Below are 56291 nucleotides of genomic sequence, written 5' to 3'. Positions count from 1 at the left end.
CGTAATCACTTTGTTGTCTTTAATTAAGCTGAGATTATACGCTTAAACACTCGAGTTGTATGATTATAAATTGCATACAGAGCACTATTTTTAGCAACGGCAGTAAATCAGCCCCATTGGTAATATTGAGTTGGCGTCAATATCTCAGGAAGAGGAACGTCCCAAGCTTCAATTGGTAATTGACTGACCTTTTGGCAATCATGAGCAAGTCCAATTAAACGAGGTTTTGTCCAACCTTGGTTATAATATGTTGCCAAGGTTCTATCGTAATAACCGCCACCCATACCTAACCTGTTTCCTTGTTCGTCAAATGCAACTAATGGCATAAGTAAGAAATCAAGTTGATCAATTGGGCAAATTTCACTGCAATTCAATTTAGGTTCTAAGATAGCATAGCGGTTTTGAGTCATGGTTGAGTTTTTTTCATACCTTTGGAACAGCAAAGTTTTGCCGTTAAAAGGGTGTATAACGGGTAAAAATACTGCGATATTTTTATCCCAAAGTGATTGAATTAAAAGGTTTGTTTCAAGCTCTCCGTCATTTGAAAGGTAGACCCCAATAGCGGTGTTTTTTGCAGGGTTTATGTGTTGAAAAAAATTAATATTTAGAGAGGATTCAGCTTGAGTTTGAAAATTTTCATCTAAAGATTTTCTTCGTTTACGTACTTCAATTCGAATATTTTTTCTCAACTCCGAACTTTTTATATTTGAACTTGAATTTTTTTGCATTAGAACTTCACCATCTCTGGAAAAGCAAGGCTGAACCCAAGTACGATAAGCAATATAAATAAAATAACTAACAGTGTAAAAAGTAGCTTTTTAGATTTGGGCTTAGGTTCTGAGTCTAAGTCCAGCTCATCAAACAGCTCATCGTTTTGCCATTGCTCGTCATCTTTCTCGTCAATGCTTTTCGTTTGTACGTCTATCCGTTGCTCTAGTTCTTCTAATTTTTCTTCAATGCGGATCAGGCTACTGGTGATGTAATCAAGTGCTTCAAAGACGCGTTCGTTGGCAGCAGTATCTACTTGTGCAGTACTAGGCGCACTATTTTGTAGCGGTTGTACCTTACTTTGAAACCCGTAAATAGCCAACAGTTTCGCTTGTTTCAAGCATTTATTCTTATCAGCGGCGCCAAAGAGTGGTCTGCCCTGTGTAAACGCGACAATTTTTTCCTTCGACACGCCTAATTTTACAGCGAGACTCTCCATAGCGTTTTGGCTATCGGTATCGGCATTAAACCCTACAAAGACAACTCTAAATTGGTCACTCATATATGATCCTATTTTCGTTCTAATATGAAGAGTATACCCAAAAAGTTATCGTAAGCATTTAATTAATCCGTTGAAGTGGGAGGCGGTTATCAATGTCAGCAACGGAATTTGTCTAAGAGCAAGCTATTCAGTAGAAAATGCGGTTTGGGTTTCGGCCAAAGAGCCATCTAAGTAAATCAACAATGTAGAGCAAAAGCGTGCTTTGAGGGCTGAGATGGTGTGAAAGCAATACTTTCACACCATTGATGATATTAGTACTTCGCAGACTGTCCGGCTTTAGGTGTTGCCTTTAAAATGAAATTTCTTAAGTCTTGATTTGATAATTTGAGGTCGTCATAACGCAAATACATCATATGACCTGAGCGGTAACCTTTAAAGCTTAAACGTTCTTTCATTTTTCCGCTTGGATCTAAATGCCATAAATTGTATTTACCATCAAAATAGTTAGTTGCGCCGTCGTAATACCCGGATTGCACCATGACATGTAGATAAGGGTTTTGTGCCATCGCTAAGCGTAATCGCTCACCCACGTTATTTTTTGTTTGGTCCCAAGGACGCACCGGACCAAACATATTGTATTTAATGTCAGTTTTATAATTTAGTTCTTGGCGGAAATAATGATTGATTGCTGGCGTGAATGAATGCAACCAAGATGTTAGTTCTGGCCAGTAATCAGGTATGTCACCAGCGGTGCGTTTGTCTATGCCAAGGTAACGAGAATCTAGCCGACCAACGGTGAACTCTCTCTCGCGTAGAAGTTCTTTCCAAAACGCTGAATTTGGAATATCCAAGTTATTCTGTGCGACAAATAGCTCAGATAAACCAGCGTACTTTGCAACTTGAGTGATCACAGATTGTTTCTCTTGTGCGCTGATCATGGCGCCTTTAGCCAAAGCTGGTAAATAGTGGTTTAGTGTGTAAGCTTCGACTTCCTCTAGAAGTTCAAGCAGGTCTTTATTTTGTAGCTCCTCGCTGAGCGCTTGGTGGTACCATGCGGTGGCGGCAAAATACGGCAATCGATTTGCTGCTTTTACAGGTCCCTCTCGCTTAATACCAATATCGGTAGGAGAGACTAAAATAACTCCATTTAAGTACATCCATTGCTTGTTTTGCAGCTCATGTGCCAGCCCTGCGACTCGTGTCGTGCCGTAACTTTCTCCTATTAAAAACTTAGGCGATAGCGCTCTGTCATGGCGGTTGATAAAGGTATTTAGCCAAGTTGCGAGATATTTGACATCGGCATTGACTCCAAAAAACTGCTTTTTTTGCAATTCTTTACTTGGCATTTTTCCGTTACTGTCAGGTAGCACTCTTGAATATCCAGTGTTGACAGGGTTTACAAATACGATATCGGTTGTGTCTAACACCGAGTATGGGTTATCTCTAAGCCCGTAGGGTTGAACAGGGAAACCCTCATCATCAATTTTTAATACTCTAGGCCCGGTATATGCGATATGCATCCATACAGATGCGGAGCCTGGTCCACCATTAAAGGAGATAAGGAGCGGGCGTTTCGACAGATCTTTAACCTTATCTTTTGTGTAATAGGTATAGTGTAGTGATGCAATGGGGTTGCCTTCATTGTCCCACAGTGGTTGCGTACCAGTGGAGACCGTATAATTTAGGCGAGTGCCATTTATTGTTGCTTTATGTTTTGTTGTGATTTGATGATCGATATCAAAACTTAGTTTTTCAGTTTGTTTAACATTGGCGGCACTGATGGCGCTAATGCAAAGCAACAATAGACCTGATATTATTTTAGGTACAGCGGTCATGGTAATCCTCAGAATTCACTAATAGTGTCCATTTAATGCTTTTTTTGCGCTGAATTCAAAGTGAATGAGACTAAATAGCAATATTCGCAGCCTATTACAATTTGTTTACCAATTAGGGGTGATGTAGGTTTTTTTTGTCACAAAAATCGCGTATATTTCACCCTTATGTCTGTAGTATTAAAGTATTTAGCCCTGTTAAATTCTTGTTTAACTACATCTCTCATTGCAGTCACTAGAGAAAGCTTCCATGCAAAAAGTATTAATTGTTGAAGATAGTAAGGTTGTTCAACAAATCTTACGCCATTTGGCATCACAACATTTAAATGTCGATATAGACTTTGCTTGGTCACTCAAGGAAAGTAAAGCATTACTAAAAAGCAACCGCTACACCTTGGCCTTGGTCGATTTAACTTTACCTGATGCGATGGACGCAGAGGTGGTGCAGTTAACTTTGAGCCAGAATGTCCCCACAGTCGTACTGACCTCTAAAATTGATGAATATAGTCGCCAACAAATGCTCGAAATGGGTGTGGTTGATTATGTGATTAAGGATAATCGTGATTCCTACTTGTATGCGATTAAACTCGTCAGTCGATTGTTAAGAAACCAGGGCTGCAAAGCACTCATTGCCGATGATTCCATGATCAGTCGAGCGGTAATGAGACAAATGTTAGAAAAGCAGCTGTTTACTGTTTTTGAAGCTCAAGATGGTGAGCAAGCGCTTACTATGTTGAAGGCTGAGCAAGAGATTAAACTACTGCTTACCGATTATGCTATGCCAACGATGGATGGTTTTGAGTTGGTTAAAGCTGTGCGTAACTTCCGAGGGCGTGATGACCTTGCTATTGTTGGCTTGTCCGGTGCTGGAACACACGGTCTTTCTGCCAAGTTTATTAAATATGGTGCCAATGATTTTTTAATGAAACCTTTTATGAACGAAGAGTTTCATTGTCGAGTAATGCAAACGATGGAGCAGCTAAATTTAATTGCTGATATTAAAGATTATGCTCATCGTGATTATCTAACTGGTTTGTATAACCGCCGTTATTTCTGCCAGCAAATGGACAAGTTACTTAAAACAGGCATACAACATAGCTGCTTGGCTCTGCTGGACTTGGACCTATTTAAAGAGATTAACGATAAATATGGTCATTTAGGTGGGGATAGTATCCTTACCCAAGTTGCCCAGCTGCTGACAGATTCATTCTCAGATAGCCTCGTTTCTCGCGTCGGTGGAGAGGAATTTGCTGTTTTGTTAGCGGAGCAAGATATAAAGAAAGCAAAAGCTACGTTTGATGATTTCCGAAGAAAGTTTGCCGAGAACATGTTCTCCATAGATGAGCACAAGTTACATTGCACTGTAAGTATAGGTATCGCACGATGTGAATTTCCCACATTGAGTGAGGTAATGCGTCACGCAGATAAAGCTTTGTATCAAGCAAAAGCACAAGGCCGTAATAGTGCAGTTGGTGCCTGCACCAAATCAAATCAAATATTGGAAGAGTGCACCACCTAAGTGCACTTTTTGCAATTTCCCATCTCAAAAAATATCTTATCTTATTGATTAGTAACATCTAATTTTGTTGGCATAAAGGTTGGATTGTGTATTCCATCAACAATAGGAATCACACTCCTCCGGAGGTCAACGATGAAAATGATAAGTGCGATTATTAAGCCATTTAAATTGGATGAAGTTCGCGAGGCGCTCGCCGAATTAGGCATTGAAGGTATGACGGTTGTCGATGTCAAAGGGTTTGGCAGACAGCGAGGTCACACTGAGCTATATCGAGGTGCTGAGTATCAAGTCGACTTTATTCCCAAAATAAAACTCGAAATTGCAACACACAGTGAAAATTGTCAGCGGGTCGTAGATACACTAACACAAGCAGCCAATACTGGAAAAATCGGTGATGGAAAAATTTTTGTGTATGACCTAGAGCAAATAGTGCGGATCCGCACTGGTGAATTAGACGAAGAAGCAATTTGAGAGGCAACTGATGGACAACACAATTATAGAATTACAATTCTCGCTCAACACGTTTTACTTCTTGATATCGGGCGTTTTAGTGATGTGGATGGCTGCGGGGTTTGCCATGTTAGAGGCGGGATTGGTCAGATCAAAAAACACCACCGAAATTTTAACCAAGAATATCGCGTTGTATGCAATCGCATGCACTATGTACTTGTTGATTGGTTACAACATCATGTATGTAGGAAATTCAGAAGGTGGATTTGTACCAAGCTTTGGCGCACTGATTGGAGAAGCCTCAGCGGATGCGGATCATGCACTAGAGTCTGATTTTTTCTTCCAAGTAGTTTTCGTAGCCACGGCTATGTCTATTGTCTCAGGAGCGGTCGCCGAGCGCATGAAGTTGTGGGCGTTTTTATTGTTCACCGTGGTATTGACCGGCGTTATTTATCCAATTCAAGGGTATTGGAGCTGGGGGGCTGGATTTTTATCTGAACTGGGTTTTGTTGACTTTGCTGGCTCCGCAATTGTTCATGGCGCGGGGGCTGCGGCTGCACTTGCGGGAGTATTGCTGTTAGGGGCGAGAAAAGGAAAGTATGGTAAGCACGGCGAAATATACCCAATCCCGGGTTCTAATTTGCCACTAGCAACACTCGGCACCTTTATTTTGTGGATGGGATGGTTTGGCTTTAATGGGGGATCTCAATTGTTTTTAGCCGACAAAGAAAATGCCATTGCAGTGAGTCAAATTATGCTTAATACCAATGCTGCCGCAGCCGCTGGTGCGATATCTGCACTGTTGGTCTGTAAAGTCATGTGGAAAAAAGCGGATTTAACGATGATCTTAAATGGGGCGCTGGCTGGATTAGTGAGCATTACAGCGGAACCCGCCTCTCCAACACCGCTTTTAGCCTGTATCATAGGTGCATTAGGTGGCAGTTTGGTGGTGTTCAGTATCGTTACATTGGATAAATTCAAAATTGATGATCCGGTCGGTGCTATTTCTGTTCATGGTGTATGTGGTTGCTTAGGGATAATGATGGTGCCATTTTCAAATAGCGAAGCTAATTTTGTATCTCAGTTAATTGGGCTTATATCCATTCTCGGTTTTGTGTTTGTTACCTCTTATTTGGTCTGGGCTCTTTTGAAAAAGACCATGGGGATCCGAGTAAGCGAAGAGGAAGAACTCAGTGGTATGGACCAACATGACTGTGGGGTTGACGCGTATCCAGAGTTTGTCACGATACGTAACCACTAACAGTTAAAAGATTAAAAAAGCAGGCTTTAGCCTGCTTTTTTGGTTTCAGTGACCGTTAATCTAAGTTACTCTAGCATCATTCTAGATATCGTAAAAATTACTCCGGTAAATGTCAGAGAAAAAACGTACCCCTGCAAGTAAATCAAAGCCGAAGCGCGCAACTAAGAAGTCATCGAATTCTAAAAAAATGCCTATTAAGGAGCGTTTAGGGGTATTTAAATCCCGGGTTTTACAAACGCTGTGGTCGCTATTTTGGAAAGGTGGCCTGGCAGTTTGCTGTGCGGTTGCTATGTACGTTGTATACCTAGATGCGAAAGTGAGCAAGCAATTTGAAGGCAATAAATGGCAACTTCCAGTGCAAGTATACGCACGAGCGATGACCTTTTATCCCGACCAGTATTTGTCAGAAGATGAAGTGATTTGGGAGTTGGATCGACTAAATTATTCTCGTGTAAATCGCATTAAAAGAACCGGACAATATCTGGTCCAAGGTCGCACAATCACCATATACCGTCGCGCTTTTGAATTTTATGAAGGCGAAGAGTCGGCAAAAGTCTTTACGCTTAACTTTGCCGGAAAAAAACTGGCAAGTGTCGTTGATAAGAGTGGGAGACGAACTTCATCTGAGCGTCTAGAGCCTGTGCAAATTGCACGGATCGGGAATGAGACCAATCAAGACCGCGAGTTTGTTCCTTTAGAAAAATTTCCTAATGTACTCAAACAAGCGCTATTGGCCGTCGAAGATCGCAATTTTTACGAACACCACGGAGTATCCGTATGGTCAATAATGCGCGCCCTTTACAGCAATATTCGAGCGGGAAGGACAGTGCAGGGGGGCAGTACGCTCACTCAGCAGTTGGCTAAAAACTTCTACCTGACCCGTGAACGTTCAATTGTACGCAAAATCAATGAAGCTTTTATCGCGTTGATCTTGGACTACCGATATAGCAAAGATGAAATATTGGAAGCTTACCTCAATGAAGTTTATTTGGGTCAAGCATACAACCAAGGTGTACATGGTATGGGGCTGGCTTCGGAGTTTTACTTCGCTAAGCCTGTAGATGAGTTAGAGTTCGACCAAATTGCGTTGTTGGTTGCGATGGTCAAAGGGCCTTCTTATTACAACCCGCGAAGGTACCAAGAGCGGTCTATGGAGCGTCGAGATCTGGTACTTAGGCTGATGGCAGAAAATGGCATCATTACAACCACTGAATACCGTCAGTCACTAGAGCGTAAAATTGAGATTCAGCCGCTAAAAGAAAGTTTATTGCAGTCTTATCCGGGTTATCTGGAGTTGGTAAATCGAGAGCTGAAAGGCTTAGTGCCAAATGATGATATTATTCACGCAGGTGTGAGGATATTTACGTATTTTGAATTGCAAAAACAAAGTGCGATGGAAGAGGCTATCACCTCTGGCTTGCCTTATTTAGAGCGCCGTTTTGGCACTTCCGGACTGGAAGTTGCGATGTTATCTGTAAATGCGGAAAAATCCGGAGTGTCTGCATTGGTGGCAGGCAGACAAATGCGTTTTTCTGGTTTTAATCGTGTGTTGGATACGAGACGCAGTGTCGGCTCTTTGGTCAAGCCAGCAATTTACTTAACGGCACTGCAAAGAGACTACAATCTGGGCACTTTGGTCGATGACTCGCCATTGCAAGTTACTGATGCATCAGGCAAGACTTGGTCTCCAGAGAATTTTGATCATGAGTTTCGTGGTCAGGTGCCTCTTTACGAAGCGTTCAGCAAAAGTTTGAACATACCAGCAGTAAACCTTGGGTTGGACGTTGGGGTACATAAAGTCGCAGATACTATGACTGAGCTGGGGATAAAAAGTGATATTCCGACTTACCCTTCAATGCTGCTAGGGGCTGTGGAGCTTTCTAGTTTTGATGTTGCTCAAATGTACACAACACTGGCTGCCGATGGACGTTATAGTGAATTGACCAGTATTTCTGCGATCACAAACGCCAGTGGAAAAACGCTCTACAAACACCAACCAGAGCAAGAGCAAAGGTTTGATCCAGTGTCTGTGTACATGACGAAATATGGCTTAAAAAGAGTAACCAAAAGTGGTACTGGCAAGCGTCTTAATAAGCACTTTCCGTCGATTCAGTTGGCGGGTAAAACAGGGACAAGTAATGATTTGAGAGACAGCTGGTTTACCGGATTCGACCACAATACCGTTACGGTAACTTGGATCGGCCGAGATGATAATAAACCAGCAAAGCTGACTGGTGGAAGAGGCGCACTAGAGCTTTATATTCGCTATTTGAAACCTCTTAATCCGCAGGCTATTGTGGACGAGCGGCCTGCAGGAGTTAAGTGGGCGTTTGTTAGTAAAGCAACCGGTAAGCAAGCTGCACCACACTGCGGGCCAACTATCCAGTTGCCTCTACGGGCGGAGCTATTTAACCCGCGCCCAAGTTGCAAATAGATCTTATGTTCTAAACTGACTCATGGCAGACTTTAAATTAGCTGCCATGCTGCTGAGCTGATGGGCGTCATCTTGTGTCGCTTCCGCCGAGCCCAAGGTATGTTCAGCAAGATCGCTAATTTCGCTGGATTCAGAAAGCGCTTGCTGTGTTGCTTGTGTTTGCTGCTGAACTAGCTCTCGAATGACATGTCCTTGTTGATCGATATCTGTCATGCTTTGCTCCGCAGCACTCAATATTTGATTAGTCTCATTAGCTGCACTGACCCCTCGCTCCATTTTTTCAACGCTACTCAGCATTTTTTGCTGAGTATTGTTCGAGGCGCTTTGCAATGACTTGATAATCGAATGGATTTCCTCAGTTTGTTGTTGGGTGCGTTTGGCAAGTGTGCGCACTTCATCTGCAACAACTGCAAACCCTCTACCTTGCTCTCCCGCTCGTGCAGCTTCTATGGCCGCATTGAGAGCCAGTAAATTTGTCTGTTCAGCAATTTCACTGATCCCCAAGCTTACCTTGCTGATGTTTTGGCTGTCTTGAGCAAGTTTGTCTAACGCTTGTCTACTTTCTTCAAACTCGCGCTGTAACACTGTCATATGTTGGGCGAGTTCAGTCGTATTCACACTGCCCTGTTTAACTTGTTGAGCGGCGGCACTAGCCAGCTCAGTCGCGTGTTGTGCTGAGGTTTCTACTGAATCTGCGGCATTGGCCATATCGGAAAGGGCATTATGAATACCGGAAATTTTAATTTGTTGTTGGGCGACATCATGGCGGGTGTCTTGGCTTATGTGACTTAGCTTGTCGGTAGCATGATGCAGGTCGCTGGTGGTGTTGTGCACATCAGCTAATAATTCAGTAAAGGCATCTAACACCCGGTTATATTGTGCAACGATATCATTTAATTCATCATCTCCACGGGATACAGCCCTAGCACGTAAGTCGCCCTGTGCTGCTTTTTGTGCAGACACCGAAAACTCAGAAATGGTATCAACAACGGCAAAATAAAAACCTAGCATTAGATAGAGAGCGACAAACAGACTCAGTAGGGATGCTGAAGCAACAAGGTTTCGTATCGTTTGTTCCGTACTGAGCTTCTCCTGAAGTAAGGTTTTTAATGTGGGTAGCGCGGCTTCGATTAAATCTTGAGTTTTTCGTTGTACATTTCTGTGATTGCTGGCAAAAGCGCTGGCCGTCAGCTCAATATCATCTGGCTCGAGCAATTTTGTTCTAATTGCATGCTGGTATTGGTCTAAAGCATTATTGAGTGCGTCAATTTGGCCAGAAAGCTGCTGCTTAACAAAAGGGCTTTCTTGCGTGGCAACTTCTAGTTTATCTAACAGCTGAGCTTTTACTATGGGCAGAGCTTTGTTGAGGTTGGATAGCGCGATAAATGAGTCTGGCGTAAAACGGCCTCTGCTAATTATGGCATTGGCCTGCTCTGCGATATTGTTTATCTGATATACAACTTTGGGGAGAGACTCCACCAAAGAGCGATTTAAGTATGAGCGACTTAAATCGTTATCAATAGCTAACTTAGAGGCAATGGATACTTGCTCTAACGGTGTGTTAGATGCCTTTGCATTGACTGAAAAGCCATTTTGGGAGAGCAGCCTTTGATTATCTTTCTGGCGGTTATTAATAATGTTTTCTAGCAGTTTAGGGTAGAGGTTCAGACCTTGCTGCTGTTGTTGGCTGACTTCAATTGAGTGAGTCAAAGTTGAATTTAAAAAAAACAGACTTAGTGCCAAAGGCAATAGTAAAATACCGAATACCAGACTGATTTTTGTTTTATATTTTAACTGAGCCATAAATGAGATGGCGGGGCTACATAGCGATCTGAGTCCTGTCATAATTTAAATCTTTGTTATTGAGTCACGAAATAGAGACCTTATTAAGACAAAGAATAGTTCAAAGAAACAGAAATTTTTTTTCAATATGAAAAAAAAGCCCTTAATGGGCTTTTTCTTATGCACTTAACAACCAAACTAAGTTGGCATTTTGTGCTACTTATTTTGCTATTAGCTTTGCAAATGCGCGATCTGCGGCAGATATTGTGTTTTCGATATCTTTATCGCCATGCATTGTGCTGACAAAACCTGCTTCAAACGCAGATGGCGCAAGGTATACGCCTTCGTCTAACATTAAGTGAAAGAAGCGTTTGAATTTCTCCAAGTCACATTCTGTTGCTTGCTGGTAGCTATCGACACGCTGTGCTGAAGTAAAGAAAAAGCCAAACATGCCACCGGCATAGTTGGTCGTAAGCTCAATACCATGTTTATCAGCCGCAGCTTGGAAACCGGCGCATAAGGCTTTGCTTTTTGCTTCCAATGCATCGTGTAGACCAGGCTCAGAGAGAAGCTCTAGAGCTTTTAAGCCTGCCGCCATCGCAATTGGGTTACCAGATAAGGTGCCAGCTTGATATACAGGGCCAACAGGTGCAATGTAATCCATGATCTCACGTTTACCACCAAAAGCACCTACTGGCATCCCACCGCCGATGACCTTGCCTAGGCACGTCAGATCAGGCTCGATGTTGTAGTATGCTTGAGCACCACCAAGGGCAACGCGGAAACCAGTCATTACTTCATCGAAAATAAGTACTGACTTGTGTTCATCACAAATTGCACGAAGACCTTCTAAAAAGCCCTCAACAGGAGGGATGCAGTTCATGTTACCAGCAACTGGCTCTACGATGATGCATGCGATTTCGTCTTTATACTCGGCAAAGATCGCTTTGACTTCATCCATATTGTTAAACGATACCGTCAGTGTATGTTTGGCAAAGTCTTCAGGAATGCCTGGTGAATTGGGAACGCCCATGGTGAGCGCTCCAGAACCCGCTTTTACTAGCAAAGAGTCAGCATGACCATGATAGCAACCCTCAAACTTAAGGATTTTATCTCTGCCTGTATAGCCACGAGCAAGACGTATAGCACTCATGGTTGCTTCGGTACCTGAACTGACCATACGCACAGTTTCAATTGATGGAACCAACTCTTTGACTTTTTCAGCCATCAAGATTTCGGTCTCGGTTGGCGCACCATAGCTTAAGCCATTTTCAACAGCGTCTAACACCGCTTGTTTGATAGCTGGGTGATTGTGGCCAAGTATCATTGGCCCCCACGAGCCAACATAGTCGATGTAACGGTTATCATCAGCATCAAAGGTGAAAGGGCCTTCTGCTTTTGTAATAAACAAAGGTGTGCCGCCAACGCCGTTAAACGCTCTTACTGGTGAGTTTACACCGCCTGGGATGGAAGCTTGTGCACGCTCAAATAAATCTTGGCTAATTGTCATAATGTGTCCTTCTTGATTAACTTTGACGTTTTCTGCTGAACCAAGGTACGTTTGTTTCATACTGTTGTACTTTATTTTCTACACCCAGTGTTAGTGCGAAAAGTGCCATTCGGATCAGTACACCGTTTTGCACTTGTCTGAAGATGGCTAAGTTATCGTTACTGTTTAAATCGTTGTCTAGCTCATTGGCGTCACTGCGGCTATCTCTTGGAAGTGGGTGCATCAATACAGACTCAGGTTTACAATGCGCATCGTAAATTGCTTGGCTAATTCTAAATCCGCCACGATATTTATTGGCTTCTTCTTGCGATGGAAAACGCTCTTCTTGAATACGTGTTTGGTAGACGATATCCGCTGCGAGGTTACCTTCCATTTGAGAAACAAGTTCAATTTGATGACCTGCATTAGAGACCGCGTCGAGCACGTAGTCAGGCATTTGCAAACCATCAGGTGCAACCATAGAGAATTTAATATTTTTATAATGGCACAGTAGTTTGGACAATGAGTGTACGGTGCGACCATACTTCAAATCACCGACTAAAGCGATATGCATACCGTCGACTGTGCGATCGAAACGGCTGAGTTCACGGTCGATTGTCAATAGATCTAATAGTGCTTGGGTTGGGTGTTCGTTCGGGCCATCACCGCCATTGAGTACCGGCACATCAGAGCCTGTCGCAAACTCTGCGACACTGCCTGCATCTGGATGGCGCATGGCAACCGCGTCAGCATAGGCAGAGATAACACGGGCAGTATCATATAGTGACTCACCTTTTGCTAAGGCGGAGCTTTGCATGCCGGTGGTTTCTCTTACTAGGCCACCTAATAAGTTAAATGCAGTACCAAAACTGACTCGTGTACGGGTACTAGGTTCAAAGAATAAATTTGCGAGTACGGCACCTTCAAGCACTTGAGTACGTTTATGCTTTTTGGCATACGGCTCCATGCGCTTGGCGACGTCAAAAATTAATTCAATGGCTTCTCTATCGAGTTGATTGACAGAAAGGATGTTTTCACCTTGGAAACTTAGCATGCGGCGATTCCTAATCACAGATTGACAACAGGAGGCAAGGGTGCGCTCCTAACCGAGATAACCTTGGCAACAGCAGGTTACTGGAACGATATGATAGCATAATTGAACGTCAACAGGAGAGTATGACGGCAGGATACCGTCATATTTGTATTAAAAAAATGGTTTTAAGACTGCGAGCAATATGATGGGTAACAGCAAGAACACTGGAAACTCGTTAAAAAAGCGATAAAAACGTGTACTGCGAATATTTCGGTCGTGCTTAAAGTCTGCCAACAGTTTGAAACAATAGGCATGATAAATATAAAGAATGATCACAAAGACCAGCTTATAGTGAAGCCATAAATTGTATTTAAACCACTCCCTGCCGTATTCAACAATAGTCAGCACACCAAAAATGGTGGTGAGTACTGCAAAAGGCGTCACGAAGTATAGCAGTCGTCGCTCCATAATTTTGAGCATGGCAGAGCATGCTTTTTCTTCAGTCATGGTGTGATAGATAAATAGCCGAGGCAAGTAGAAAATGCCTGCAAACCACGCGACCATAAAAAAGATGTGCAAAGCTTTGTAAATCAGCAAAGCGCTCATAGTGCCCCTTATTTTTAATTAAAGTAAACTGTTTCTCATTGTTAGAATATGCCGTAATTTATCCCAACGCACCACGCCCATGATCTGGAGACTGTCTTTTTGGTTGTAAACATACACCGCACCAGAACGTTTATCTTTCAAGATTTCAAATGCTTCTGCAAGTGTAGCCTGAGTACTCAGGCCTTGAAGTGGGATATATTTAACGGTTGCGCTGTCGTCTGATACCAGCGTCAAGTCGTATTCTGCGAGGCGGTAGCCCTTTTGTTCATCATAGATAATGAGAGGTGTTTGGCTGTCAACGGCCGAAAGAGTGTCTTTAATTTGGTTTTTATCGCTTGAGTAAAGCAGCTTAAAGTCTTCTTCCATTTCCTCTACGATCCCCACTTTTTGTAACGCTTCTTTCGCTGGAGAAACTTGGTAGGGTAGGCCTTGGAAATCAAGCTGCTGAATAAAAATAGAACGGTTGCCAAACACTTGCAGTGCTGTCACATAAGCTGTTGAAATAACGAGCATAGCTGGAACAACAATCTGTGGATTGGAAGTTAGCTCCATCACAGCAGTCAATGCAGCCAATGGAGCGTGTAATGTTGCTGCTAATAACCCTGCCATACCAAGTACGCCATATGTGCCAGCGACGTTTACATCGGGAGAGATAAATTGGGCAAAAAATGCCATCAAGGTACCCATCACAACGCCAAGTCCGATTACCGGGCCAATCAACCCGCCAGGAATACCAAGGCCAATGGCAAATAACGTGGCGAGTAACTTGGCGATAAAAATTGTGGTAAGTAGCTGTAAGTCGTCTGGCGTTTCGATAGCTAGCTTAATAGCGCTCATGCCAGAGCCCATGGCTTCAGGTACTAAGTATCCAATTAGGCCAGCAATGAGTCCTGCGAGTAGCAAGCGAGGAAACATACTGATTGGTTTGAAGGTTTTAATAATGAGCATGAGGTTTTGATTAAACGCAAAAGCAACTGCGCCAAGCGCAAAACCACAAAGGATAAGGTATGGGTAGTGCCAGAAGCTTAACATTTCAATTTGAATTAGAGAGAGCTCAGAAACATTGCCAAATACAAATTGTGTAGCCAGTGCGCCTGTGACAGCTGCAAGCATAATAGGAACGAAAATATGAATTTTGTATTCTCTCAGTACAACTTCCATAACAAATATAACAGCGGCTAATGGGGTATTGAATGACGCTGCAATGCCTGCTGCTACACCACAGCCTGCTAGTGTTCTCGCAGCGTTGTGAGGTAAGTGAAGACGTTCTGTAAGGACACTTGCGCCAGTTGCGCCCATATGTACGGAAGGCCCTTCACGACCAACTGAAAAACCGCAAATGAGCGCAATACCGCCGCCAAAGAATTGGTTTACGGAGTTCCAGATTGGCATATGGCCATAATGAAGTTTGATACGGTTAATGACAAAGGGAATACCAAGTCGATAGTGCTTAAACCCAGTTAAATTAGCAAAAAGGGCGATGACTAGAGCCGCGCCGACGGGTAATAAAAGTCTTTGATGTTCGGCAAGAGAAGTAAAGTCATCATGACTATCTAGGAATGCAGACTGAACTAACTCGATCATTAATCTGAATAAGATTATTAATACGGCAGCAATTAAACCTGCACAAACGCCAAGCAGACATAGTTGTGCTGATGTTCGAGGTTGTGCAAGGCGCCGTCTAACTTGGTCAAGTGTCATAGTTCATCGCTTGAGATTGAAATTATCTCTTTATTTTATCAAAAGATTAATGCTAAGTCCCTGCTATAAATTTGCTTTATGATATTCCACCGAGGGGGATGTTAATTTAGCAACTACGCGCCGTGCAGCGCTCAGAGATACTTGATTAAAATAGTCGGGTATTAGATAATTCCGCTAATTATTGTACAAGGGTCGAACGCACATGTCAGAAGAGTTACCGATAAAGTTTAGCGATGCAGCGGCTGCGCGCGTAAAAGAGTTGATTGCTGAAGAGGAAAATCCTGAATTAAAGCTTCGCGTATACGTAACTGGCGGAGGATGCTCTGGGTTTCAATATGGCTTCACGTTTGATGAAAAAGTTAATCCAGGCGATTTGGAAATTGAAAAAAACGGTGTGGTCATGGTGGTTGACCCTATGAGTATTCAATATTTGGTTGATGGGATAGTTGATTACACTGAGGGATTAGAAGGCGCACGCTTTTTTGTAAATAACCCGAATGCGACGACTACTTGCGGTTGTGGTGCAAGCTTTAGCGTCTAGTTGAGCCAAGTTAAACATGAATAAAGCCATGCAATTGCATGGCTTTTTTATGTCGGATTGGTGACATGGATCATCAGAACAAAAAAGCCCAAGATAAATGCTGAAAAGAGAAGAATATAGATAAAACCACGTTTTCCTTGCTTGATAGGTATATTATTAACCCGCAAGAAGTAATACCATCCAAAGCATAAAGCCAGTGGCAATAAAAATAAAATTCGGATCATTCTGAAGCCCTTTTTTTACGTTATTTTTAAGATTAGCTGTAAATACTTATTTTTTAAAGAAAAATAAATTATTTCAAATACTGGTACAAGATATAAAATTTTTGTTAAAGTGTACCTTGTACCCTACATGAAAAAAACGAATATAGTTTTTTGAAATTTTATTAGGATTTAGCGTTAAGATAGTCTATACCTAATTGGGTACATAGGAACAACCCTGTTGTCGATACAGGAAATGTGCAAGGCCTGTAAGGCCTCTAGCGAAATAATTTAAGCTACATTATACAGCCGAGTGAGACGGGCAAATTTCACAAGGCCAGTTGAGATTAATCATCGAGTAGGAGATGTTTATTTATGATGGGTAAAACGGTTTCTTCGGAAGAAAACGGAAAGTTAACAAAATGGTTGAAATCAAAGCGTCATGAGAAAGGTCATACAATGCGTAGCCTAGCTCAAGTTTTAGGAACGCCACATTCTTTCATTGGAAAGATTGAAAACCAAGAGCGCCGTTTGGATGTAATTGAATTCTTACGTTACTGTGAAGCGTTGGAAGTTGACCCGTATGAAGGCTTGTCTTTAATTAATAAAGAAGAGCTTTAACCTGCAACGGGATTAAGAAAACAAGGTGCAGGGAAGTGCACCTTAGTCTTGCTGTTTATATGCAGCTTCAATGGCATACAGTTTGTGCCTTATAAAATAGAGAAACAGCAACGAAGGGATAACCATGAGTGCTGTGATGACAAAAAATACAGCCCAGTTCCCGCCTAGCCAATCATCAATGACTACTCCGCTATAACTAGATAATACAGTTCGGCCTAAACTACCCAAAGAGGCAAGTAAAGCGTAATGTGTTGCGCTGAATGTTCTGTCACAGAGCATTGAAATAAATGCGACCATGGCAACGAGTGACCATGCTTGTGTAAAGCCATCGACAACAATTGCCAGTGCATATAGTGACTCCTTTGGTCCAGCTATGGCTATCCAAGAGAAAATCAAATTGGACGCAGCCATTGCAATGCCACTGATGAAAAGTCCTTTTACAATGCCATATTTATGGTTAAAGATGCTCCCTAAAAAGGCAAAAATGATGGTAATAAGGCCTGTCCCAAGTTTTGAATACTGCGCAATTTGGGTATTGCTAAACCCCACTTCTTTGTAGAAAACAATCGACATGCGGGCTAGAAAAGCTTCACCAATCTTAAACAAAAAGATAAAAGTTAATAGTGCAAGTGCCGTTTTAACACCATTTTTGTTGAAAAAACTAACAAAGGGGGCAACGAGCGTGACTCCTAGCCATGCAAGGAGCTTATTCGCGCGAGAATGACCGAGCTGAGATAATTTCTGTTCGTATGCTTTTTGTATCTGGGCCTGCGCTGTATCGCGATGAGAATCGGGCTCTTTTGCCAATATTGTGACAACTGACAGTAGTGCCATTATTACAGCCAATAGTAGGTATATGTCAGGCCAACTCACATTGGGTAGATCCGCTGCGAAAAATGGGATGGCCCCAAGTAGTGCATAGCCAGTCCACCACCCTGACGTTGCCATAGCTGCTGCGGCTGTCGACTTTTCACTTTCAGATTGTGGTAGAACGTCAATTCGATAGCCATCAATTGCAATATCATGTGTTGCGGCAAACAGCGCGATTACAAAGCACAGCAACGCGGCGTAAAATAAGCTGTTTTTTAGGTCGACAAAGGCCAAGCAAGCTGCGCTCAGCGTGATGACAAGCTGCCCTAAAAAAATCCAACTCCTTCTTTGACCGAGCTTTTTACCTATGAGAGGGAGAGTTAAGCGGTCAACTAAAGGCGACCACAAAAAATTAATCGTGTAGGCGCTAAATACAATGCCAAATAGCCCAATTAAGCTGCGACTAAGGCCTTCATCTTTGAGCCAAGCAGACATTACCGAGCCGATAAGAACCCAAGGAAACCCCTGGCTCATGCCAAAAGCAAAAACAGTTAGTAGTCGCTTATCTCTATAGTAACTCAGATATTGTGCAATGCTTGCTGTTGTCATCATAATTTAAGTTAGAGCTCTTCAACTGGCAGAATTTCAATGCTGTAAATAATCACCGCAGTTTTAGGAATAAATGAGTAACCAAGCTTTTTGTTATAACCGGTTTCTACTTGCATGATTTTATCCAAAGTTTCATAACCTTCTGTCACATTACCGAATACAGCAAAGCCCCATCCTCGGCCCGGGTTTAAATGATTATTGTCATCCATATTAAAGAAAAACTGGCGTGTACCCGAATGAGGTTTGTTGTCTTGATATGCCATCGCGACTGAATACATCTCATTTTTTAAACCATTGCCACTTTCATTGAAAATGGGTTTGCGTTCGAACATGCCATCATAGTCTTTATCGTAACCCCCACCTTGGATCACAAAATCCTTTTCGTTTACTTCATCGCGTTCAACACGATGAAACACGGAGCCTTTGTAGTCGCCATTGACGACATACGTCAAAAAGTTATTTACAGTTAAAGGCGCGCGAGATCGGTCAAGATCAATTACGATCTTACCGAGAGAGGTGTTGACTTGAACTCTAGGAAATAAGTTATCTTTTTGTACAAATCGTCCTTCTTTGTTTGCTGCGTGGGCAAAACCGGTTGAAACGATTATTAATGCAAATACTAATGTACGGATCATGTCAGTGCTTCCTTGTTCTTATTGTGAGATGAAGTCAGTTAGTTCTTTATCTTCCATTATATGCATGACTAGTTGTTCTGCGAGAGTATTTAACTGCCCTTCGACTTTAGCTTGGTCGTGTTTTAAAGACCCAGATAGAGTGCGGGTTCCAGTGTAAGACTTGGTAAATGTATTGCCCCCTTTAGAGACAGAAACTTTGAACTCCGCCTCTGCATTGCTTTCATGTTTGCTGTAGGACTCTGAGACCACGGCTAAAAAGCGGTGGATTTCCAGGGTTAGGTTTGTCTTTGCTTCTGGTACTACGTTGGCATTGTTAGCCGTTAACGCTTGTTCTAGCACAGCTGACACGGTTACTGGTAAGTTGGCATCTGGCAGGTAAACTGCGGGCTCAGTATCGAGGACTTTTACAGTGAACTTGGAAGTTCTTAAATCAACGACATTAACTGTAAGTGGGGTGTTGAGCTGAACAAGTTGGCCAGCAGAGTATTCAGGACTCATGATCACCGCTTTTGGCGCAGCTGCGCAGCCTGATAAAATAGTCAGTAACCCAGCAGTTGCGACGGAGTAGAGAGTTTTGGCCATGATTAGCTCCTTTTTATTACACTTAATACAGTAAACTTTTTATTATTGCCCAGTACCTTACAATTACCAAAAAGGCGCTGCAACTTATCTTGGTAATCTAGGTGGCGATTTCCGATTATTCTGAGTTCACCGCCATTTCTCAGAGTGTATTTGGCTTGTAAGAACATTTGCCATGCGATGTGATCAGTGATGGCTTGAGCTTGATGAAAAGGTGGATTGCACAAAACCAAATCAGTACTATTAGGTGCAAAGTCAGTTAAGCAGTCGTTGTGGGTAAATTGGCAATGGCTCAGCCTTTCAGGCAAGTTGTGCTGTACATTTTGTTGTGCGCTGGCAACAGCCATCGCAGACTCGTCAACAAAAGTGACTTTTGCATTTGGCATTCGCTTTAAAGTCTGTAACCCAATGACCCCGTTTCCGCAGCCTAAATCAATAATATTGAGTGGTTTTTTTCCAGCTGGTAAGTAGTTAATAAAAAAGCGAGCACCGATGTCTAGAGAATCGCGTGAAAAGACATTTGCGTGATTAATCAATGTCATTTCTGTACTTTCTAGAGGCCATGACACAGGAAACTTGCTATTTACAGGCTTGTTCGTTGTGCTCGAAAAAATTAATCGAGATTTTTTAACCGCGAGGCTTGTTTTTGGCTCAGATAGAAAGTGATTAAAGGATTTCAACGTAGAGGTGTGTATTTCTTTCGCTTTACCTGCTGCAATAACAGGGATGTCGGCTGGCAAATGACTTAGTTGCGCCAACTGGTGTTGTAAATAACCTGCATTTTTAGGTATTTTCAACACAATTAAGTCTACAGCATGTGGCAGCGTCTCTAAACTATCTAAAAAAGAGATATGTGTGAGTGGCAGTTGGTTCTCTTTAAGGTTGTGTCGACATGCTGCTGTACTGACAAATGAGTCGTTGACAAAATGAATGCAGGGTAACTGCTCATCTTGCTGATAAAGCGTTGAAATGGCACAGCTAAGAGCTCCGAAACTGTCATTTAATACCAAAATATTGCGAACGCTTTGGTATTCCTCACTGATATAGTCAAGTAGATATTCGTCAGCGGAATCCCATGCCTGTAGGCTGCGATTTTTTTGTTCTAAGGGAAATCGATGTAGAGTAAATGGGTGATTAGCCAAGACCGCGTCGGTTGTCATAGTTCTATATTTTTCACTAAAAATGTGAGTGCATAATATCATGTCACAGCTGAACAAAGAATGTTTGCCTGAGGGCTTTGCTTATTTTCCTAATGTTATCTCTTTTAATAAGAGCCTTACGTTATATGATCACTTGGTTGACAGCATTCCATGGCAGCAGCCTCAAATTCAGGTATACGGCAAATATCATCGTATCCCACGACTGCAGTGTTTCATTGCCGACCGAGAGGTTCGTTATGGTTATTCCGGAAAGTCATTGGATAATGTGGCATGGCTACCTGCATTGTCGGCTATGCGGCAAAGGTTACAGCGCCAATACGCAAAGGAATTCAATGCGCTTTTACTTAATTGGTATCGTGATGGGTTGGATACAATGGGTTGGCACAGTGATGATGAAAAAGAGTTAGGTGCAGCGCCTCTGATAGTGTCAGTGTCTTTGGGAGCGCCCAGAATGTTTAAAATTCGTCACAGGCAAACCAGAGAAGTGACGTCAATTATGCTCGAAACAGGAAGTTGCTTGCTGATGTCCGGAGAAAGCCAGCGAGATTATGAGCACAGCTTGCCCAAGCAAACAAAAGTTACACAAGGGCGGATAAATCTGACATTCAGAACGGTTGGTTAATCGGTATTATCGGCGTATAGTATGCGATGTTTAACAATATGAAAGTAAAGAGTATACCCATGTCTATGCAGGAACATATACACACAAAACTCAAAGATGCCATTGATTGCACACATCTTGAGGTGATTAATGAAAGCCATATGCACAGCCGCGGGACAGAATCACATTTTAAAGTGATTGTTGTGAGCGATGAATTTGCGGGGCAGCGCCTATTGCCACGTCACAGACGTATAAATGAAGTGCTCAAGTCTGAGTTAGCGAATGAAATTCACGCGCTAGCGATTCATGCTTATACGCCTGAGGAATTTAGAGAGCAATCCGAACATGTCCCGGCATCGCCAACTTGTTTAGGTGGCTCAAAACTTGATAATTAGCTGATCAGACCTGTATTTAGGTCATCAGAGATTACACTATAACGCAATTTTTCTGGCTCCACCTTTTTATATTCTTGATTTTATACCGTAAGAGGTGGGCCTAAATACTTGAAACAAATTCAAAATTTAGTAGGAAATATAATGGTAATTAAGCCGAAGATCCGTGGTTTTATCTGTACAAATGCTCATCCAGCAGGTTGTGCTGCTCATGTAGAAGAACAAATCGCTTTTGTTAAGCAACAAGGCGAGTTAAAAGATGGCCCTAAAAATGTACTAGTCATTGGTGCTTCTACTGGTTACGGTCTTGCGTCTCGAATTACTGCTGCATTTGGATCTGGTGCAAAAACGCTAGGTATTTTCTTCGAAAAAGAAGGTACAGAGAAAAGAACAGCCTCAGCGGGTTGGTATAATACGGCTGCGTTTCAAAATGCTGCTGACAAAGCAGGGCTGTGGTCAAAAAACATCAATGGGGATGCATTTTCTACTGAGCTCAAAGAGCAAGCTATCGAGACGATTAAAGCTGAAATGGGTAAAGTAGACCTAATCATCTATAGCCTTGCATCTCCTCGCCGTACAGATCCAAAAACAGGCGAAACTCACAGCTCTGTACTTAAGCCAATTGGCGAAGCGATCACAACAAAGAACTTAAACACATCTAAGCGTGTTATTGATGAAGTGAGTGTAGAAGCTGCCAACGAAGATGAAATTGCTAACACAGTAAAAGTAATGGGTGGTGAAGACTGGGAACTTTGGTTAGATGCGCTGAAGCAAGCCGATGTACTTGCAGATAACTTTAAAACGACTGCATATACTTACATTGGTAAAGAGCTAACTTGGCCAATTTATGGCCACGCTACTATTGGCAAGGCAAAAGAAGACTTAGATAGAGCTGCTGCGGCAATCAAAGCATCGACGGCGGATCTACATGGTGAAGCTTATGTCTCTTCTCTTAACGCGGTAGTAACTCAGGCAAGTTCGGCAATTCCGATCATGCCACTATATATCTCAGCTTTATTTAAGGTTACTAAAGAAGACGGTACTTACGAAGGTACAATCGAGCAAATCCATGGTCTTTTCAATGAAAACCTTTACAGTGGCACGCCAAGATTCGATGAAGGTGGTCACCTGTTCCAAAACTATAAAGAGCTGGAAGAAGGTGTGCAGGCGCGTATTCAACACATTTGGGACACTGTGGATACCGACACCATTGATTCAATGACTGATTACGAAGGCTACCATAACGAATTCCTAAAATTATTTGGTTTTGGCGTTGATGGCGTTGACTATGACGCGGATGTAAATACTGTTGTTGAAATCAACAATTTAGTATAAAACTTAACCGCAAGGTGAGGCGCCCGAGCCTCACCTCTATCGAGATTACCCGACAAACCCCTTTCATCTTTTTCTCATTCAATACCACTTTGGTCTATATTGAATTAATCGCAATTAGCTGAACTGAGCTAAAACCATTGTTAAGTCGTATTAATTTGATAATTCTACTCGCATAGTCAGGGCGATTAATGTTAAAATTGCGGAAATATGTGAGGACTATATATCACGACGCTTGTTTTTGGTTGATTTGGCTTTTGTCAAGTCTCTTTTGACTAGGCGGGTTCTTTTTGATACTGAAAACATGATGAGATAGCGGCCGTGATAACTAAAGATTTTTCAATTTCTTTCCGTTAATGTAATGCAAGTGCGTATGATCAACATAAAAAAAGGTCTGGACTTACCCATAGAGGGCGCACCACAGCAAGCTATTCATGATGGCGCTGCCATCAAACGCGTAGCTGTGCTTGGTGAAGAGTTTATCGGTATGCGTCCAACCATGCATGTTCGCGTGGATGACCAAGTCAAAAAAGGCCAAATTCTTTTTGAAGACAAAAAGAATCCTGGCGTCAAGTTTACTGCGCCAGCCTCTGGTGTAGTTAAAGAAATCAACCGTGGTGCTAAGCGTGTTCTTCAATCTGTCGTGATTGAAGTACAAGGCAATGAGCAAATCACTTTTGAAAAGGTCGCAGCTGCTGAATTAAGCAACTTAGATCGTGAAAAAGTGAAAGAAGTGCTTATTGAATCTGGTCAATGGCCAGCGCTACGTGCACGTCCATTTAGCCGTGTTGCAGTACCAAGTGCAACGCCGAGCTCAATCTTCGTGACAGCCATCGATACTAACCCATTAGCTGCGGATCCTGCTGTGATCATTGCTGAAAACGTTGAAGCGTTTGAAGCAGGTCTAGCTGTAGTTTCACGTCTAACTGATGGTAAAGTATTTGTGTGTAAGCAGTCTGGTAGTAAAGTACCAAGCTCTTCGCTATCACAAGTGGAAGTACATGAGTTCGCGGGTGTACACCCAGCAGGCTTAGTGGGTACTCATATCCATAACTTAGATGCAGTTGGTGCGGACAAGCAAGTTTGGCACTTAGGTTACCAGGACGTTATTGCGTTTGGTAAGCTGTTCCTTACTGGCGAGATCTACACTGACCGAGTTGTTTCTTTAGCAGGTCCTCGCGTAAAGAATCCTCGTTTAGTTAAAACTCAAGTTGGTGCGTCGTTAACAGATTTAGTATCTGGTGAACTTGAAGACGGTGATAACCGAGTCATTTCTGGCTCTGTGTTAGCTGGTAAAACAGCAACCGGCCCTCATGCTTTCCTAGGTCGTTACCACGTACAGGTTTCAGTTCTTCTTGAAGGTCGTGAGAAAGAGCTATTTGGCTGGATTGCGCCAGGTAGTAACAAATTCTCAGTTACACGTACATTCATTTCACACTTAGCACCTAGCCGTTTGTTTAAGTTTACAACGTCTACTGGTGGTTCTAAGCGTGCGATGGTGCCAATCGGCAACTACGAACGTGTAATGCCTCTGGATATCCTACCAACGCTATTACTTCGTGATCTGATCGCTGGCGATCTAGATAGCGCTGTCTCTTTAGGTGCGCTTGAGCTTGACGAAGAAGATTTAGCATTGTGTACCTTCGTTTGTCCAGGCAAGTACGACTACGGCTTAATCCTACGTGATTGCCTGACTACTATCGAGAAGGAAGGTTAAAAATGGCCTTAAAGAAATTTTTAGAAGACATTGAACCTCACTTTGAACCAGGTGGAAAACACGAGAAGTGGTATGCGCTTTACGAAGCCATTGCAACTGTGTTTTATACTCCTGGTTATGTAAACAAAGGCGGCACGCACGTGCGTGATAACATCGACCTAAAACGTATCATGATCTTGGTATGGATGGCGACGTTCCCGGCTATGTTCTTCGGTATGTTCAACATCGGTCACCAAGCTGCAATCGCTATTGGTAATGGTTTTGACATCGCAACTACTTGGCAAGCTGGTATTTTCCAAGCGTTAGGTGGTGAGCTGACAGCAACTTCCGGCTGGGCAGCGAAAATGTTTTATGGTGCGTGTTTCTTCCTGCCTATTTACGGAACTGTGTTCATTGTAGGTGGTTTCTGGGAAGTATTATTCGCGTCAGTTCGTAAGCATGAAGTAAACGAAGGTTTCTTCGTAACGTCTGTTTTATTTGCATTGATCCTGCCTGCAACTATTCCTTTATGGCAAGTTGCTCTAGGTATCACATTTGGTGTTGTAGTAGCTAAAGAAGTATTCGGTGGTACAGGCCGTAACTTCCTTAACCCTGCACTAGCTGGTCGTGCGTTCCTATTCTTCGCATACCCAGGTGATATCTCTGGTGACACAGTATGGACAGCAGTAGATTCGTTCTCTGGTGCTACATACCTAGGTCAAGCAGCGATTGGTTCACTAGATTACAGCAACATGCAGTTGTGGTGGAATGCGTTCTACGGCTTTATCCAAGGTTCAGTGGGTGAAACGTCTACGCTAGCACTGGCAATTGGTGGCTTGTTCTTAATGTATGTTCGTATCGCGTCATGGCGTATCGTACTAGGTACTTTCCTAGGTATGGTTGTGATGGCTACACTTCTGAACGTGATTGGTTCAGATACGAACCCAACATTTGCTATGCCTTGGCATTGGCACTTAGTACTTGGTGGTTTTGCATTTGGTATGTTCTTTATGGCGACAGACCCTGTTTCAGCGTCTTTCACTGACAAAGGTAAATGGGCATACGGTGCATTAATTGGTGTTATGGTTGTACTTATCCGTGTTGTTAACCCGGCATACCCAGAGGGTATGATGTTAGCAATTCTATTCGCTAACCTATTCGCACCACTATTCGACCACTTTGTAGTGCAGTCTAATGTGAAGAGGAGATTGGCACGTGTCTAGTAACAATGAAACTATCGGCAAAACGTTAGGCGTTGTTGTTGGTCTATGTTTAGTGTGTGCAATCGTCGTATCTTTTGCGGCAGTACAATTACGCCCACTACAGCAAGCTAACAAAATTGAAGACGTTCAGCGTAACATTCTAGCTGCAGCTGGTTTTAAAGACGTTGAAAACGTTGCTCAAAAATACAATGAAGTAATTGATGCACGCGTTGTTGACTTTAAATCAGGTGAGTTTGTTGAAACTGATCCTAACTCATTCGATTTTACAATGACTAAGTTTGATGCGGAGCGAAGCTTTGCACTTCCAAAAGAAGAAGACTTAGCTGGTGTACTTCGTATGACTCATGAGTCTCCTGTATACCTTGCTAAAGACAGCAATGGTCAGGTTGAATCAGTGATCCTTCCTATTCAAGGTTACGGTCTTTGGGGCATCATGTATGGTTTCATCGCACTTGAACTTGATACAAAAACCATTAAAGCTATCAACTTCTATCAGCATAACGAAACTGCTGGTCTTGGTGGTGAAATCCAGAACCCTAAGTGGACAGCTACTTGGGAAGGCAAACAACTACCGGTTGATATCGTAAAAGGCACTGCTGGCAGCGATGTAAACAAAGTTGATGGCATCTCTGGTGCAACACTGACGTCGAATGGTGTTGAAAACACATTCAAGTTCTGGACAGGCGATAAAGCGTTTGGTCCATTCCTAGCGAAAGTACGTGAAGGGGCATTGAACTAATGGCTAATGCAAAAGAAATGAAGGAAGTCTTGTTAGGACCAGTCTTCGCAAACAACCCGATTGCTCTGCAAGTATTGGGTATTTGTTCTGCGCTAGCGGTTACTTCAAGCCTTAAAAATGCGCTTATCATGTCACTCGCTTTGACTGTGGTAACTGCGTTTTCAAGCTTATTTATCTCGTTGATCCGTAATCACATTCCGTCAAGTGTACGTATCATCGTTCAAATGACGATTATCGCATCGTTGGTAATCGTTGTTGACCAAACACTTCAAGCATTTGTTTATGCAACAGCTAAAGAACTTACCGTATTCGTTGGTCTAATTATTACCAACTGTATCGTAATGGGTCGTGCTGAAGCATATGCTATGAAGTCGCCACCGCTTATGTCTTTCTTAGACGGTATCGGTAACGGTCTTGGTTACTCTGTAGTTCTACTTACAATTGGTTTTGTTCGTGAACTATTCGGTGCAGGTGCACTATTTGGTGTTGAAATTCTTCCACTTGTTGCTGACGGTGGTTGGTACCAGCCAATGGGTCTATTAATTATGCCATTCAGTTCATTCTTCTTAGTTGGTTTCTTCATTTGGGTACTACGTACTTATAAGAAAGACCAAGTAGAAGCGAAGGCATAAGGGGAGAAAGATGGAACATTATCTTAGCTTATTTGTAAAAGCTGTTTTCATTGAAAACTTAGCGCTATCTTTCTTCTTAGGTATGTGTACATTCCTTGCGGTATCTAAGAAAGTAACGACCTCGTTTGGTCTTGGTGTTGCTGTAATCTTTGTACTAGGTGTGGCTGTACCGGTAAACAACATTGTTTATCACGCAGTACTTGCACCAGGTGCGCTAGAGTGGCTTGGTTTCCCTGAAGCTGACTTGAGCTTCCTGAAATTCCTGACTTTCATCGGTGTAATTGCTGCACTAGTACAGATCCTAGAGATGACTTTGGACAAGTTCTTCCCTGCGCTATATAACGCGCTTGGTATTTTCTTGCCTCTTATCACTGTAAACTGTGCGATTTTCGGTGCGGTAGCATTCATGGTTGAGCGTAACTACAACCTAGCAGAATCAGTCGTATTCGGCGTCGGTTCTGGTGTGGGTTGGGCGCTTGCAATTGTATTGCTAGCAGGTCTTCGTGAGAAGATGAAGTATGCTGATATTCCTGACGGTCTTCGTGGTTTAGGTATTACCTTTATCACTGTAGGTCTTATGGGCTTTGGCTTCTTGTCATTCTCTGGTATTTCACTTTAATTAGCGAGGAAACTATACGATGGAAACGATTGTATTAGGCGTAAGTATGTTCATCGCTATCGTTGTGATCTTGGTGCTAGTCATCATCGCAGCGAAATCGAAGCTTGTACCAAGCGGTGACATCACGATTGGCATCAATGGCGATGCTGACAAAGCAATTACTTCAGCACCAGGTGGTAAGCTACTAGGCTCACTAGCTGATGCAGGTATCTTCATTTCATCAGCATGTGGTGGTGGTGGTTCTTGTGGCCAGTGTCGCGTACATGTTCATTCTGGTGGTGGTGATATCCTTCCTACAGAGCTTGACCACATTACTAAAGGTGAAGCGCGTGAAGGTTGTCGTCTAGCGTGTCAGGTTGCTGTTAAGACTGACATGGAAATCGAAGTAGAAGAGTCTATCTTCGGTGTTAAGAAGTGGGAATGTACAGTTATCTCTAACGATAACAAAGCGACATTCATCAAAGAGCTTAAGCTTGGTATCCCTGAAGGTGAGGTTGTACCTTTCCGTGCAGGTGGTTATATCCAGATTGAAGCACCAGCTCACCACGTTAAATATGCTGACTTCGATATTCCTGACGAATATCGTGGCGACTGGGAGCGTTTCGGTTTCTTCAACCTTGAGTCTAAGGTCGATGACGAAACAATTCGTGCATACTCAATGGCTAACTACCCAGAAGAGTTTGGCATCATTATGCTTAACGTACGTATTGCAACTCCGCCGCCAAATAACCTAAGCCTACCTTGTGGTAAGATGTCATCGTACATCTGGTCACTAAAAGAAGGTGATAAAGTAACTATCTCTGGTCCATTTGGTGAATTCTTCGCGAAAGAAACTGAAGCAGAAATGGTATTCGTTGGTGGTGGTGCAGGTATGGCACCAATGCGTTCACACATCTTTGACCAGCTTAAGCGTCTTAACTCAGACCGTAAGATGTCTTTCTGGTACGGTGCACGTTCTAAGCGTGAGATGTTCTACGTAGAAGACTTTGACGGCCTAGCAGCTGACAACGACAACTTTGAATGGCACGTAGCGCTTTCAGATCCTCAACCAGAGGACAACTGGGAAGGTTACACAGGCTTCATCCACAACGTATTACTAGAAAACTATCTGAAGGACCATGAAGCGCCTGAAGATTGTGAGTTCTACATGTGTGGTCCACCGATGATGAACGCGGCTGTTATCAACATGCTGAAAGATCTTGGTGTTGAAGACGAAAACATCCTACTTGATGACTTCGGTGGTTAATTAGGTAATTAGATATGATGAAATGTCGTATTTAATAAGATTAAACCCCTAGGGCATTCCCTAGGGGTTTTTTTATACGTTTTAAGGACTAAAAAGTAGATGCAAAAACTCAGTTATTTATTCTCTGTTATTTTTTTAGTGTTTTTCTTGTCAGCCTGCGGACAGCAGCAATCTCAACTAAAGCCGGTTGAAATAAACGGCAAAACTATGGGGACGACCTACAATATTAAAGTTTTCCCAGGTCCAATAGCATTAGAAGCGGACCGTTTTAAAAAAGAAGTCGATGAAACCCTGATCGCAGTTAACCAATCTATGTCGACATATATCCCAGACTCTGAAATTAACCGATTTAACCGCCTCGACGCAAATACAGTGATGCCAATCAGCGGTGACTTTCGAACGGTTGTCGCTGAGTCTATTCGTTTAGGGGAGTCGACTAAAACCTTAGATGTGACAATGGGCCCACTGATTGATTTATGGGGCTTCGGTCCGGATAAAAGACCTACCAAAAGGCCATTACAATCAGAAATTGAAGCTATGCAGGCAAACATCGGGGTGAATAAACTTCAGCTCACCTCAGAAGGTCTTGCTAAAACTTTGCCTCATTTAGAGCTGTCATTTTCAGCTACGGCTAAAGGTTACGGCATTGACAAAGTCGCTGAGTTAATCGAGAAAAAAGGGTTTTCAAATTATATGGTAGAGATCGGCGGTGAACTTCGAATTTCGGGCAGTAAGCCGGAAGGTGCACCATGGCGTATCGCCATCGAAAAACCGGATGCGCCTGCAGGGCAACGTCAAATTCACCGTGTTGTAGAGCCAGGTAATAATGCCATCGCGACATCTGGGGATTATCGAATTTTCTACGAAATGGACGGGGAAGTATTTACGCATTTAATTGACCCAGGTACAGGTAAGCCTGTACGTCATGACTTGGTGTCTGTGACGGTGTTGCATCCATCTGCAATGACAGCCGATGGGTTGGCTACAGCGCTCACTGTGATGGGAACGCAACGAGCAAGAGCATATGCTGAAGAACATAATCTGCCAGTATATTTGATTAGTAAAACCGATGCTGGGCTAGAGACATTTTCAAGTACTGCTTTTGAACCGTATTTAGATGTAAAAAAGTAATCAGTGAATTAGGCTAAATATCATTGCTTTTAGTGTGGTAAATTCATTCAACTTTGGCAGATTTAGATATATAATATCGAAAGTATACCGTCAGTTGCTTGGATGTTGACCAAGCTAGTTTATTGAGGGGCCTTTGCCTATGTCACTATTTATTCTTACCTTTGGATTACTTGTATTGATTGCTGCAGCTATGGCTGTGGGTGTAATAGTTCAGAAAAAATCAATGGCAAGCAGCTGTGGTGGCCTAGGTTCAATGGGTATCGACAAAATTTGTGATTGTGATGACCCATGTGACAAGCGTAAAAAGCGCTTGGCGAAAGAACAGTCTTGGCGCGAAAATCAAATTTTGTAAATCGATTTAAAAACGCAGGGGATCCTGCGTTTTTATTGTCTGTTTGATCAGATGATTCAAACTCTTTATTTTATTCGTCATACCGAAACAACCCAGTCGGGCATGCTGTTGGGTAAGACTGACCCACCGTTGACCAGTACTAGCCATCAGCAATTGCTTACTATTTTTGACTCTCTTCCCAAGCCTGATAGAGTGATCAGTTCTCCAAAACTTCGTTGTTTGGCGCCTGCACAAGCATATGCTGAAAAATCCGGACTCGCCCTATCGATAAAAAGTGAGTTACAAGAGATGGATTTTGGGCTTTGGGACGGTAAAAGCTATGATTGGTTGTGGCAAAATGCTACCGACCCAAGTATTGGTGAATTTTGGCAAAACCCGTGGGATATCGCAGTTCCGGAAGGGGAATCAATGATCACCTTCAATAATAGAATCGCATCGTGGTGGCAAACATTTACTGCAGATCGCACAGATGATACCGTCCTAGTAGTGACCCATGGTGGGGTGATAAAGCAGTTGCTAGCACTTTGGCTCGAGCTGCCCAAAGGTGTCTCAAGTCATTTAAATTGTTTTGAGGTTGGCTATGGCTGCGTGGTTAAAGTAACCGTTTTTTATGATGAAGTTGGCAAGGCATGGCCTAAAGTTGTGTTTTAGCCATCTAGACTTCATAATACACAAAATTATTTCGACATCGCTTGGGAATGAGGTGTAAACCCTCAGCTGTCCCCGCAACTGTGAGTGCGTCAGTTTGACTAGCCGCACAAAGCCAGATACCAAGGTTGAGATAACAGCTTAAGCGGGCGCACTTAAGTTACATCCACATGTTTCATTTGTATTGCAAGCTGTAGTGATGTGTGCCCGAAGAAGAGGAATTATGGCGGCAGCACAAGTATCAGTTAGTAACCTACACCTAGTTATCAATAATAAATCCATTTTAACTGACATGAGTTTTTCCATAGAACAGGGTCGGTTTCTTGGGTTAATAGGTCCAAATGGAGCTGGAAAATCCTCATTGCTACGATGTCTGTACCGCTTTCAGGCTCCAACATCTGGTGCCATTACGATAGATGGTAAAAATATCGCGGAGTTTAATCGGCAAGATTACGCACGCAAAGTCGCGGCTGTGCTGCAAGAGATCCCTAGTCAGTTTAATCTAGGGGTGTTTGATGTAGTCGCGATGGGTTTGACGCCTCATAAAAGTCTATTTGCGAGTGTATCTCTGCGCGATAAACAGGCCATTCAAGAGGCGCTATCAAAAGTGGGGCTGACTCATAAACAGAAGCAATCTTACGAATCGTTGTCAGGTGGTGAGAAACAGCGTGTCATGATTGCAAGAGCAATTGTGCAAAGCCCAAGTTTGTTACTGATGGATGAGCCGACCAGTCATTTAGATGTGAAATATCAAATTGAAATTATGGCATTGGCAAAATCATTGGGGATCACGGTAGTGGCCTCCTTCCATGATTTGAATCTCGCTGCTGCGATATGTGATTCAATTTTGGTTGTAGATAAAGGAAAGTTGGTTGCGCACGGTTCTCCACAAAATGTAGTCTCATCGTCAATGCTCGCACAGGTTTTTGGTGTCAATGCGGATGTAACGTTACAGCAGTGTGCTAAGCGTGAGCATGTTATTCCCCATATTCGTTATCAATATCAGCAACCTGCAATTCATAGGGGCATACCAAGGAGTCAGCCATGAGGTTTGCCGCAAGCAGTGTCCTGTTGTTGGCTTGTTTGTTTAGCTTCGTTTGTAGTTTGAGCATTGGGGCCGTGCAAGTTGACTTTTACGATGTGTGGTTAGCACTTTGGTCGTATGACAACACACAACTGGCGCAAAAAATCGTAATAGAACTCAGGCTTCCGAGAGCCATTCTCGCATTTTTGGCTGGTGCGGGGTTGGCAACAGCAGGACTGATTTTACAAACAGTTACTCGTAATCCACTTGCTGATCCATATCTTTTTGGCATTTCTTCAGGTGCTTCGTTTGGTGTGGTTTTATTACTCACCTTGTTTGGGATACAAAGTGGGTTAGCTATGTCAGGGGCGGCATTACTTGGCAGTATATGCGCAATGAGTTTGCTGCTTTTGATTGCTTACCATAAAGGAACCGCACAAATAGAAAATATGCTACTTGCTGGCGTTGCGCTGTCTTTCTTGTTTAATGCGTTCACTAGTTTGCTTCTGTATTGGAGTGACCCCCAAGCGGTTAGCGCCATAATATTTTGGAGCCTAGGCAGCTTTAGTCGGGCTGATTGGGTTTGGATGTGGCTACCTTCGATTGTCGTAATAAGTGGGTTGGTGATTGTAATTTGCTTTAGACGACATTTAAATGCGTTGCTTTTGGGTGACGAAAGTGCTGTTACGCTGGGGGTCAATGTTCACCGATTACGCTTGGGTATGTTATTGGTAAGTTCTTTGTTGACTGCTGTGTTAGTAGCAGCGTGTGGTGGTGTCGGATTTGTCGGGTTAATGATCCCCCATATTGTGCGTTTTTTCATTTCTCAAGCTCGTGTACTCGGTATGATAGTTACCGCTTTAAGCGGTGGGTTACTGATGCTGTGGGTTGATGTCTTAGCGCGTACCATCATTGAAAATCAAGAGTTACCCATTGGCGTTATCACTGCAGCAATTGGTAGCGTATTTTTTCTTTCTCTGCTTATGTTCCGAAAACGCACCGCAAGTATTTAATGAGGCTTAAAATGATCTCACCTTTGGATTTAACGCACAGCAATTACATTCAGCAAAAAATGGATATGAAGACCAAACCCAAAGGCTCTTTGGGTAAACTAGAAGCACTAGCAAAACAACTGGTTTTGATTTACGCCCAAGGTATTGGAGAGCGGTCTCTTTCGTCAATGCAGTTTGCAATTAAAGAGCCAAGCATCAGTGTGTTTGCAGGCGATCATGGTATAGCGAAAGAAGGTGTCTCGATAGCGCCTAGCGAAGTCACCGGTCAAATGGTTGCTAACTTTGCCAGCGGTGGGGCTGCTATTTGTGTTTTAGCTCGTCAGTTAGGGTGGCATTTAAACGTTGTTGATTGCGGAATTCTAACACCAGTGCCAATGAGCAATGTCGTCGATAGCCGACTCGGTACAATAACAGCGCCATTCCACCAGCGATGTGCTATGAGCTTGGCCCAAGTAGAAGCTGGGTTTGTGAGCGCCAAGCGGCTGGTTGAATCTGACATACAGCGCGGCAGCAATCTTTTTGCATTTGGAGAAATGGGGATAGGCAACACAACCTCGGCTGCTGCGATATTTTCAGCTATGTCTGGACTGCCTCCCTCACAGACTGTTGGGCAGGGGACAGGAGTCTGTCAGGAGGTTGTCGATAAGAAGCAACGTTTAGTGGAGCAGGCGTTAGCAAAGCACAAGCTCGATAGCACCAAACCCGAAGAGGTTTTACTGTCTGTTGGTGGGTTTGAAATTGTTCATATAGTTGGCGCAATATTGGCCGCCGCTGAAGCAAAAAAACCAGTTGTGATTGATGGTTATATCGCTACGGCTGCAGCCATACTGGCAATTGCGATGGAACCACATTGCAAGCAATATATGATATTCGCCCATTGCTCAAACGAGCAAGGGCATAGGAAAATGTTGGACTACTTAGAGGTCGAGCCATTATTGCATTTAGATATGCGATTGGGTGAGGGCAGTGGTGCAGCACTTGCTCTGCCGATAATTCAAAGTTCACTCGCAATTTATAATGAGATGGCGAGCTTTTCAGACGCGCAAGTAACTCAAGTTGTAAAATGATATGAGACAACTCTCCCTATTTAAACTTGCAGTTGTTTTTCTCACTCGCGTGCCAATCAAACTAAGTGGCCCCGTGAGTGATGAGCACATCAATCGAGCTACTAGGTATTTTGCTTGTGTGGGTTTGTGTATCGGTGTGTTGATGGCATTACTTCTTTGGGCTATGTCATTATTCTTGCCATTTGGTGTAGTCATTGTATTTACACTTGGTGCGAGTTTACTCCTTACTGGCGCATTTCATGAAGATGGATTTGCGGACGTTTGGGACGGTTTTGGCGGTGGGTGGAGTAGGCAACAAAAACTCGACATTATGAAAGATAGTCGTCTGGGTACCTATGGTAGTGTGGCGTTACTAATATTGCTGCTCAGTAAATTTCAGCTCATGCTTGCACTGAGCGAAAACTTATCAGCACTGTTGTGCAGTGTCGTGCTTGCACAGACCCTGAGTCGGGTTAGTGCAACGAGCTTAATTGGTAAACTACCCTACGTTCAGCTTGATTCACAAAGTAAAGTAAAGCCGATTGCAAAAAGCTTAAATGCTCAATGTCGCACAATTTTGTATGTCACAGGGGGCGTGGTGTTATTTCTGACTTATCTGCTGTCTCTGACGTCTATCTGGCAAATTGTTACTCTCATTGCCACTTTGTGGGTGACACGCGGGTTATGTCAGCTATGGTTTAAACATCAACTTGGTGGGTACACAGGAGATTGTTTAGGTGCAGCGCAGCAGGTTTCGGAAATTGCCATTTATACTTATTGCGTGGTGAGCTTTTTATGACTAGACGCGTAGAATTCATCCTTGGCGGTGCTCGTTCTGGAAAAAGTTCGATGGCGGAGCACCGAGCACAAAGCTGGTTGGCTTCAGGCAATGTTCAAGAGCTGATTTATCTGGCAACGGCTCAGGGTAAAGATGAAGAAATGGCGTGCAGAATTATGCATCATAAAGCCAATCGAGATCCCTGCTGGCAAGTCATTGAGTGCCCTTGGCACATAGCTCCCATTATCGCTCAATTAAAACCTTCGCAATGCGTACTTGTAGATTGCTTAACACTCTGGTTGACATACGGCTTGTGTGAGGTTGAGTGGTCGGAATATCAAACACAAAAAAAACATCTGATTGACGCGTTGTTAGCGACTTCTGGAAGCGTGATACTTGTGAGTAATGAAGTGGGTCATGGCATCGTACCTTTGGGTGAATTAAGTCGACAATTTGTCGATGAGTCGGGGCGTTTGAATCAAGAAGTTGCGGGCATTGCCGATCAAGTGGACTTTGTGATGGCGGGTTTGGCATTAAATTTAAAACGTGGTTTAAAATGAAAACAATAATGGTTCAGGGGACTACCTCTGATGCAGGTAAAAGCACTTTGGTGGCTGGTTTATGCCGTTTGGCTGCAAGAAAGGGCATGCAAGTCGCCCCGTTTAAGCCGCAAAATATGGCGCTTAATAGTGCGGTTACTCCTTGCGGAGGAGAGATCGGGCGAGCACAGGCGCTCCAAGCCATGGCTGCAAAAGTCCCATTAAGTGTCGACTTTAATCCAATTTTGCTAAAGCCTAACTCGGACACCGGTGCACAGGTCATTGTGCATGGTCATGCACTGACTAATATGGAAGCGGCTGGGTATCAGGATTATAAAGCGGTTGCTATGCAGGCCGTATTGGCGTCTCACCAAAGGTTGGGCCAGTCTTATCAGCTCTGTTTGGTAGAGGGAGCGGGAAGTCCGGCAGAAATCAACCTCAGAGAAAATGATATCGCCAATATGGGGTTTGCGTGTGAAGTAAATTGTCCAGTTATTATCATTGCTGATATCGATAAAGGAGGTGTATTCGCACATCTAGTTGGTACTTTAGCACTGTTAAGTGAACAAGAGCAGGCGTTGGTGCAAGGTTTTGTTATCAATCGATTTAGGGGAGATATCGGGTTATTACAATCCGGCTTAGATTGGCTAGAGGAGTATACTGGTAAACCAGTATTGGGTGTTTTGCCTTATCTACATGATTTAGCCTTAGATGCAGAAGATGCGGTAACAATAGAAAATCGAACAGAGAACGCCAGTTTGAATATTGCTGTTTTACTATTGCCTCATATTAGTAATCATACCGACTTTGATAGTCTTAGGCTAAACCCCAAGGTGGATTTGAGATATGTTCGCCATGGAGAAAAAATCGGAAACGTTGATCTCATCATCATTCCAGGTAGTAAAAATGTCACTAGTGATTTGGCTTTTTTGTGTAGTGAAGGGTGGGATCAGGAAATTAAGCGTCACTTGAGGTATCAAGGAAAAGTATTAGGAATTTGCGGCGGCTTGCAGATGCTCGGGCAAAAAATAGTAGATCCGCTCAATATCGAGTCGTCACAAAAGTTTACTATGGCGCTTGGTTTAGCCGCCTTAACCACCGAATTGAAAGAAACGAAGCAACTGACCAATGTGTCAGGACATTGTTTATTAAACAACGGGAAAGTTGATATATCAGGGTATGAAATTCACTGTGGTCAGAGTGAGGGGGAAGCACTTAAGCGGCCATTTTTAGCTTTCGTCGAACACCCGTTAGGTGCGGCTACGGATGGCTTTATTTCCGAAGATAATTTGATAGCAGGTACTTACTTGCATGGTTTGTTTGATAACCCCGATACCAGTACCGCAATTTTGCAGTGGGCCAGCAATGGTAAATTTGATTGTAGTGGGTTTGATTTGGCGAAACACCGCGAAGCACAATTAGAAAAACTAGCTGATATTTGTGAGCAGCATCTAAATATAGACAAGATTTTTGCACTCGACGTATAGGAGTCAAGTATGACAGACAAAAACCAAGAAAAGTACAAAGAGAGACAACAAAAAGTTAAAGAGCAAGTTGATCAAAAAGTCGCACAGGCCACAATTGAGCAAGGTATTCTTCAAGTGATCACCGGGAACGGGAAAGGTAAGTCGACATCTGGCTTTGGTACAGTGGCGCGTTGTGTCGGCCACGGAATGAAAGCAGCGGTAGTACAATTTATCAAGGGTACTTGGGAATGTGGTGAACGCAATTTATTGGAAAGTGCAGGCGTGCCGTTTGCTGTTATGAAAACAGGCTTTACTTGGGAGACTCAAAATAGAGATACAGATACGCAAGCTGCGCAAGCGACGTGGCAACAAGCGAAGGCTTGGCTTCAGGATGATGAAATTAACTTGGTATTATTAGATGAGCTAACTTATATGGTGAGCTATGACTACTTAGACTTGGATGAAGTGATTGAGGCATTGAATAACAGGCCTAAAATGCAATCAGTGATCATTACGGGTAGAGGAGCACACCGCCGCTTGACCGAATTGGCCGATACGGTAAGTGAAGTCAGGAATGTTAAGCATGCTTTTGAAGCGGGAATTCAAGCACAAAAAGGGTTCGACTACTGATGCTCAAACAGGTTTTTATGCTATCTATATTTGTGCTGCTGTACTCAAATAATACGCAGGCACAATCGGAAAAAGTGTTTAACCGTATAGTCGCATTGGCACCGCATATCGTTGAAAACCTCTATGCAATCGGTGCTGGAAGTAAAATAGTGGGTACTGTTGAATATGCAGATTATCCAGAGGCTGCAAAAAAAATCCCTCGCATTGGTGGGTTTCATGGTATTCAGCTAGAAAAAGTCTTGGCGCTTAAGCCTGATCTGGTGATTGTATGGCAAAGTGGCAACAAAGAAGGGGATATCGAGAAACTAAAATCACTAGGCATCCCAGTTGTTTATAGTGTGGCAAAAGACATTCATCAGGTTCCGAGGGAGTTAATGAAGTTAGGAAAACTGACAGGGCGAGAGGCGCAAGCTAAGTTGAAAGCCGATAAGTTTCTTTCCGATTATCATACTCTTGTTGAAAAGTACAAAAACATGTCGTCACTGGACGTCTTTTATCAATTATGGCCGTCACCTATGATGACGATCAATGGTAATACGTGGATACACCAAACGTTATCAACATGTAAGGTGCGTAATGTCTTTGCTAATGCGACAACAGAGTACCCTCAAATAAGTCTTGAGAATGTCATCGCGAAGCATCCACAAGTCATTATCATTCCAAATGAGCGGGCAAAAAAGCAGCCACAAAAAGTCGACTGGCAGCTATGGACTGAAATTCCAGCGGTTAAGCACAAGCAGTATATTGAAGTCGATGCAGATTTGCTGCACCGCTTTAGCACTCGAATGCTGACAGGAGTGAAAGATATGTGTGATAAACTGCACGCATCACGAACTTACTACGGAAAACGAACATGACAACATGGCAAGAATTGTTGGGAGCAGAAAAACAGCAGCCTTATTTTCAAGATACGATGACCTATGTTGCACAAAGACGCAACGAAGGTGTTGTTGTCTATCCGCCGCAAGCGCAGGTGTTTGAAGCTTTTAAAGTGACAGAGCTCAATGAGGTTAAAGTGGTAATACTGGGCCAAGACCCTTACCATGGCCCCAACCAAGCTCACGGATTATGTTTTTCAGTATTGCCCGGTGTTAAGGCACCGCCTTCTCTTGCTAACATGTACAAAGAGTTGGCAACAGATATCACTGGGTTTACGATACCCGATCACGGCTATTTACTGCCTTGGGCAAAGCAAGGGGTATTGTTGCTAAATACGGTATTGACCGTAGAGCAGGGTCAAGCACATTCGCATAAACATTTAGGGTGGGAGCGTTTTACCGATGTGGTGATAGCACAGCTTAATGAGCATTGTGAAGGCGTTGTATTTCTTTTATGGGGCGCACATGCCCAGAAAAAAGGAAAGGCAATTGATAAGTCGCGCCATCATGTATTGCATGCGCCACATCCATCTCCTCTATCCGCTCACAGAGGATTCTTTGGTTGTCAACATTTCTCTAAAACCAACAAACTACTAGAGTCAATGGGTAAAAGCCCCATTAACTGGCAAGTATAATCAAGTTACTGGCATGCTTTCGCATGCCACTGCATACGGTCAGACAAACAAAAGGCTCTAATTTATAGAGCCTTTTTGTTATATAAAATCGAGTTCGTCTAAATCGACGCTGTCTGCGAATATGTCTAGTTCTTCCAATTCCTTACGAAGGCGTTGTCGGTCTTTAAGCGCTTCTATTTCACGCCACTTTCTTTTTTTCCCCTTCGATGAGGCTTTCTTTTTTGGTTCCGGACTTTCTATTACTTCTATCATATCGTCTAGGCTATCCATGAATATCTCCTATTGATGTACTAACCTCAAAACATGTGTTTTAGCATTACCCCATTTGCACGAAAAACACACTTGAGTAATGCTGGTATACCACAGACAGTAGAAAAATAAAACACTAATATGTATTTAAAGTGAAAACAAGGTGACAGTTTAATTACAGAAATCGATTGGGGAAATATTGCGGTTTTTGAATGAAACGTGGCTCTGGTTAGGGTACTATAGTGCCTCAAAAATAAATAAGTAATGGAAATATTTATGAAAAAAGCAATACTAGCCTCTTCTCTTTTGTTCGCTTCTCTTAACGCTATGGCTAACCCATCTGGTAAGTCAATAGATCTTGTTTTTCACTGTGGTGAAAACTTTGCGATTTCAGCTGGTGGTAAGCTATACCTACTAGACAGCACAGCCTTTTCTGAAGCGCAGTACAACCGTTTGTATAGCATGGCAATGACCATGGTAACGACAGGCAAAGCTGCGGGGAGTGTATTCACTTCTGGTGGTACAATCAGGTGGTGTGGTAACGATGTGACTAAGATTACAAACTTAAGCATGCGTCGATAATCTGCGGCATGCTGTAGAGCAATAAAAAAAGCGCCTTTGGCGCTTTTTTACATTTTAACCAAATTATAATTTGGTCACTTCTGACTCTAAAATTTCCTGAGCATGCGCAAATGCTCTTATACCCTCTGCGAGTTTTTCAGTAGCCATTGCATCTTGGTTATGTAACCAACGGAACTCACTCTCAGTTAATGGAGCTGGCTTCTCAGCGCTAGCTTGGGCATTTTCCAGCAAGTAGTCTTCGGTTGCAGGTAATTCACCAAGCTCTTCTAATAGAGCAGGGCTGATTGTCAGTTTATCACACCCAGTCAGTGCAACGATTTCTCCAGTGTTACGGAAGCTTGCACCCATTACGACTGTTTTATAACCGTGGCGTTTGTAGAAATCGTAAATGGTACGAACAGATTGTACACCTGGGTCGTCTAGCGGATCAGTTGGCTTATCAACACCATGGGCAACGTGCCAGTCAAGAATACGGCCAACAAATGGTGAGATAAGAAATACATTTGCGTCCGCGCATGCGCGTGCCTGAGCTTGGCTAAATAGCAGTGTTAAGTTACATTTAACGCCCTGCTTTTCTAACTCTTCAGCTGCTTTAATACCTTCCCAAGTTGAAGCTATTTTGATGAGGATTTTGTCTTTGCTTACACCTTGCTCTTCATATAGTGCTAGCAGTTGTTGTGCCTTTGCAATGGTTGCCTGTGTATCGAATGACAAACGAGCATCAACCTCTGTTGAAATATAACCCGGAACAATGCTTGCGATTTCTTTGCCAATTAATACAGCGAAATAATCACAGGCCAACTCAACTTGCTTTTGCTCGTCTTGCTCTTGAGATTTTGCGTAATCTAACGCTTGTTTTAGAAACGGCTGATAGGCAGGCGTTTGTGCTGCTTTAAGTAAAAGTGATGGATTAGTTGTTGCGTCTTCCGGTTGGTGTTTACGGATCGCTTCGATGTCGCCTGTATCGGCAACAATCGACGAATGCTGTTTTAGCCTATCTAATGCTGAAGTCATGCTGTCCTCATTCCTATATTTGCAGCTATAAATAAAATTACACACCTTATGTTGCAATACCGTGATCAGCTTTTATAGGTCAAATGTCCGCATGACTTATATCATATGGTTTTGTCCTAGCCGGTTTTGGTCATTTTTATAATAAGGCGAGTTATGTTTACCCACAGTAAGGTGCTGTCTATTACCTAGTGGTTACGTGACTGAGCAACTGAAGGCGGAAGATTTTACGCTTGCGATCAACTGTGGATAGTGTTGAAATTGACATTAATCAATATTTAAGTCAATAGGCTATCAATGATCACGGTAATTTCACCTGCAAAAAATCTCGATTACGACTCTAGCGTGCCAACAACGCAACACACCCTACCTGAGTTATTGACGCATTCAGAAGCATTAATTTCAGTATGTCGTGATTTAAGTCCTCAAGAAATCGGCAGTTTAATGAAAATCAGCGATAAACTGGCTGGTTTAAATGCGGCGAGATTTGCCGAGTGGTCACAGCCTTTTACCATTGATAATGCAAGACAAGCCATTTTTGCATTTAATGGTGATGTATACGCAGGTTTAGATGCCACCAGCTTACCGCAAAATGTTTTGGAGCATACGCAGCAGCATTTACGGATTTTATCTGGCTTGTATGGGCTGTTGAGACCTTTGGATCTTATGCAAGCATACCGTTTAGAAATGGGTACTAAGCTTGCCAATTCACGAGGGAAAAACCTCTATGAGTTTTGGGGCAGCATTATTGCAGATAAGCTTAATGAAGCTCTGGCAGAGTCAGATTCAAAGCAGCTTGTTAACCTTGCTTCTAATGAGTATTTTAAAGCAGTTGATAAAAAGGCGCTGAAAGCAGATATTATCACGCCAGTATTTAAAGACTGCAAGAATGGTCAGTATAAAGTGATCAGTTTTTATGCTAAAAAAGCACGAGGAATGATGGCAAGATATATTATGGAAAATAAAATAAATGATATCGAGTCATTAAAGGAATTTAACACTTCCGGTTATTACTTTAGCGAAGAAGCGACAACTAAAGCCAATGAGCCGGTATTTTTAAGAGAAGAGCAGGCATGAAAAAAATAGTAGCTATTGGGCTTTTTATATTATTACAAGGATGTGGTACACGAGTGTCAATTTTAAACTCCAGTGGTGAAATTTCATGTCAACATAAACAGCAAGAGTGTCTTAGCATATGTAAAGAAGATGGACTTACACAACCATGTGCACAGCAATGCCAAGCAGAATCAATCTGTGAAGTTACTCCGCACCCTGACGTAGAAGTATATTAGTAATTTGGTCCGATTTATAAAGCTCACAGGCAGTATGCCTTGAACAAAAATGTTTTCTTACTAGCTTGCTGCCAAGGGCTGATGACGACTGGGAATATTTTATTAGTCACCATCTGTGCTTTAGTGGGCCAAATGTTAAGCTCGTCAGCGTCATTGACAACCCTGCCAGTTGCAACGCAAATGTTTGGGTTGTTGCTCACAACCGTACCAGCATCTTTGGTAATGGCTAAAACTGGCCGAAAGTTAGGTTTCAGCATTGGCAATCTTATCGGTATATCTGGGGCTGTGATGGGATTTGGGGCCCTCTTGAGTAGTCAGTTTTATCTCTTTTGTTTAGCAACTTTCTTGATTGGCATCGGTATTGGCTTTGCGACTTTGTATCGTTTTGCTGCGATCGAAGCTAGCGATAAACCTGCCCGGGCAATCTCGATGATTATGGCAAGTGGCGCGATTGCAGCAGTACTAGGACCAAATTTAGCTGTTTGGGTAAATAATTATCTACCTGAAATTAACTATGCAAATTCATTTCTGGCTTTGAGTGGCATTTATGTTATCGCGCTAGTTTTGTTACAACTCGTGAGCTTTGACGAGGTGTCAACACAACACACTCAACAAAAGCCAAGAGCAATTAAGAGTATCATTACTCAGCCTCAGTTCGCTGTAGCTGCATTTATCGGTATGGTGAGTTACTCTGTCATGAATTTGTTAATGACAGCGACACCACTAGCCATGCACCGTCATGGTTTCGATCTGGCTGAGCTGGCTATGGTTATTGAGTGGCATGTTTTAGGCATGTTTTTGCCGTCTTTTTTTACTGGCAAACTTATTGAACGCTACGGTTCTATCACAATGATCATTGGCGGCTGTATTTTGATGTTTACGTGTACCTTGATTAACTTAACAGGAGAGAGTCAGTGGCACTTTTTAGTTGCAATGTTGCTCTTAGGTGTCGGTTGGAATTTTATGTTTATCAGTGCAACATCGCTAGTTAGCCAAACATATTTTCCACATGAGCGCGCTAAGTCACAAGCAGCAAACGAATTTTTCGTATTTAGTATGGTTGCGTTGTCATCTTTGTTTGCCGGGTGGATCGAGAGTACTATTGGATGGCAAGCACTCAATATAGGGTCTGCACCGATTTTGATATTGGCGCTGATGGTGTCAATTTGGTTTAAGCGACACACACACCCTGCGCCACTAGCAAATAGGCTTTAACTACCTCATCTCGGAAGAGCAAGTCACTCTCTTTTTGTCGCTCCCTGTACAGCTGGCAAAATTCAGCGGCACTGTGCGCCGTGTCACTCAATAGATGCGCTGTTTTGTCAGAATACCGCTGATACCAATGTTGTTTTAAGGATATCGGTGTGCTGGGTAATTCATTTAGTATACGTTCACTCAGTACAAAACAAGACTTTCTCGCCAATGCAATCATGTCGTCATTGGCAGCCGCGAGCCAACTGGTCCCTAAACTGTTTACGCATACCAGTGGTATATACGGAGCTAAAGCCGGATAGATGTCGTTTTTATAAATCGTAACTTGCCAGTATTTTCTCGCAATTAGGCAAAATTGCTCAAAGCTTGAAATGGCTCTGAATCCACTGTGTTCAAGTTTGACGATTTCAACACGGGGCTTGTTTGGGTTCACGGTATCATTGGCTGTATCAATATACCAAGCACCTAGCAAAATAGCGTTTTGAAAATACTCATCTCTGAGGGATCCCCAAGCTGGTTTTAATGTTTGCCCAAGGTTTAATTCATTTTTCAATATTTGCAGGGGGGCCGATAAAGATGGCATCGCGAGGCGCGATTGAAGTAGTTCCAACATTGCATTTCGGATCTCTTTACAGCGACCAAGCGGGTAGGGCTTATCTGAAAAGTACGGATATTGTGCTGTTAGGCGAAGATCTACAATTAAACGTAACTCAGCTAAATATTGTTCAAGGGCTATTTTCTGATTTTCTTCCATGTTGCTGCTTAATTATATAAATAAACTCATTAAATTATAGTTTTGATCTAGATGTTGTACAAATGACGCCATCAAAGAGGGTGGGCTACTTGCTGCTTCTTTATTATTTAATATAATGCGCGCTTTAAATTAACGAAGGATAAAAAATGTTTAGAGTTAGTCTTTTTTTACTTGTTGTCTTATTTTCTAAAATCACGTTTGCAAAACAAATTGATACTCAAGTTACTCATGTTGGGTGTCACGTAAATAATAATATTTGCTATATCTATATTCCAAAGGTAAATAATAGCTCTGCAATTCCTAGTTCAAATAATTGCCCTAGCAGGCATTTGGACTCAATTCGCTGGGATACATCTAAGATAAAAAATGCAGACGCTATTCTCGCTATATTGTTAGCCGCTCAGGCGACACAAAAGAAAGTATCAATTTGGGTACCGGATGACAGTTCTTCGTGTGTTTCAGGTTTCCCAACCTTATCTTTTGCCCATATCCGAGGCTAAGTTGTATAACGCATTGCTAGCGTAATGATTGTTAGAAATAAAAAGCCCCGTTGATACGGGGCTTATGTTTTATTTCTTCTTTTTACTTTTTGCTTTAGCGGCTTTTTTCTTTGCTTTTATTTTTGCTGCGTCTTTTTTCTTTTTCGGTGGCTTGGCTTCTTTGTGCTTTGGCTCCAGCCCTTCAATCGTTCTTCGCTTAAGTTTCTGATCCGTATAGCGCTCCACTTTACCAAGCATTTCGACGTCATGGGCTTCAACAAGTGAGATGGCAGTACCTTTTTTACCAGCACGGCCTGTTCTGCCAATGCGGTGTACGTATATGTCGGCAGTGCGCGGCATATCAAAGTTAATTACGTGGGTAATATCAGCCACGTCAATACCACGGGCAGCGACATCCGTTGCAACCAAAATATTGGTTCTGCCACTGTGAAAACTAGCCATGGCTGTCATACGCTTATCCTGTGGCATTTCTCCACGCAGCCAAGTTGTTTTGACTTCATTTGCATATAGCTCACCAATAAGCTGTTCCAAACGCTCACGGGTTTTGACAAATACGATGGCTTTTTCTACTTCTTCACTCTTTAGTAAATGAGTCAGTAGGGCAAGTTTATGTTTGTAGTCATCGGCAAGGTGTGCCCATTGATGGATCTTACCTTTTTCTTTTCTTGATGGCTCAGCTTCTAGGAGTGCAGGATCGTTAAGCATACGTTCGGCAAAAAGTTCGACGCTATCGCCCTCGAGGGTTGCGGAGAATAAAAAGCTTTGACGGCGGTTCTTTGCTTCGTCACAGATCCTTAGCATTTCTTTTTTGAAGCCCATATCAAGCATACGATCCGCTTCATCAAGTACCAACAGTTCAACATTGTCCGCATGGAAGTTTTCAGTCTCTAAATATTCCATTAACCGACCTGGTGTAGCGATTAGAATATCATTGTTCTTTTCAAAGATTTCTTTATGGCTGCCGTAGTTAATTCCACCGGTAACAACACCAATTCGCAAATGGGTGTTTTCAGCAAGAGATTGGCACTGATCATGAACCTGATAGGCTAATTCTCGAGTGGGCGTCATAATTAGGACGCGTGCAAATCCTGGGTCTTTTCTTGGAAAATCCAGTAAATACTGAATCGCTGGGATAAGAAATGCGGCGGTTTTTCCCGTTCCGGTCGGTGCCGATGCAAGAATATCACGTCCAAGGAGCGCTTCAGGTATCGCCAACTGTTGAATGCTCGTGGCGGTTGTATAACCAATTTTTTTTATGGCAGAGAGTACCTTGCCATCAAGATCGAATTCAGAAAATTGCATAATGCATCACAAATAAAGGACAATAGCGGAATTATACTTGTGCTTGGCGTTTTCTAAAAGGTGCAATATGACAAGCTTTGCATTTAAACAATTTAAAATTGACCAAAACCATGCTGCAATGAAGGTTTCAACTGACGGGATAATGTTTGGCGCGTGGGTGTCGCTGCGTGGCACAAAAAGGGTATTAGATATCGGAGCCGGCACTGGGCTGTTGAGTTTGATGGTGAAACAGCGAGTTCCAAGCTTGGCTGTAAGTGCGATTGAAATTGATGATCTCGCAATCAAAGATGCACGTCACAACTTTGAACAGTCACCATGGTCCGATATAAAGTTATATCATCAGGCGGTTCAGGGGTTTGAAAATGGCAAGAAGTTTGACCTAATAATCAGCAATCCGCCCTATTTTCAAGACAGCCTGAAAGGGAATAATACACAAAGAAATACAGCACGCCATACCGACAGTTTAAGTTTTTCAGAGTTGATAGAGGCTTTTCTTCGTCTTTCGTCAGAAACTGCGAGATTGGCGATTATCTTACCCTATGATGGTGCGCAGGTTTTTATTGAACAAGCGCAATGTCAGGGTTTATATTTAGTTCGTCAATGCGAGGTAAATACCACGCCATCAAAACCGGTCTCTCGTTTGATGTTCGAACTGTCAAAATATGCAGAGCCGCTAAAAACAGAGTCTCTGTGTATTTATGATATGAGTAATCAGTACAGTGAGTTATACACAAAGTTGTGTCGAGATTTTTATTTGAAAATGTAAAGCAGTGCAGGGAGTAGGCATACGAACAAGCTGTTTAAAAAATAAGGAGTGAGATGGAGCGTACACAACAGCTAAAGGTAATTCTGAGCTTTTTAACCGAAATCGGCCTGCCATATAAACTGTCTAATTTAGGCGATGATACTTTTTTGCCTGGATTGCAGCATCGGCAAGGCCGGCTAGAAATTGATCTTAATAAACTGACTTACCCAGGAGATATTTTACATGAAGCCGGTCATTACGCGGTATGTGAGCCTACCGAACGCCACCTGCTAGATGGTGATATTTATAAGACGGGATTACAGCATAGTCGTCCTAAGCAACAAATGATGGGTGAAGAAATGGCTGCCACTGCTTGGTCTGTAGCGGCAGCGAAGTATTTAGGCTTTTCGTTGGACATAGTGTTCCATGAAGCTGGGTACCGAGGAGCCAGTGAAAGTCTTATCACCGCTTTTGAGCACGGTGGTGGGATTGGACATCCGCTGTTAAACGCATATCAAATGAGTTGTCCAGATAAGGGATTTCCGACTATGAAAATGTGGATAAGAACCGTGTCTTGGAACCAATAAGGAGTAATGAGTGCTATATCGTTGTGTTGTCATAGCTGCGACAAGTTTCTTAGCATTTATTTGTTATATGGTCTATTTGGCTAATACTGGCGGCCACAGTATCTTTTTTGAACTCGTGCAAAGATTACCTTACGGAGACAAAATAGGGCACTTTGTTTTATTTATGGTACTAAGTTCATTAGTGAGTGCCGCTTGGAAGTTTAAAACTCGGCAATTTTTGGGTTGGAGAGTTTATCAAGGGAGTTTATTTGTCTTGTTGTTTGTTGTGGTAGAGGAGTCTAGCCAACTATTTATCCCTAGCCGCTCATTTGATCCACTAGATTTTTTAGCAAATTTACTCGGCGTATTGGCCGGTACAATGTTTTGTAGGTTAGTTGTAAAAACAGCTAGGTTACCGCAGATATAATGAGCGGCTTTGCCGCTCAACAATAATTTAAAGAGTATTGGCGTATTCTGTCATCACTTGTTCAATCCAAGTGGCAATGCGCTCGTCACTTTTATCATATTGACTGTCTTCGTCCAGCGCGAGTCCAACAAAGTGTTTGCCATCCTCCGTTAGAGCTTTAGATGCCTCAAATTCATAGTCATCAGAATTTGGCCAATATCCAATAAAATTAATACCTTGAGGTGAAATTTTATCATGTAGCATGCCTAGCGCATCTTGAAACCATTGGCCATACCCTTGTTGATCACCCATGCCAAATAGCGCGATGGTTTTGCCACTTAGCTCGACATTCTCGATATCATCCCACTGAGACTCCCAATCCTCTTGAAGTTCACCAAAGTCCCAGGTGGAGATACCAAAAATCAAAAAGTCGAATTGCTCTGCATTTTTCAATGGTTCATCTTTGATATTGTGCAGTGACACCATGTCTTTACCTATGATGTCTTGCATTTTTTCGGCGGCCATTTCTGTATAACAGGTTGTTGAACCGTAAAATAACCCGATTTGCATTTTATTCTTCACTCGAATGGCTGTTACTATATGGGGGCAGTCTACATTAAGGCTTAATCAATTGATACAGGCAGCCCGTGAACGAACAAGAAACCATACTCGAATTTGAAGATGACCATTTTGATCCCATAGAACTATTCTTAGATGCGCTATTTTTAGAGCAAGGATTGAGTGATAATACAATTGCTGCGTACAGGAATGACCTAGAGAAGTTTTCTGATTTTGTACAAAAACAACTCAATGGACAAGAGATCTTGGCGGTCAGTGTGGCAGATATTGAAGCATACTTGGCCCACCGAGTTGATTTAGGGCTCAAACCTAGGAGCACTGCGCGCTCAATAAGCGCATTAAAAAGGTTTTACTTATATTGGGTGAACCATAAAAAAATCGCCCAAAGCCCATTGGTGAATATTGCACAACCTAAAACAGTACAGTCTTTGCCAAAAACGCTCACAGAGCAAGAAGTTGAAGCATTGCTCGCTGCACCGGATGTGGAAGATGCCATGGGGCTGAGAGATAAAGCAATGCTGGAATTACTTTATGCTACGGGGTTACGTGTAACAGAGCTGGTTGGCCTGAGAATTGAGCAAATCAATTTACGCCAAGCTGTGGTGTTAGTGAAAGGCAAAGGCGGCAAAGAGCGTATGGTCCCGATGGGCCAAGAGTCATTGCGTTGGGTTGAACAGTTTTTGAAAGTTGGTCGGCCACAAATGGTCAAGCATGCCAATGATTTTGTGTTTCCCTCAAAGCGTGGCATAGGTATGACACGGCAAACTTTTTGGCATAGAATCAAACACTATGCTATGTTGGCTGATGTTAAGTCTCCGTTATCGCCACATACGTTACGTCATGCATTTGCAACACATTTGCTGAATCATGGAGCGGACTTACGCGTTGTGCAAATGATGTTGGGTCATAGTGACTTGTCAACGACACAAATATATACCCATGTTGCTAGTGAGCGATTAAAATCACTGCACGAACAACACCATCCAAGGGCTTGATGGAATTTTTTTGCAGTTTTACGGTCTTATTGGTGAATGAAGAACGAATTTACGAGAACAAAGATGAAAAAGTTATTATTAGCAGCCGCGCTTGCGGTTGGTGCATCTGCGTATGCAAATGAAGCACCTGAAAAAGAGGGAGTTTTTTCAATCAATCCAATTCAGCAGTCGTTAGCTGGATTAGGGTTGTCAGTAAATGACATTTCGGATAGTCCGATCCCTGGGTTAAAAACCGTGATCACAGACCGAGGTGTTTTTTACTCAAGCCCTGACGGTCGTTATTTAATGCAAGGCGCATTAATTGACATTCCAAACAGAAAAAACCTGACTGAAGACGCATTGAGTGGCGTTCGCAAAGAAGGCTTAAAGCAATATGAAGACTCAATGATTGTCTACAAAGCTGAAAATGAAAAGCATCAGGTAACGATTTTTACAGATATCACTTGTGGTTACTGTCGTAAACTTCACCGCGAACTAGAAGACTACCTAGAAGCTGGGATCACGGTTAAATATCTTGCTTTCCCACGTGGCGGTATCCAAAGCCAAGGTTATGAAGATTTAATGAATGTTTGGTGTGCAAAAGATGCAGCAACGGCAATGACAGAGGCGAAAGCTGGTAACCCAGTTGCGGATGTAAAAGGCTGTAGTGCACCTGTTGCTGAACACTATCAGTTAGGTCAAAAGTTCGGTGTTTCTGGCACACCAGCGATTATTCTTGAAGATGGTACAATCATTCCTGGTTATCAGCCAGCAGCAGAGCTAGCAGCGTCTTTAGAAAGAAATGCAAAGTCTTAAGCTTTACGTATAATAGACACATTACGAAAAAAAGGCCGTTCGGCCTTTTTTTGTGCCTGCAAGCTTTACGCTACAAAAACGCTTTGCAACGGTACATTGATATATTAGAAAGTTAAATGAAGAGTTCTATGCAAACCAAGATCCAGCCCCGGGCGCGCGTTGAAGACAGCTACTTACCTGATAGCCTCCACCCAGTAATCAAACAGCTCTATGCTGCACGAGGTGTGCAATCTGCCAATGAGTTGAATAACAGTGCAGCAACCTTGTTAGATTTTAAGTTGTTTAAAGACATATCCGTTGCTTGTGAGATACTGGCCTCTGCCCTCAATGCGCAGCAGCGTATTCTTATTGTCGGTGATTTTGATGCGGATGGGGCGACCAGTACCGCGGTACTGATGCAGGGATTGCCAGAGTTTGGTTTTGCCAACGTAGATTATTTGGTGCCAGATAGGTTTAGTTTAGGCTATGGCTTGAGTCCAGCACTGGCGGAGCAAATTGTGCAATTGGGGCCAGATCTCGTCATTACTGTGGACAATGGTATTTCATGTATTGCAGGGATTGAGATAGTCAAAGCTGCGGGGATCGCTGTGATTGTGACTGATCACCACTTGCAAGGTGAGCAGTTGCCAAATGCGGACGCTATCATTAACCCCAATCGCCATGACTGTGAGTTTCCGTCTAAATCAATAGCTGGAGTGGGTGTGGCGTTTTATTTGTTGATCGCATTACGCCATCATCTGAGGGCTACATCGTACTTCCAAAGCACACAGCGACAAGAACCTAATTTAGCTTCCCTACTCGATATAGTCGCCTTGGGTACGGTTGCAGATGTTGTTGCTTTAGATGCAAACAATCGTACTTTGGTATTCCAAGGTTTAGCGCGCATTAAAAATGGCCAAACGCGCCCAGGTATTAAAGCGCTGATTGAGGTATCCAATCGCAATATGAATCGTTTAACAGCCAGCGATTTTGGTTTTTCGCTTGCGCCGCGATTGAATGCAGCCGGACGATTAGATGATATGAGCTTGGGCATTGCGTGTTTATTGGCCAAAGATGAGTATCAAGCCCGGCGAATTGCCAATGAATTAGATAGTTTAAATCATGAAAGGCGTGAGATTGAGCAGGGCATGCAACAAGAAGCACAAGCTGTATTAGAGCGGTTGAGTTATAAGACCCAAACTATCCCAACAGCCGTATGTTTGTTTCAAGATGACTGGCACCAAGGTGTTATAGGGATCTTAGCGGGTCGGCTAAAAGAAAAGTATCACCGACCAGCAGTGATATTTGCGCAAGGGGATGAGGGGCAAATAAAAGGCTCTTGTCGGTCAATAGAAGGTATTCATATGCGAGATCTGTTGGAGCGTATTAATACCCAATCACCGGGGTTAATTTTAAAGTTTGGTGGTCATGCGATGGCTGCTGGCCTTAGCATCCATGAAGCTCAATTTGCAGAGTTTAAAGTCGCATTTGAAACTGAAGTCGAAAAACAGCTCACAGAAGAGTTAAAACAAAGTGTTTTGCTAACAGATGGGGCACTACCTAGCGAGTGTTTTAACATGGAATTTGCCAATCAGCTTCAAGCGGCTGGGCCGTGGGGGCAACAATTTCCTGAGCCGATATTCAGTGAACGTTTTGAGCTAGTGCAGCAGCGACTCGTCGCGGAAAAACATTTAAAACTTGTATTAAAACACCCGACGGGAAAACTGGTCGATGCCATTGCATTTAATGTTGACCTCAGGGCTTGGCCGAATATGTCAGCACAGTTTGCTGAGGTAGCATATCAATTGGATATCAATGAGTTCAGGGGCAAGTTTTCGTTGCAACTTATTGTGCGTGAAATTCAGGCTGTCAAAGAGTAATTCAGTTCATTTGCACAAACAGTGAAAGATATCCGGTTAAACCCCAAAATTAACTTGTTTTGGGGCTGATATCTGACGGCAAATTTTGTTAGTATTGGCCGTTTAGATAGCCTGCCTAAACACGCATCGTAAATTGACTATTAAAATAGTGGGTGCAGGCTAGGTAGTAAAGGCATAAATTGGAGTAATGTAGATGTTTGAAGTGAATCCTGTGATTAATCAAATCAAGGAAATTCGCGAACGTACTGAGCTTCTTCGGGGGTATCTTTGACTATGCTCTAAAACAAGAGCGTTTAGAGGAAGTCAATGCCGAACTTGAAGACCCAGCAGTATGGAATGAGCCAGAAAAAGCACAGGCTTTAGGTCGTGAAAAGTCATCTCTTGAGGTGATTGTCGAAACCATAGATAACCTAGTTGCTGGTGCGGATGACGCAGAAGGCCTAGTAGAACTTGCGGTAGAAGCAGAAGATGAAGACACTTTTGTTGAAGCACAAGGGGAAGTTGAAGGTTTAGTCGCGCAGCTAGAAAAACTAGAATTCCGCCGTATGTTCTCAGGTGAGCAAGATGCCAACGATGCCTATATAGATTTACAGTCTGGCTCTGGCGGTACTGAAGCACAAGATTGGTGTAACATGTTACTACGCATGTATTTGCGCTGGGCGGAAGCGAAAGGGTTCAAGGTCGAAATCGTTGAGGCAACCGATGGCGATGTAGCCGGTATCAAAGGCGCGACAGTACGAGTTTCTGGTGAATATGCTTATGGCTGGTTACGCACAGAAACAGGTGTTCACCGTTTAGTTCGTAAGAGCCCATTTGACTCGACGGGCCGCCGTCACACTTCTTTTGCCTCTGCATTTATTTACCCTGAAATTGACGACAATATTGAAATTGAGATTAACCCAGCAGACTTACGAATTGACGTATATCGCGCGTCCGGGGCTGGTGGTCAGCACGTAAACCGTACGGAATCTGCGGTACGTATTACTCACTTACCAACGAATACCGTTGTGCAGTGCCAAAACGACCGTTCTCAGCATAAAAACAAAGCGCAAGCGATGAAGCAGTTGAAAGCTAAGTTGTTTGAACTTGAAATGAAAAAACAAAACGCTGAAAAACAATCTCAGGAAGATGCAAAATCAGACATCGGGTGGGGTAGTCAGATCCGATCTTATGTACTAGATGATTCTAGAATCAAAGATTTAAGAACTGGCGTGGAAAACCGCAATACACAAGCTGTATTAGACGGTGACCTAGACAAATTTATCGAAGCTAGCCTGAAATCAGGCCTTTAATCAACAAGCTAAACTAAGAGCTAAAAAATGACAGATCAAATCCAAGACGAAAACAAACTCATTGCTGAGCGTCGCGCAAAATTGGACTCAATTCGCGAGAATTGTGATGCCAATGGCCATCCGAACACCTTCCGCCGTGAAGACTATACGGCTGATCTACAGGCTAAGTTTGGTGATAAATCGAAAGAAGAGCTTGTTGAATTAGACCATCAGGTATCGGTAGCTGGTCGTATCCTTGCTAAGCGTGGCCCTTTCCTTGTTCTACAAGACATGAAAGGTCGCATTCAAGCATATGCATCAAAGGACGTACAGAAAGCACTTAAAGAGAAGTATGGTCAACTAGATATTGGCGACATCATCGGTGTATCTGGTCCACTTCACAAGTCAGGCAAAGGTGATCTATATGTAGATATGGTTCAGTATGAACTGTTGACCAAATCACTTCGTCCATTACCTGAAAAGTTTCATGGTCTGACTGATCAAGAAGCCAAGTATCGTCAGCGTTACGTTGACTTAATCACCAACATGGATACGCGTGAAACATTCCGTATTCGCTCAAAAGTGATTGAAGGTATTCGCCGTTTCCTTGCTGAGCGTGACTTTATGGAAGTTGAAACACCAATGCTTCAGGTTATTCCTGGTGGTGCAACAGCGCGCCCATTTGTGACGCACCACAATGCATTAGACATTGATATGTATCTGCGTATCGCACCTGAGCTTTACCTTAAGCGTTTGGTTGTAGGTGGGTTTGACCGTGTATTTGAGATCAACCGTAACTTCCGTAACGAAGGCCTTTCAACACGCCACAATCCTGAATTCACAATGATTGAGTTCTACCAAGCTTATGCTGATTACAAAGATCTCATGAACTTAACTGAAGATATGTTACGCACGGTTGCTCAAGACGTACTTGGCACGACAACAGTTACTAACACTGTTAAGAATGCAGAAGGTGAAGTCGTTGAAACTATCGAATATGACTTTGGTAAGCAATTTGAGCGTTTATCAATGGCAGATGCGATCATTAAGTATGGTCCAGATGCAGAAGAAAGTGCTCACATCTTTAAAGATCCTGAAAACCACTTTGATGAGCTAGTAGCATACGCGAAGAAAGTGCATGTTAAGATCCCTGAGAAGTGTGTATGGGGTGCTGGTAAATTCTTGTGTGAGATCTTTGAAGAGACTGCAGAACACAAACTAATTCAGCCAACTTTCATCACTGAATATCCGTGGGAAGTATCTCCATTAGCACGTCGTAATGATGAAAATCCATTCATTACAGATCGTTTCGAATTTTTCGTAGGTGGGCGTGAACTTGCGAATGGCTTCTCAGAGTTAAACGATGCTCAAGATCAAGCTGAGCGTTTTACTCGTCAGGTTGAAGAGAAAGATGCTGGTGATGACGAAGCGATGCACTATGATGCTGACTACATTCAAGCGCTTGAGTATGGTTTACCGCCAACAGCAGGTGAAGGTATCGGTATTGACCGTTTGGTGATGCTGTTCACAGACTCGCCAACAATCAAAGATGTTATTTTGTTCCCGCATATGCGCCCGCAAGCGGACTAACAACATATTGAAAGAAAAGCGCCATTAGGCGCTTTTCTTTTATCCATGTGAGATATATCTCAAAAATAATTTGGTATTTCTCAATAATATCTCTGTTTTTATGCAAAAACAGGCTCTTATCATTTATGTATCCGTAATAAATACAAAATATTCTAATCAGGCTTGTTGGCAATTTCTTGGCCCATTCCTATACTGACGGGGCATTTACGACACATCTGTTAAATAAATCATCAGAAAACATACAATTATGCCGGAATTAGATGAAGAACAAATTAAGCATGAAGCTGCCAGAAGGGAATACTGCAGACAGTGTATTGTCGAATTTCAAAAGTTGGGTTATTTGGACTCCTACCTTGAAGAGGTATTTGACCGTAAACAACGTCTAATGAGCAAGTTTTCCACCCCTACAACTTACAGAAATGACTAGGAATAGAGCAATTTGTAAGAAAAAAAGGCAGTGTGTTCAATCTGTCACCATATAGTCATTTTTTACAAGAAAAGTGTTTGACTTATTTTTTCTGTTCTATATTATACGCCCCACAAAGACGGAGAGGTGGCCGAGTGGCTGAAGGCGCTCCCCTGCTAAGGGAGTATAGGGTTTGTAGCCCTATCGAGGGTTCGAATCCCTCCCCCTCCGCCATTATTTAATGGTTTTCTTTGTATGGACGCGTAGCTCAGCTGGATAGAGTACCTGGCTACGAACCAGGCGGTCGGAGGTTCGAATCCTCCCGCGTCCGCCACTTTCTCTAAGTGGTTAAATATAGAGACACTTATCAGGTGTTAAAACATGATATTCCGGACGCGTAGCTCAGCTGGATAGAGTACCTGGCTACGAACCAGGCGGTCGGAGGTTCGAATCCTCCCGCGTCCGCCACTTTCTCTAAGTGGTTATTAAAGAGGCACTGATCAGGTGTGTAAACATGATATCGCGGACGCGTAGCTCAGCTGGATAGAGTACCTGGCTACGAACCAGGCGGTCGGAGGTTCGAATCCTCCCGCGTCCGCCATCTCCTTTGAGATGATTACTTCACTCAAGTATCAAAACATGAGATAAACAACCGACGAAAGTCGGTTTTTTTATGCCAGAAATTTAGCTTTTTTAACGACAAGCATTAGATAAAACCGCAAAGGTCAAGGGTGAAAACCAGACGGTCGGAGGTTCACTCTCCACAAAGTACGTCCCGTGTCCGCCATCTCCTTTGAGATGATTACTTCACTCAAGTATCAAAACATGAGATGAACAACCGACGAAAGTCGGTTTTTTTATGCCAGAAATTTAGCTTTTTTAACGACAGGCATTAGATAAAACCGCAAAGGTCAAGGGTGAAAACCAGACGGTCGGAGGTTCACTCTCCACAAAGTACGTCCCGTGTCCGCCATCTCCTTTGAGGTGATTACTTCACTCAAGTATCAAAACATGAGATGAACAACCGACGAAAGTCGGTTTTTTTATGCCAGAAATTTAGCTTTTTTAACGACAAGCATTAGATA

General features: G+C 42.9%; 59 protein-coding genes, 4 tRNA genes and 1 riboswitch. Of the genes, 45 read left to right on the top strand and 18 right to left on the bottom strand.

Translation table 11 applies throughout. The annotated features are described in order from the left end of the window. Positions 1–107: 107 nt before the first annotated feature. The 3 genes from QNM18_RS15850 to QNM18_RS15840 form a co-directional block, all read right to left on the bottom strand. Positions 108–728 carry a 5-formyltetrahydrofolate cyclo-ligase gene (locus QNM18_RS15850; RefSeq protein ID WP_284137753.1) on the bottom strand — a complete coding sequence of 207 codons (621 nt, stop codon included), beginning with the start codon at positions 726–728 and terminating at the stop codon, positions 108–110. Next, complete coding sequence (locus QNM18_RS15845) at positions 728–1270, bottom strand: hypothetical protein (RefSeq protein ID WP_211012741.1); 543 nt, start codon at positions 1268–1270, stop codon at positions 728–730. The genes QNM18_RS15850 and QNM18_RS15845 overlap by 1 nt, the downstream gene beginning before the upstream one ends. A 251-nt stretch (positions 1271–1521) precedes the next feature. Then, the gene (locus QNM18_RS15840; RefSeq protein ID WP_284137752.1) at positions 1522–3045 is read right to left on the bottom strand and encodes a S10 family peptidase; all 1524 of its coding nucleotides are present in this window, start codon (positions 3043–3045) and stop codon (positions 1522–1524) included. A 247-nt stretch (positions 3046–3292) separates the two neighbouring features. On the opposite strand from QNM18_RS15840, the gene QNM18_RS15835 reads away from it, so the two are divergent. The 4 genes from QNM18_RS15835 to mrcB all read left to right on the top strand — a co-directional run bounded on the left by QNM18_RS15835 (position 3293) and on the right by mrcB (position 8706). Beyond that, a complete protein-coding gene (locus QNM18_RS15835; protein ID WP_284137751.1) occupies positions 3293–4561 on the top strand; it encodes a response regulator in 1269 nt (422 codons plus the stop codon). A gap of 132 nt (positions 4562–4693) precedes the next feature. Next, positions 4694–5032 (top strand): P-II family nitrogen regulator, encoded by a 339-nt coding sequence (locus QNM18_RS15830; protein ID WP_023399545.1) that lies wholly within the window; start codon positions 4694–4696, stop codon positions 5030–5032. 10 nt (positions 5033–5042) lie between these two features. After that, a complete protein-coding gene (locus QNM18_RS15825; protein ID WP_211012744.1) occupies positions 5043–6272 on the top strand; it encodes an ammonium transporter in 1230 nt (409 codons plus the stop codon). A 187-nt stretch (positions 6273–6459) separates the two neighbouring features. Continuing rightward, positions 6460–8706: a penicillin-binding protein 1B gene (mrcB, locus tag QNM18_RS15820; RefSeq protein ID WP_417714821.1), complete on the top strand. Its 2247-nt coding sequence runs from the start codon at positions 6460–6462 to the stop codon at positions 8704–8706. 3 nt (positions 8707–8709) lie between these two features. On the opposite strand, the gene QNM18_RS15815 is transcribed toward mrcB, so the two are convergent. The 5 genes from QNM18_RS15815 to QNM18_RS15795 form a co-directional block, all read right to left on the bottom strand. Continuing rightward, the gene (locus QNM18_RS15815) at positions 8710–10551 is read right to left on the bottom strand and encodes a methyl-accepting chemotaxis protein (RefSeq protein ID WP_211012746.1); all 1842 of its coding nucleotides are present in this window, start codon (positions 10549–10551) and stop codon (positions 8710–8712) included. Between the two features lie 157 nt (positions 10552–10708). After that, positions 10709–11998 carry a glutamate-1-semialdehyde 2,1-aminomutase gene (hemL, locus tag QNM18_RS15810; protein WP_284137773.1) on the bottom strand — a complete coding sequence of 430 codons (1290 nt, stop codon included), beginning with the start codon at positions 11996–11998 and terminating at the stop codon, positions 10709–10711. 16 nt (positions 11999–12014) lie between these two features. After that, positions 12015–13031 (bottom strand): aspartate carbamoyltransferase, encoded by a 1017-nt coding sequence (locus QNM18_RS15805; protein ID WP_039611702.1) that lies wholly within the window; start codon positions 13029–13031, stop codon positions 12015–12017. Between the two features lie 150 nt (positions 13032–13181). Then, a complete protein-coding gene (locus QNM18_RS15800; protein WP_211012747.1) occupies positions 13182–13616 on the bottom strand; it encodes a CopD family protein in 435 nt (144 codons plus the stop codon). Positions 13617–13634: 18 nt separating this feature from the next. Then, positions 13635–15317, bottom strand: a complete 1683-nt coding sequence (locus QNM18_RS15795) for a chloride channel protein (RefSeq protein ID WP_211012748.1) — start codon at positions 15315–15317, stop codon at positions 13635–13637. 202 nt (positions 15318–15519) lie between these two features. On the opposite strand from QNM18_RS15795, the gene erpA reads away from it, so the two are divergent. Beyond that, positions 15520–15858: an iron-sulfur cluster insertion protein ErpA gene (erpA, locus tag QNM18_RS15790; RefSeq protein WP_023399553.1), complete on the top strand. Its 339-nt coding sequence runs from the start codon at positions 15520–15522 to the stop codon at positions 15856–15858. A gap of 47 nt (positions 15859–15905) precedes the next feature. On the opposite strand, the gene QNM18_RS15785 is transcribed toward erpA, so the two are convergent. Continuing rightward, a complete protein-coding gene (locus tag QNM18_RS15785) occupies positions 15906–16082 on the bottom strand; it encodes a hypothetical protein (protein ID WP_211012749.1) in 177 nt (58 codons plus the stop codon). Between the two features lie 351 nt (positions 16083–16433). Between QNM18_RS15785 and QNM18_RS15780 the strand changes: the two genes are divergently transcribed. Continuing rightward, positions 16434–16679: a helix-turn-helix domain-containing protein gene (locus QNM18_RS15780; protein WP_023399554.1), complete on the top strand. Its 246-nt coding sequence runs from the start codon at positions 16434–16436 to the stop codon at positions 16677–16679. Between the two features lie 42 nt (positions 16680–16721). On the opposite strand, the gene QNM18_RS15775 is transcribed toward QNM18_RS15780, so the two are convergent. The 4 genes from QNM18_RS15775 to QNM18_RS15760 are packed head-to-tail and all read right to left on the bottom strand — an operon-like array spanning position 16722 to position 20472. Continuing rightward, a complete protein-coding gene (locus QNM18_RS15775) occupies positions 16722–18101 on the bottom strand; it encodes an AmpG family muropeptide MFS transporter (RefSeq protein ID WP_284137749.1) in 1380 nt (459 codons plus the stop codon). 8 nt (positions 18102–18109) lie between these two features. Further along, the gene (locus QNM18_RS15770; RefSeq protein ID WP_284137748.1) at positions 18110–18733 is read right to left on the bottom strand and encodes a peptidylprolyl isomerase; all 624 of its coding nucleotides are present in this window, start codon (positions 18731–18733) and stop codon (positions 18110–18112) included. A gap of 18 nt (positions 18734–18751) precedes the next feature. Then, positions 18752–19315, bottom strand: a complete 564-nt coding sequence (locus QNM18_RS15765; protein ID WP_211012752.1) for a YajG family lipoprotein — start codon at positions 19313–19315, stop codon at positions 18752–18754. Positions 19316–19317: 2 nt separating this feature from the next. Next, the gene (locus tag QNM18_RS15760) at positions 19318–20472 is read right to left on the bottom strand and encodes a methyltransferase (RefSeq protein WP_284137747.1); all 1155 of its coding nucleotides are present in this window, start codon (positions 20470–20472) and stop codon (positions 19318–19320) included. A gap of 40 nt (positions 20473–20512) precedes the next feature. Here QNM18_RS15760 and QNM18_RS15755 point away from each other — a divergent pair, with 40 nt between their 5' ends. From QNM18_RS15755 to ung, 21 genes are all read left to right on the top strand, one after another. Then, positions 20513–21094: an alpha-ketoglutarate-dependent dioxygenase AlkB family protein gene (locus QNM18_RS15755; RefSeq protein ID WP_284137746.1), complete on the top strand. Its 582-nt coding sequence runs from the start codon at positions 20513–20515 to the stop codon at positions 21092–21094. A 59-nt stretch (positions 21095–21153) separates the two neighbouring features. After that, positions 21154–21468, top strand: a complete 315-nt coding sequence (locus QNM18_RS15750) for a BolA family protein (protein ID WP_284137745.1) — start codon at positions 21154–21156, stop codon at positions 21466–21468. A gap of 141 nt (positions 21469–21609) precedes the next feature. Beyond that, positions 21610–22800, top strand: coding sequence for an enoyl-ACP reductase FabV (gene fabV / locus QNM18_RS15745; protein WP_211012756.1), 1191 nt, complete (start codon positions 21610–21612; stop codon positions 22798–22800). 370 nt (positions 22801–23170) lie between these two features. After that, the gene (locus QNM18_RS15740; RefSeq protein ID WP_211012757.1) at positions 23171–24514 is read left to right on the top strand and encodes a Na(+)-translocating NADH-quinone reductase subunit A; all 1344 of its coding nucleotides are present in this window, start codon (positions 23171–23173) and stop codon (positions 24512–24514) included. 2 nt (positions 24515–24516) lie between these two features. Then, positions 24517–25716 (top strand): NADH:ubiquinone reductase (Na(+)-transporting) subunit B, encoded by a 1200-nt coding sequence (locus QNM18_RS15735; protein WP_211012758.1) that lies wholly within the window; start codon positions 24517–24519, stop codon positions 25714–25716. Beyond that, a complete protein-coding gene (locus tag QNM18_RS15730; protein ID WP_211012759.1) occupies positions 25709–26455 on the top strand; it encodes a Na(+)-translocating NADH-quinone reductase subunit C in 747 nt (248 codons plus the stop codon). The genes QNM18_RS15735 and QNM18_RS15730 overlap by 8 nt, the downstream gene beginning before the upstream one ends. Further along, a complete protein-coding gene (locus QNM18_RS15725; RefSeq protein ID WP_023399565.1) occupies positions 26455–27087 on the top strand; it encodes an NADH:ubiquinone reductase (Na(+)-transporting) subunit D in 633 nt (210 codons plus the stop codon). Before QNM18_RS15730 ends, QNM18_RS15725 begins: the two co-directional genes overlap by 1 nt. A gap of 10 nt (positions 27088–27097) precedes the next feature. Next, positions 27098–27706, top strand: coding sequence for an NADH:ubiquinone reductase (Na(+)-transporting) subunit E (gene nqrE, locus QNM18_RS15720; RefSeq protein WP_023399566.1), 609 nt, complete (start codon positions 27098–27100; stop codon positions 27704–27706). Between the two features lie 19 nt (positions 27707–27725). After that, complete coding sequence (nqrF, locus tag QNM18_RS15715; protein ID WP_284137744.1) at positions 27726–28952, top strand: NADH:ubiquinone reductase (Na(+)-transporting) subunit F; 1227 nt, start codon at positions 27726–27728, stop codon at positions 28950–28952. Positions 28953–29051: 99 nt separating this feature from the next. Further along, positions 29052–30083 (top strand): FAD:protein FMN transferase, encoded by a 1032-nt coding sequence (locus QNM18_RS15710; protein ID WP_284137743.1) that lies wholly within the window; start codon positions 29052–29054, stop codon positions 30081–30083. A 139-nt stretch (positions 30084–30222) separates the two neighbouring features. Beyond that, positions 30223–30435 carry a (Na+)-NQR maturation NqrM gene (nqrM, locus tag QNM18_RS15705; RefSeq protein WP_023399569.1) on the top strand — a complete coding sequence of 71 codons (213 nt, stop codon included), beginning with the start codon at positions 30223–30225 and terminating at the stop codon, positions 30433–30435. Positions 30436–30486: 51 nt separating this feature from the next. Then, positions 30487–31086 (top strand): histidine phosphatase family protein, encoded by a 600-nt coding sequence (locus QNM18_RS15700; protein ID WP_284137742.1) that lies wholly within the window; start codon positions 30487–30489, stop codon positions 31084–31086. Next, positions 31081–31225: riboswitch (cobalamin riboswitch) on the top strand. It overlaps the preceding gene by 6 nt. 81 nt (positions 31226–31306) lie before the next feature. Then, positions 31307–32131 carry an ABC transporter ATP-binding protein gene (locus QNM18_RS15695; RefSeq protein ID WP_284137741.1) on the top strand — a complete coding sequence of 275 codons (825 nt, stop codon included), beginning with the start codon at positions 31307–31309 and terminating at the stop codon, positions 32129–32131. Then, positions 32128–33120, top strand: coding sequence for a FecCD family ABC transporter permease (locus QNM18_RS15690; RefSeq protein ID WP_284137740.1), 993 nt, complete (start codon positions 32128–32130; stop codon positions 33118–33120). Before QNM18_RS15695 ends, QNM18_RS15690 begins: the two co-directional genes overlap by 4 nt. 11 nt (positions 33121–33131) lie before the next feature. After that, on the top strand, positions 33132–34187 hold the full coding sequence (cobT, locus tag QNM18_RS15685; protein ID WP_284137739.1) for a nicotinate-nucleotide--dimethylbenzimidazole phosphoribosyltransferase: 1056 nt from the start codon (positions 33132–33134) through the stop codon (positions 34185–34187). Between the two features lies 1 nt (position 34188). Beyond that, positions 34189–34965 carry an adenosylcobinamide-GDP ribazoletransferase gene (locus QNM18_RS15680; protein ID WP_284137738.1) on the top strand — a complete coding sequence of 259 codons (777 nt, stop codon included), beginning with the start codon at positions 34189–34191 and terminating at the stop codon, positions 34963–34965. Further along, the gene (gene cobU, locus QNM18_RS15675) at positions 34962–35504 is read left to right on the top strand and encodes a bifunctional adenosylcobinamide kinase/adenosylcobinamide-phosphate guanylyltransferase (RefSeq protein WP_284137737.1); all 543 of its coding nucleotides are present in this window, start codon (positions 34962–34964) and stop codon (positions 35502–35504) included. Before QNM18_RS15680 ends, cobU begins: the two co-directional genes overlap by 4 nt. After that, positions 35501–36970 carry a cobyric acid synthase gene (locus QNM18_RS15670; RefSeq protein ID WP_284137736.1) on the top strand — a complete coding sequence of 490 codons (1470 nt, stop codon included), beginning with the start codon at positions 35501–35503 and terminating at the stop codon, positions 36968–36970. Before cobU ends, QNM18_RS15670 begins: the two co-directional genes overlap by 4 nt. Before the next feature lie 9 nt (positions 36971–36979). Continuing rightward, the gene (gene cobO / locus QNM18_RS15665) at positions 36980–37579 is read left to right on the top strand and encodes a cob(I)yrinic acid a,c-diamide adenosyltransferase (protein WP_284137735.1); all 600 of its coding nucleotides are present in this window, start codon (positions 36980–36982) and stop codon (positions 37577–37579) included. Continuing rightward, complete coding sequence (locus QNM18_RS15660) at positions 37579–38436, top strand: cobalamin-binding protein (protein WP_211012770.1); 858 nt, start codon at positions 37579–37581, stop codon at positions 38434–38436. The genes cobO and QNM18_RS15660 overlap by 1 nt, the downstream gene beginning before the upstream one ends. Next, the gene (gene ung, locus QNM18_RS15655; protein ID WP_284137734.1) at positions 38433–39092 is read left to right on the top strand and encodes a uracil-DNA glycosylase; all 660 of its coding nucleotides are present in this window, start codon (positions 38433–38435) and stop codon (positions 39090–39092) included. The genes QNM18_RS15660 and ung overlap by 4 nt, the downstream gene beginning before the upstream one ends. 78 nt (positions 39093–39170) lie before the next feature. Here the strand turns inward: ung and QNM18_RS15650 are convergent, their stop codons facing one another. After that, positions 39171–39362, bottom strand: a complete 192-nt coding sequence (locus QNM18_RS15650; protein ID WP_211012772.1) for a DUF3545 family protein — start codon at positions 39360–39362, stop codon at positions 39171–39173. A gap of 255 nt (positions 39363–39617) precedes the next feature. Here QNM18_RS15650 and QNM18_RS15645 point away from each other — a divergent pair, with 255 nt between their 5' ends. Further along, the gene (locus tag QNM18_RS15645; RefSeq protein ID WP_211012773.1) at positions 39618–39923 is read left to right on the top strand and encodes a hypothetical protein; all 306 of its coding nucleotides are present in this window, start codon (positions 39618–39620) and stop codon (positions 39921–39923) included. A 63-nt stretch (positions 39924–39986) separates the two neighbouring features. Here QNM18_RS15645 and tal read toward each other — a convergent pair whose 3' ends face one another. Continuing rightward, positions 39987–40937 carry a transaldolase gene (gene tal, locus QNM18_RS15640; protein ID WP_284137733.1) on the bottom strand — a complete coding sequence of 317 codons (951 nt, stop codon included), beginning with the start codon at positions 40935–40937 and terminating at the stop codon, positions 39987–39989. A 294-nt stretch (positions 40938–41231) separates the two neighbouring features. On the opposite strand from tal, the gene yaaA reads away from it, so the two are divergent. From yaaA to QNM18_RS15625, 3 genes are read left to right on the top strand one after another with little or no spacing between them, the layout of a single operon-like run. Then, positions 41232–42011, top strand: a complete 780-nt coding sequence (yaaA, locus tag QNM18_RS15635) for a peroxide stress protein YaaA (protein ID WP_211012775.1) — start codon at positions 41232–41234, stop codon at positions 42009–42011. Then, positions 42008–42226 carry a hypothetical protein gene (locus QNM18_RS15630; RefSeq protein ID WP_211012776.1) on the top strand — a complete coding sequence of 73 codons (219 nt, stop codon included), beginning with the start codon at positions 42008–42010 and terminating at the stop codon, positions 42224–42226. The genes yaaA and QNM18_RS15630 overlap by 4 nt, the downstream gene beginning before the upstream one ends. A 39-nt stretch (positions 42227–42265) precedes the next feature. Further along, positions 42266–43441, top strand: a complete 1176-nt coding sequence (locus QNM18_RS15625; protein ID WP_284137732.1) for an MFS transporter — start codon at positions 42266–42268, stop codon at positions 43439–43441. Here QNM18_RS15625 and QNM18_RS15620 read toward each other — a convergent pair. Continuing rightward, complete coding sequence (locus QNM18_RS15620) at positions 43398–44192, bottom strand: hypothetical protein (protein ID WP_284137731.1); 795 nt, start codon at positions 44190–44192, stop codon at positions 43398–43400. The genes QNM18_RS15625 and QNM18_RS15620 overlap by 44 nt on opposite strands. Positions 44193–44338: 146 nt before the next feature. On the opposite strand from QNM18_RS15620, the gene QNM18_RS15615 reads away from it, so the two are divergent. After that, complete coding sequence (locus QNM18_RS15615; protein WP_211012779.1) at positions 44339–44692, top strand: hypothetical protein; 354 nt, start codon at positions 44339–44341, stop codon at positions 44690–44692. Between the two features lie 69 nt (positions 44693–44761). Here QNM18_RS15615 and srmB read toward each other — a convergent pair whose 3' ends face one another. Continuing rightward, entirely contained in the window at positions 44762–45994 is a 1233-nt protein-coding gene (srmB, locus tag QNM18_RS15610; protein WP_211012780.1) for an ATP-dependent RNA helicase SrmB, read from the bottom strand. Between the two features lie 67 nt (positions 45995–46061). Between srmB and QNM18_RS15605 the strand changes: the two genes are divergently transcribed. The 3 genes from QNM18_RS15605 to QNM18_RS15595 are packed head-to-tail and all read left to right on the top strand — an operon-like array spanning position 46062 to position 47732. Next, on the top strand, positions 46062–46760 hold the full coding sequence (locus QNM18_RS15605; protein WP_284137730.1) for a tRNA1(Val) (adenine(37)-N6)-methyltransferase: 699 nt from the start codon (positions 46062–46064) through the stop codon (positions 46758–46760). 53 nt (positions 46761–46813) lie between these two features. Then, complete coding sequence (locus QNM18_RS15600) at positions 46814–47326, top strand: hypothetical protein (RefSeq protein ID WP_211012782.1); 513 nt, start codon at positions 46814–46816, stop codon at positions 47324–47326. 10 nt (positions 47327–47336) lie between these two features. Next, complete coding sequence (locus QNM18_RS15595) at positions 47337–47732, top strand: VanZ family protein (protein ID WP_284137729.1); 396 nt, start codon at positions 47337–47339, stop codon at positions 47730–47732. Positions 47733–47759: 27 nt separating this feature from the next. Here the strand turns inward: QNM18_RS15595 and fldB are convergent, their stop codons facing one another. After that, positions 47760–48281 carry a flavodoxin FldB gene (fldB, locus tag QNM18_RS15590; RefSeq protein WP_284137772.1) on the bottom strand — a complete coding sequence of 174 codons (522 nt, stop codon included), beginning with the start codon at positions 48279–48281 and terminating at the stop codon, positions 47760–47762. A gap of 77 nt (positions 48282–48358) precedes the next feature. Between fldB and xerD the strand changes: the two genes are divergently transcribed. From xerD to QNM18_RS15540, 10 genes are all read left to right on the top strand, one after another. After that, positions 48359–49285 carry a site-specific tyrosine recombinase XerD gene (gene xerD / locus QNM18_RS15585; protein WP_211012784.1) on the top strand — a complete coding sequence of 309 codons (927 nt, stop codon included), beginning with the start codon at positions 48359–48361 and terminating at the stop codon, positions 49283–49285. A gap of 63 nt (positions 49286–49348) precedes the next feature. Next, complete coding sequence (dsbC, locus tag QNM18_RS15580; protein WP_211012785.1) at positions 49349–50080, top strand: bifunctional protein-disulfide isomerase/oxidoreductase DsbC; 732 nt, start codon at positions 49349–49351, stop codon at positions 50078–50080. Between the two features lie 128 nt (positions 50081–50208). After that, positions 50209–51939, top strand: coding sequence for a single-stranded-DNA-specific exonuclease RecJ (recJ, locus tag QNM18_RS15575; RefSeq protein WP_284137771.1), 1731 nt, complete (start codon positions 50209–50211; stop codon positions 51937–51939). 193 nt (positions 51940–52132) lie between these two features. Continuing rightward, positions 52133–53231, top strand: a protein-coding gene (gene prfB / locus QNM18_RS15570) for a peptide chain release factor 2 (protein WP_155250764.1) whose coding sequence is annotated in 2 segments (ribosomal slippage) — positions 52133–52207 and positions 52209–53231 — 1098 coding nt in all. Because the reading frame shifts where the segments join, the coding sequence is not laid out codon by codon here. A gap of 27 nt (positions 53232–53258) precedes the next feature. Next, on the top strand, positions 53259–54800 hold the full coding sequence (lysS, locus tag QNM18_RS15565; protein WP_211012786.1) for a lysine--tRNA ligase: 1542 nt from the start codon (positions 53259–53261) through the stop codon (positions 54798–54800). A gap of 247 nt (positions 54801–55047) precedes the next feature. Then, positions 55048–55227: a hypothetical protein gene (locus QNM18_RS15560; protein ID WP_211012787.1), complete on the top strand. Its 180-nt coding sequence runs from the start codon at positions 55048–55050 to the stop codon at positions 55225–55227. Positions 55228–55347: 120 nt separating this feature from the next. Next, positions 55348–55440, top strand: a tRNA-Ser gene (locus QNM18_RS15555). Positions 55441–55463: 23 nt separating this feature from the next. Beyond that, positions 55464–55540: transfer RNA gene (locus tag QNM18_RS15550), tRNA-Arg, on the top strand. A 57-nt stretch (positions 55541–55597) separates the two neighbouring features. Further along, positions 55598–55674: transfer RNA gene (locus QNM18_RS15545), tRNA-Arg, on the top strand. 56 nt (positions 55675–55730) lie between these two features. Beyond that, positions 55731–55807, top strand: a tRNA-Arg gene (locus QNM18_RS15540). Positions 55808–56291 lie beyond the last annotated feature (484 nt).

Source organism: Pseudoalteromonas obscura (genome assembly GCF_030135505.1).
Classification (GTDB): domain Bacteria; phylum Pseudomonadota; class Gammaproteobacteria; order Enterobacterales; family Alteromonadaceae; genus Pseudoalteromonas; species Pseudoalteromonas obscura.
The sequence above is the reverse complement of the archived record's forward strand: the minus strand, read 5'-3'. Positions and strand labels throughout refer to the sequence as shown.

What these genes read in the sequence shown, in the direction of transcription:
- QNM18_RS15735 (WP_211012758.1), top strand. Translation starts at nt 24,517, where the DNA reads ATGGCCTTAAAGAAATTTTTAGAAGACATTGAACCTCACTTTGAACCA.
- cobT (WP_284137739.1), top strand. Translation starts at nt 33,132, where the DNA reads ATGATCTCACCTTTGGATTTAACGCACAGCAATTACATTCAGCAAAAA.
- nqrM (WP_023399569.1), top strand. Translation starts at nt 30,223, where the DNA reads ATGTCACTATTTATTCTTACCTTTGGATTACTTGTATTGATTGCTGCA.
- cobO (WP_284137735.1), top strand. Translation starts at nt 36,980, where the DNA reads ATGACAGACAAAAACCAAGAAAAGTACAAAGAGAGACAACAAAAAGTT.
- QNM18_RS15850 (WP_284137753.1), bottom strand. Translation starts at nt 728, where the DNA reads ATGCAAAAAAATTCAAGTTCAAATATAAAAAGTTCGGAGTTGAGAAAA.
- QNM18_RS15740 (WP_211012757.1), top strand. Translation starts at nt 23,171, where the DNA reads ATGATCAACATAAAAAAAGGTCTGGACTTACCCATAGAGGGCGCACCA.
- QNM18_RS15765 (WP_211012752.1), bottom strand. Translation starts at nt 19,315, where the DNA reads ATGGCCAAAACTCTCTACTCCGTCGCAACTGCTGGGTTACTGACTATT.
- QNM18_RS15770 (WP_284137748.1), bottom strand. Translation starts at nt 18,733, where the DNA reads ATGATCCGTACATTAGTATTTGCATTAATAATCGTTTCAACCGGTTTT.
- QNM18_RS15645 (WP_211012773.1), top strand. Translation starts at nt 39,618, where the DNA reads ATGAAAAAAGCAATACTAGCCTCTTCTCTTTTGTTCGCTTCTCTTAAC.
- QNM18_RS15650 (WP_211012772.1), bottom strand. Translation starts at nt 39,362, where the DNA reads ATGGATAGCCTAGACGATATGATAGAAGTAATAGAAAGTCCGGAACCA.
- fabV (WP_211012756.1), top strand. Translation starts at nt 21,610, where the DNA reads ATGGTAATTAAGCCGAAGATCCGTGGTTTTATCTGTACAAATGCTCAT.
- recJ (WP_284137771.1), top strand. Translation starts at nt 50,209, where the DNA reads ATGCAAACCAAGATCCAGCCCCGGGCGCGCGTTGAAGACAGCTACTTA.
- QNM18_RS15795 (WP_211012748.1), bottom strand. Translation starts at nt 15,317, where the DNA reads ATGACACTTGACCAAGTTAGACGGCGCCTTGCACAACCTCGAACATCA.
- QNM18_RS15680 (WP_284137738.1), top strand. Translation starts at nt 34,189, where the DNA reads ATGAGACAACTCTCCCTATTTAAACTTGCAGTTGTTTTTCTCACTCGC.
- QNM18_RS15710 (WP_284137743.1), top strand. Translation starts at nt 29,052, where the DNA reads ATGCAAAAACTCAGTTATTTATTCTCTGTTATTTTTTTAGTGTTTTTC.
- fldB (WP_284137772.1), bottom strand. Translation starts at nt 48,281, where the DNA reads ATGCAAATCGGGTTATTTTACGGTTCAACAACCTGTTATACAGAAATG.
- QNM18_RS15755 (WP_284137746.1), top strand. Translation starts at nt 20,513, where the DNA reads ATGTCACAGCTGAACAAAGAATGTTTGCCTGAGGGCTTTGCTTATTTT.
- QNM18_RS15805 (WP_039611702.1), bottom strand. Translation starts at nt 13,031, where the DNA reads ATGCTAAGTTTCCAAGGTGAAAACATCCTTTCTGTCAATCAACTCGAT.
- QNM18_RS15560 (WP_211012787.1), top strand. Translation starts at nt 55,048, where the DNA reads ATGCCGGAATTAGATGAAGAACAAATTAAGCATGAAGCTGCCAGAAGG.
- hemL (WP_284137773.1), bottom strand. Translation starts at nt 11,998, where the DNA reads ATGACAATTAGCCAAGATTTATTTGAGCGTGCACAAGCTTCCATCCCA.
- QNM18_RS15780 (WP_023399554.1), top strand. Translation starts at nt 16,434, where the DNA reads ATGATGGGTAAAACGGTTTCTTCGGAAGAAAACGGAAAGTTAACAAAA.
- QNM18_RS15600 (WP_211012782.1), top strand. Translation starts at nt 46,814, where the DNA reads ATGGAGCGTACACAACAGCTAAAGGTAATTCTGAGCTTTTTAACCGAA.
- mrcB (WP_417714821.1), top strand. Translation starts at nt 6,460, where the DNA reads ATGCCTATTAAGGAGCGTTTAGGGGTATTTAAATCCCGGGTTTTACAA.
- nqrF (WP_284137744.1), top strand. Translation starts at nt 27,726, where the DNA reads ATGGAAACGATTGTATTAGGCGTAAGTATGTTCATCGCTATCGTTGTG.
- QNM18_RS15840 (WP_284137752.1), bottom strand. Translation starts at nt 3,045, where the DNA reads ATGACCGCTGTACCTAAAATAATATCAGGTCTATTGTTGCTTTGCATT.
- tal (WP_284137733.1), bottom strand. Translation starts at nt 40,937, where the DNA reads ATGACTTCAGCATTAGATAGGCTAAAACAGCATTCGTCGATTGTTGCC.
- lysS (WP_211012786.1), top strand. Translation starts at nt 53,259, where the DNA reads ATGACAGATCAAATCCAAGACGAAAACAAACTCATTGCTGAGCGTCGC.
- QNM18_RS15800 (WP_211012747.1), bottom strand. Translation starts at nt 13,616, where the DNA reads ATGAGCGCTTTGCTGATTTACAAAGCTTTGCACATCTTTTTTATGGTC.
- QNM18_RS15775 (WP_284137749.1), bottom strand. Translation starts at nt 18,101, where the DNA reads ATGATGACAACAGCAAGCATTGCACAATATCTGAGTTACTATAGAGAT.
- nqrE (WP_023399566.1), top strand. Translation starts at nt 27,098, where the DNA reads ATGGAACATTATCTTAGCTTATTTGTAAAAGCTGTTTTCATTGAAAAC.
- ung (WP_284137734.1), top strand. Translation starts at nt 38,433, where the DNA reads ATGACAACATGGCAAGAATTGTTGGGAGCAGAAAAACAGCAGCCTTAT.
- QNM18_RS15845 (WP_211012741.1), bottom strand. Translation starts at nt 1,270, where the DNA reads ATGAGTGACCAATTTAGAGTTGTCTTTGTAGGGTTTAATGCCGATACC.
- QNM18_RS15700 (WP_284137742.1), top strand. Translation starts at nt 30,487, where the DNA reads ATGATTCAAACTCTTTATTTTATTCGTCATACCGAAACAACCCAGTCG.
- QNM18_RS15725 (WP_023399565.1), top strand. Translation starts at nt 26,455, where the DNA reads ATGGCTAATGCAAAAGAAATGAAGGAAGTCTTGTTAGGACCAGTCTTC.
- QNM18_RS15615 (WP_211012779.1), top strand. Translation starts at nt 44,339, where the DNA reads ATGTTTAGAGTTAGTCTTTTTTTACTTGTTGTCTTATTTTCTAAAATC.
- QNM18_RS15785 (WP_211012749.1), bottom strand. Translation starts at nt 16,082, where the DNA reads ATGATCCGAATTTTATTTTTATTGCCACTGGCTTTATGCTTTGGATGG.
- QNM18_RS15825 (WP_211012744.1), top strand. Translation starts at nt 5,043, where the DNA reads ATGGACAACACAATTATAGAATTACAATTCTCGCTCAACACGTTTTAC.
- QNM18_RS15760 (WP_284137747.1), bottom strand. Translation starts at nt 20,472, where the DNA reads ATGACAACCGACGCGGTCTTGGCTAATCACCCATTTACTCTACATCGA.
- srmB (WP_211012780.1), bottom strand. Translation starts at nt 45,994, where the DNA reads ATGCAATTTTCTGAATTCGATCTTGATGGCAAGGTACTCTCTGCCATA.
- QNM18_RS15815 (WP_211012746.1), bottom strand. Translation starts at nt 10,551, where the DNA reads ATGACAGGACTCAGATCGCTATGTAGCCCCGCCATCTCATTTATGGCT.
- QNM18_RS15630 (WP_211012776.1), top strand. Translation starts at nt 42,008, where the DNA reads ATGAAAAAAATAGTAGCTATTGGGCTTTTTATATTATTACAAGGATGT.
- dsbC (WP_211012785.1), top strand. Translation starts at nt 49,349, where the DNA reads ATGAAAAAGTTATTATTAGCAGCCGCGCTTGCGGTTGGTGCATCTGCG.
- QNM18_RS15690 (WP_284137740.1), top strand. Translation starts at nt 32,128, where the DNA reads ATGAGGTTTGCCGCAAGCAGTGTCCTGTTGTTGGCTTGTTTGTTTAGC.
- QNM18_RS15620 (WP_284137731.1), bottom strand. Translation starts at nt 44,192, where the DNA reads ATGGAAGAAAATCAGAAAATAGCCCTTGAACAATATTTAGCTGAGTTA.
- erpA (WP_023399553.1), top strand. Translation starts at nt 15,520, where the DNA reads ATGTCAGAAGAGTTACCGATAAAGTTTAGCGATGCAGCGGCTGCGCGC.
- QNM18_RS15670 (WP_284137736.1), top strand. Translation starts at nt 35,501, where the DNA reads ATGAAAACAATAATGGTTCAGGGGACTACCTCTGATGCAGGTAAAAGC.
- QNM18_RS15830 (WP_023399545.1), top strand. Translation starts at nt 4,694, where the DNA reads ATGAAAATGATAAGTGCGATTATTAAGCCATTTAAATTGGATGAAGTT.
- QNM18_RS15750 (WP_284137745.1), top strand. Translation starts at nt 21,154, where the DNA reads ATGTCTATGCAGGAACATATACACACAAAACTCAAAGATGCCATTGAT.
- QNM18_RS15605 (WP_284137730.1), top strand. Translation starts at nt 46,062, where the DNA reads ATGACAAGCTTTGCATTTAAACAATTTAAAATTGACCAAAACCATGCT.
- QNM18_RS15660 (WP_211012770.1), top strand. Translation starts at nt 37,579, where the DNA reads ATGCTCAAACAGGTTTTTATGCTATCTATATTTGTGCTGCTGTACTCA.
- cobU (WP_284137737.1), top strand. Translation starts at nt 34,962, where the DNA reads ATGACTAGACGCGTAGAATTCATCCTTGGCGGTGCTCGTTCTGGAAAA.
- QNM18_RS15695 (WP_284137741.1), top strand. Translation starts at nt 31,307, where the DNA reads ATGGCGGCAGCACAAGTATCAGTTAGTAACCTACACCTAGTTATCAAT.
- yaaA (WP_211012775.1), top strand. Translation starts at nt 41,232, where the DNA reads ATGATCACGGTAATTTCACCTGCAAAAAATCTCGATTACGACTCTAGC.
- QNM18_RS15835 (WP_284137751.1), top strand. Translation starts at nt 3,293, where the DNA reads ATGCAAAAAGTATTAATTGTTGAAGATAGTAAGGTTGTTCAACAAATC.